The sequence below is a fragment of the Xanthomonas prunicola genome (assembly GCF_025266575.1).
In the GTDB taxonomy this organism is placed as follows: Bacteria; Pseudomonadota; Gammaproteobacteria; order Xanthomonadales; family Xanthomonadaceae; genus Xanthomonas; species Xanthomonas prunicola.
In genome coordinates, this window is the sequence record NZ_CP096142.1 from 4,370,287 (window position 1) to 4,426,822 (window position 56,536).

Sequence of the window (56,536 nt, forward strand, 5' to 3'; positions counted from 1 at the left end):
CGCCGTTGTCGTTGTTGGCCAGATGGAAGGTGGCCTCGCCTTCGAAGCCGTGGAAGGTCGCATCGGCCTGCGTCCACTGGCGAATCGGCAGGAAGTCGTTGTCTTCTTCGTTGAACCATTGATTGCCGGTGTCGACGATGTAGACAAAGTCGTTGTAGCGGTTGTAGTACGCCGCCACCTTGGCATCCACCCAGTCGTTCTGGAAGTTGAGCCCCAGCTCGGCCTGGTTGGCCTTTTCGGTCTTCAGATCCGCATCGCCGATCTCATAGGCGAGCGTGGCGATATGCGGGCCGTTGGCGAACAGCTCTTCTTCGGCCGGTGCGCGCTCGGCGTGGTCCAGGTTGGCGGTCAGGCGCCATTGCTCGTTGAAACGGAAACCGCCGCTGGCCGAGAAGCTGGTCGGGCTGAAATCGCGGTCCACGCCGATGTCGGTCTGGTACTTGACCTTGTCCACGCGCGCGCCGATTTCGGCGGTGACGCGTTCCCAGCTGTTGCGCGCCACGGCGAATGCGCCGAGCGAACGCGTATCGGTCTTGGGCACGAAGGATTCTTCGCCCACCGCCTGGAACGTGGTGTCGCTGCCCTGCAGGCCGAACGCGGTCTGCCAACCGCCGCCGAAGGTGAACGATGCTTCCACGCGGCCTTCGTTGGCGCGCTTGGTGAACACCGTGCCGACTTCTTCGCCTTCGAACTCGGTGTGTGCGTAATCGGTGTGGCCGAAGCTGTAACGCAGCGCGCTGCCTTCGCCCCACGGATCGGTCAGCCCGCCCTTGAGGTCGTAGCGGTCCTGCTGCAGCTTCAGCGAGACGCCGCGCTCGCCGATGGACGGGTCACCTGGCTCGCCGGGGTTGCCGTAGTTGTCGCGGAAGCGCGATGCCGACAGGCCGACAAAACCCCAGTCGCCAGACAGCGACGCGCCGATCGAGCCCACCTTGGAATCGACCCAGCTGTTGAGCTGACGACCCTGCGGCGTGTCGTAGTCGTTCTGGTTGCGATACACGCCATCGGCATGGATCGACAGCCCGCTGCCGTTGCCGGCATCGACGCGGAACATGTCGGTGTTGCCGTCCTTGTCGCCGCCGTCGAAGCGCACTTCGGCACGCCCGCTGACGCCATCCACCGGCGTTTCTGCAATACGCCCATCGACCACGTTGACCACGCCGCCGATGGCACCGGAGCCGTACAGCAGCGTGGACGGGCCTTTCAACACCTCGATCTGGTTGGCCAGAAACGGCTCGATCGCCGGGGAATGGTCCTGGCTGACGGTGGACACGTCTTGTGTAGAGAGGCCATCGCGCAACACTGCCACGCGCGGACCATCCAGGCCGCGGATGATCGGCCGGCCGACGCCGGGGCCGAAGTTGGAACTCTGCACGCCGGGCAGGCTTGCCACGGTTTCGCCCAGGCTCGAACTGCGCACCTCGTCCAGACGTTCACCGGCCAGCACTTCCACCGGGCGGCTCAATTCACCGGCCGCATCGCGCAGCGGGCTGGCGGTGACCACGACCTTGTCCAGATCCTTGATATGCCGGCCGCTGGAACGGCTGGCATCGTGGCGCGTGTCCGAGCTGGGCGGGGTCTGTGCGTCGGCAATGACAGGTACGTCCTCGGCCATGGCCAGGGCGGGGGTCAGCAGACTGGTCAGGGCCAGCGAAAGCGTGGAGCGGCGGAACGAGGGAGCGGAACGTGCAGGCATGGTGGGCGGGACTCTGTAGTTTTTACCGTGTATCAGTGGTAAGGCGCAGCTTGCCTGCTGCGCCGGCGGCAATGACCTGCACCGCTGCGCGATGCAGTGATGCCAGGCTGGAACAGTAAGATGTTATATTATTCCACATCGCCGCGAGCACCTGTTGGACCTTATGCCCCTACCGACCCTTCGTCATCTTCTCGACCGCTTCGGCGCAACCGGGTCGCTGCTATGCGCCGTGCACTGCGCGGTATTGCCGCTGGTACTGGCCCTGGCGCCTTCGCTGGGCCTGTCGTTCTGGTTGGGCGATGGGGTGGAACTGGCCATCGTGGTGTTCGTGACCCTGCTGGGCCTTTTCAGCCTGGTGCTCGGGTATCGCCGGCACAAAGCGCTGCACGCGCTGGCATTGCTGCTGCCGGGCCTGGTGCTGTTATGGGTGGGCCTGTTGTACGACCCGCTGCATCATTCGGTGGTGCCGCATGCGGTGGTGATGACGCTGGGCGGCGCCCTGGTCGGCATCGCGCACTTGGTCAATCTGCGCCTGAATCACGGGCACGGCCATGTCCACGACGCCAGCTGCGCGCACTAGGAATCTGGAGCAAGGCGGTTGCGTGGCCGCCAGGCCGACGCGGAAGGCGGGCGGAATGGACATCTGCCACTCGCACCTTCAGATTGCTCGGCGGCGCCCACGCCCACCCGATGGCGGCTCGCCACCGCGCGCACTGCGTCCCGGTCAGATAGCTCCGTGAGGCGGCCGGCGCTGCCCGGCTACGCTGGCCGGGACCGCCGTGGTAGGCTTGTCGGCCTTGCGCGAGGGCGCCGCCGGTGAAACCTCGCCAGACCCGTGCCAGCACGGGAATTTGTATTCACATTCAGGAGTTGACGAAATGGGTAAGGGTGACCGTAAAACCGCCAAGGGCAAGCGCTACAACGCCAGCTACGGCAATTCGCGTTCGCACGCGGTGAGCAAGGTTGTCGTGGGTGCAGCTGCCCCGGTTGCCAAGAAGGGCGTGGTCAAGGCCCCGGCCAAGAAGGCCGTCGCCAAGAAGACCGTCGCCAAAGCCGGCTGATCCCAGCCGCTTGGCGACACCAAAACGCGGCACTTGCGCCGCGTTTTTTTATGTCTAGGCCCGATGTTGCCTGGACGGCACGGTCAAGATGTTGGGCAGGAAGGAGATAGCCTGGAAGGCCGCTTTTTCCTAACCGCCTTGGCAAGGGCAGAGCTCGGCTTGCATCGCGTTGCTGTCAGCAGCCGGGCGACCAACGTTGGTGCGCGCGGCCGATCAATGAACAACTCCGCATCGGATCGGCCCTTCCGCAGCGCATGACGCTCAGCACTGCGGGCCGGCCATACCCATCATCAGTGCGGCGGCGTGGCAGTCGTCGGCTTCGCCACGGCGCCAGGTGGCGACAGCAACTGCTCGGCCAGGCCTCGGTAGATCGGCGTCTTGCAGACCAGCCCGGACACCGCCCGCGCAATCAGCACAGTGGCCAGGATCGGCAGCAGCATCTGGCCGGTGTCGGTGAGCTCCAGCGAGATGACCGCCGAGGTCAGCGGCGCCTGGGTTACGCCGGTGAGATAGGCGCACATGCCCAGCAGCACGAAGGTGCGTGGGTCCACGCTGGGCATCAGTACCGACAGGTTGTGGCCGATGCCGGCTCCCACTGCCAGCGCCGGTGAAAAAAGACCGCCCGGGATGCCGGCCAAATACGACACCAGATTGGCGATGAGCTTCATCATGCCGAACTCGTGGCCGACGACGGCGTGGCCCTGCACCAGGCTGCGCGCCTGCTCGTAGCCGGTGCCGAAGGCGCCTTGCCCGAACACCACCGCAAGCCCGACCAAGGCCAGGCCGCACAACGCAGCCAGCAGCACCGGATGCCGTTGGCGCAGCGCGCCTAACCAACGCGGTTTACCGCTGACGCTAGCCAGCACCAACCGCGCAAATACCCCGCCCAGCAATCCGGCCACGCTGCCGCATAGCGCAATCGCCAGCCACGCCTGACCCAATGGCAAGGCCACCGCCACTTTGCCGAAATAGGTGTAGCTGCCCAGCAGGCCCAGCGACACCACGCCACCGACGATCACGGCGGTGAGCAAGGTGCCGGAGAAGCGGTGCTCGAAGCGCCCGCTCAGTTCTTCGATCGCAAATACCACGCCTGCGAGCGGCGTATTGAACGCCGCTGCAATGCCGGCAGCGCCACCGGCGAGCAGAAAATGCGAAAGCTCGCGCGGGTCGCGAAAACCGAACCAGCGCCCGAACACATGCATCAGGCTGGCACCGACATGCACGGTGGGTCCTTCGCGCCCCACCGATGCGCCACCGAGCAGCGACAAGGTGGTTAGCGCGAGCTTGCCAACCGAGACACGCAACGAGAGGTTGCTGTCGCGAAACGCGGGGTCGGGGTGCTCCAGCGCGGCAATCACTTGCGGGATGCCGCTGCCGCGCGTTGGCCGCAGCGCACCGGAGGTGAGCCAGGCGAGCAGGGCAAAGATGCCCGGCGTCAGCAGCAATGCCCACCAGATCGAATGTGCGGTAATGCGCTGGAACAGGTGGAAGGCTGCGTCGCTGGCCTTGGCGAACACGATCGCCACCAGCGCCACCGCAATTGCGCCGCCCCACAGAGCAGCGCGACGACGCCAGCCTTCGCTGGACAACAGTGGCCGCAAGCGACGCGGCGGGGGATTGGAACCAGACATCTGGCTATTGTCGCACTGGCTGGCGGCCGCCGTGTCTTCAAGGCTCGCATTCCTGTGCTGTTGCCAGGATTTGGTACCTGGGGACGCCATGGGGTGGCGTCTTCTTACGTCTACATTGCCGTTGACGCTGCACGGGCCTGCAAGTTCGTCAGCGCTACCGCAGATGCCTGACGCGTCTACTGCGGTCTGGCTGCCAGCGGCACGCGCAAGGCCGGCAGCAAGGTCGCCGGATTGCCGTCGTTGGGCGCGGCCGGGATGCCCAGCAGCCGGGTCATCAGCGCGTAGACATCCACGTTGTCGAAGCCCGGCAGTGTCTTGCCCCGCGCCAGGTCCGGACCTTGCGCCAGGAACACTGCGCGCATCGACGGCAACCCCGGATCGAAGCCATGCGAGCCCCGCGTGTCTTGCTGCGCGCGTTTGGCGAGCCTGTCCGGAAACAGCGCATCCCAGCCTTCCTGCATCTGGCACACGATCGGCGGAATCCGTGGGTGGCTGCCGTAATGCCAACGTGCTGGCAGTTCCGTCTTGCGCCAGCAATCGTAGTGCGTGTGCGGGCCAAGCAAGCTGGCCTCGGCTGCGGCCTGCTGGCTGGGCATTGGCTCGAAACCGATCACCTGGCCGTCGGTGACAGCCGTGGCGATCTGCGGCGGCGCGATGTCTTCCACGCTGATCGCATGTCCCGGCGCAACCTCGGCCATGCCGTGATCGGAGACAACGACGATGTTGGTGCGCGCACGGGTACCGTCGCGCTGCATGCCTGCCAGTAGCTTGCCGATGGCCGCATCCACCGCGCGCACGGCGGATGCGTATTCGCGCGATCCCGGGCCATGGTCGTGGCCTGCTTCGTCCACGTGTTCGAAGTACAACGTGACCAGGCGGTTGCGTTGGGCAGCGTCGGTTTTCAACCAGTTCCGCACCGCGTCCACGCGCGTGTCCAGGCTCACGCCTTCTTCGTAATGGCGCCATTGCGCTGGGCGCACGCCCTTGATCGCCGCCTCGCTTCCTGGCCACGACCAGGTCGCCGCATGCTGGCCCGATTTTTCTACGCCCACCCACACCGGTTCGCCGCCCCACCAACGCGCATCGCCCACCGCATCGGGTTTGCTCAACCAGAAACTCCCCAGTGCCGGGTCGCGCATGCTGTTGTGCACGATGCCGTTATGATCCGGGCGCAGCCCGGTGACCACGGTGTAGTGATTGGGAAACGTCAGCGACGGATACGATGGCGTCATCCAGCGCGCACGCACGCCTGCGCGTGCCAGTTGCGACAGGTTAGGCGTGATGCCGCGATCGAGCATGTCGGCGCGCAGGCCGTCGATGGAGATCAACAACAAGGTATGCGGCGCGCTGGCGGATGCGGTGTTCGCCGCTGCAGCTGGCACGCGGGGAGCGCTGCGCGAGGATGGTTGGCTGCTACAAGCCGCAAGCAGAGCAAACGCCGCGACGGCAACTACAAAACGTCGGTCGATCATTGCGTTAGTTTACGTGGCAGCGATCACGCCGCGAAGTCAGCCAGTGCGTAGCGCGGATGCAGGTGCGAACAGATCGTCGGCGCGCGCGGCGCGACGCGGCGACCAGCCTTCCAGCTGCAACAACGCCTGCTTGGTCGGCAGCCCGCCGCCGAAGCCGGTCAACGCACCATTGGCGCCGATCACACGATGGCAGGGCAGCACGATCGGCAGCGGATTGCGCCCGTTAGCGGCACCCACTGCGCGGCTCGCGGCCGGCTTGCCGACCGCCTGCGCAAGTTGCGCATAGCTCCAGGTCTGCCCGAACGGAATCTGCGCCAACGTGCGCCAGACCGTCAGCCGAAACGGCGTGCCGGTCGGCGCCAGCGGCAGATCGAAACTGCGTCGCCCGCCATGCAGGTAATCGAGCAGTTGTTCGCGTGCTTCGCGCACCAGCGGCGCATCGGGGGCGTGCAGCCAGCGCGCGCGGCCGACGGCGTCGTAGCGGTTCTGCGCGAACAGGATGTGGTGTACGCCGCTGTCGTCGGCGGCCACGCTGAGCGCGCCGATCGGCGAGGGGAAGGTGTCGTAGTGCAGTGTGCTCATGCGCGGGTGTCCTTACGGTCGTTGGCCAGATGCCACAGGTGCAGCACGGCGTAGGCGCGCCATGGTCGCCACGCCTGCGAACGGGCATCGGTCGCGCGTTCGCTCAGACGCTCGGGGGCGCCGAGCACCTGCTGTAGGATCAAATCGCCCGCCGGAAACGCATCTGGATGCGACAACGCGCGCATGGCGACGTAATGCGCGGTCCACGGGCCGATCCCGGGTAGCGCGGTGCAGACGGTGATGAAGTCGGGCAGGCGCTGCCCCGCACCGAAATGCAGCTGACCTTGCGCGCAGGCAGATGCCAGCGCACGCAGCGTCGCGGCACGGGCACGCGGTAGCCCAATCTGTTCCAGCGGCGCCTCGGCCAGTTGTTCGGGCGTAGGAAAACTGCGATCCAGTCCGGGCGGCATGTCGGCATGATGGCCGCCGTGACGGTCGACCAGTCGCGCCGCCAGTGTCGCTGCGCCAGCCACGCTGATCTGTTGACCCAGCACCGCACGCACCGCCACTTCGAAGCCGTCCCAACCCCCCGGCACGCGCAGACCTGGCCGACGCGCGATTGCTTCGGCCAGCAGCGGTTCGGGCGCAAGCGTCGCGTGTACGGCGTGCAGGTCCGCATCCAGATCGAACAGCCGGCGCACGCGCCGCACGATCTGCGGAATCTGGCGCGGGTCGCTGGCGCCGATGCGCAGCAGCAGTTCCGCACGCTGCGGTGCCGCGCTGACTTCGATCACGCTGGCCTTGCCCGGCGGGCCGATCACGCGACGATAGCCGTCCGCATCGACCTGCTCGATCCCGGCAATCGCGCGGCGCTGCAAAAATGCCAGCATCGCCGGCAGATCCAGCGGCGGGCGATAACCCAGCCGCAGAGTCAGCGCGCCCCCCGGCACCTCGTTACGCTGCGTGCGCAGTGCCGACGGCGGCATGCCGCAGCCGTCCAGAAACGCAGCATTGAACCGCCGCAAGCTGTTGAAGCCGGCGGCGAGTGCGACCTCGGTGACCGGAAGGGCGGTTTCGGTCAGCAGCTGCTTGGCCAGCAGCAAACGATGCGTTCCGTGCACCTGGATCGGCGTAGCACCCAACTGCTGCACGAATTGCCGCTGCAGTTGGCGCGCACTCAAGCCCACCGCAGCGGCCAGCGTCTGCACCGGCTGCTCCTGCAGCGCGCCGTCGGCAATCATCGCCAGTGCGCGCTGCACACTTTCTTCGCCCAGATGCTGCTGCGCCTGCGGCGACAGCTCCGGTCGGCAGCGCAGACACGGCCGGTAGCCGGCCGCGCTGGCTGCCGCGGCCGTGGGGTAATAACTGACATTGGCCGGCTTCGGCGGCGGCGCCGGACACACCGGACGGCAATAGATGCCGGTGCTGCGCACGGCGGTGAAAAACAGCCCGTCGAAGCGTGCATCGCGCGCCAGGCGGGCGCGGTCGCATTGGGTTCGGTCGGGCGTTGCGGTCTGCATGGCGCCAGTCTAAGCGCTCCACACGGTACTGACTGGCCGTTTTCGGACAGGGTTGCGGCGGGCCAGCGCGTTCATGGCTGGGTCAACCCACCGGGCCATTCAGCCATAGACTGCGATTGATCTCCGTCGCGGTCCGTGCCCTGCATCATGTTGAAATCGGTTTGTCTGTCACTTGCCTGTTTGCTCCTGCTGGCTGCTTGCGATCGTTCGGCGACCTCTGCCGATGCAGCGGTTGCGCAGCCGAATGGTGCAGGGCAGGCGGGCGATGGCGACCATATGGTGTCGGTAGATACGCCCGACCCGATACCGCCGCCGCGCCCGCGTGCGCAGGCCGGAGAGGCGGGGTGGCCACAGGCGGCGCTGGAATTGGGCCAGGCCTGGATCAGTTGCGCGACCGATTACAGCCGCGAGGCCGGCGACGGCACGCTGCTGCCGGCATTGGACCGGGCCAGCGTGGAAGCGGCGCTGGCGCCATGTCGCGAGACCGGGCTGGTGCGGGTGCGTTACGTCGGCAAGATCAACGCCGGATTTGTGGCGCTAGTGTGGCGGCTTGCCTCGGTGGCCGAGCAGTGGCAGCTGCCGCATCGCATCCTGGATCTGGATTCGAGCGGTGGGCAGGTGGAGGCGGCGATCCGCGCCGGCGACACCATTGGCGAATCCAACTGGACCATCTGGGTGCGCGAAGGCTCGATCTGCCATAGCGCCTGTGTGTTCGTGCTGGCAGCGGGCGACAACCGGCTGGTCGCCGGCAAGGTCGGCATTCACCGCATGATGCGGATCAGCTCCAAGGCCACTTCGCGCGCCGAGCTCAATCGTGAGCTGCGCGAGGTCTATGGCAACGTCAAGGATTATCTGGAGCGCAACGGCGTCGCAGTGGCGGTGGCCGATCTGATGATGACCGTGCCCAACCGCAGCCTGCGCCTGCTGACGATGGAGGAGTTGCGCGAATACGGGCTGGATGGCACCAATGCTGTGCAGGACGATCTGGAACGCATCCGCCAGATGCGCAAGTGCGGCGATGCCTTCGTGCGGCGCAAGGACGCGTTTCTGGTGGCCTTCGATCAGAAGTGCAAGGGCGAGGGGGCGGACCTGGATGCGGTCAATACCTGCGGGTTGGCGTTGAAACAGCGTTTCGGCTTTCCGGATGTGGCCTGCCCGGAAGAAAGCCCGCTGGCCGAAACCGATGCGGCTGCCCTGCCACCGGGCAGCCCGACGGTCGAGACGCAGACCGGTGAGGCGGCGAACGGCCAGACGCAGAGCGGTCAAGCGCAGACCAGCGAGGCCCGGCATGGTGCCGCAGGCGCTGGTGCGCCAACGACCGAGCCAGACGCCGCGCCAGCGCAGGATGCCGCCCAGGCCGGCCCGCAGTCGGCGACGCACCCCGAAGGCTGAATGCAGTGACGGGCTTCACGCGTATCGCACTGCGCGCTGCCTATCGTCGCTGCATCACAACCGAGCCGGGGGGCGTATGCGAGGCAAGACCAAGGGTGTGTTACTGGCATATCTCCCGTCGGCGCTGTTGGTGTTGGTCGGCTTCGGTGTGGCCGAGTTGCTGCGTCTGGCCGCTGCCGCCATGCACGAACAATGGCCGGCGACAGCGGCGACTTGGCTGAGTCTGGTGGCGCTGATTGCCGCGATTGCGCGGGCCTTCTGGGTCAGTTGGCGGCTGTGGCGGCCGCGCGGCGTGGCGGCCGTGCCACCGGCTCCCGGTGGCGAGGTTTAAGGTCAATTATGAAGTGGCTATGTGGTTGACCACGGCAGCGTGGCGTTGCCCGGGAGTCGCGCGTGGCACGTCCACGACAGTGCCGAGTGCGCGTCCGCATCCAGTTGACGCTGCTGTCCGCCGCCTATGGGCGACTCCACACAAAGGACGACGCGCCGCTGCCAGACCTGATTACCTCCAGTACGTACCGCTGTCGCCACGGTTCCATGGTCGCCGCTTGCACTGTCGATGCGCACATGTTCATACGCGCCTGCTCACCGCTCGCCATGTTTTGCCTTCCGCGCCATCCCGCACTGCGCTGCACTCGGGACTTGTGTTGCGCGGGGCGCACCCTAGACTGCGCTACGCAAGGTGTGCGGTGTTTCTCCTTTCCACCCGATCCATACAAGGTCCTCGTCCCATGCTTCGTTCTCGTCTGGTTATCGCGTTGGCACTGGCTCCAGCGCTGGCGTTCGCTCAACAACCGCAGGCCGCCAGTCGCGCCGCTAGCCCGGCTGCGGCGCAGTCGGCACCTGCAGCGCCCGCGGGCCAGCCGGCACTCAGCGCTGCGCAGCAAGCGCAGCTGACCAAGCAGAACACCGAAATGACCCAGGCGGCCCTGCGCGTGACGCAGATGGTGGATGGCAATCAGGTCGCTTCCTTGTGGGATGGCGCGTCCAAAGTGGCCAAGACCGCCGTCAAGCGCGATGTCTTCGTCAGCCAGATCGGTACCGAACGCGCGCGACTGGGTGCGGTGGTCGGGCGCGGGCAGGGCTCGGTGACGCGGGTCAAGTACGGCCCCGGCGCGCAGGTGCCCGAAGGCTTGTATGTCAACGTCAGCTTCCCGACCCGCTTCGCCAAGGCGCAGCAGCCGGTCCGCGAGCTGGTGTCGTTCCGTCTGGACGAAGACAAGACCTGGCGTCTGGCCGGTTACAGCCTGCGCACGGCGGTGAAGTGATGTTTCCATCGGCCGGGAGAAACGTATGCAACTGACGATCGAGCTGCAGATGCTGGGCTGGGCGATGGTGCTCGGATTGCTGCAATTGCTGGCTGCCTCGGCCAGCATGACCGCCCAACGCGGCACCAAGTGGAATGCCAGCGCACGTGATGGGGAAGCCAAACCGCTCACCGGCGTGGCCGCACGGCTGGACCGCGCGTTCCGCAACTATCTGGAAACCTTTCCGATCTTTGCCGCAGCGGTGCTGGCGGTGAGCGTGGCCGGGCGCACCAGTGCGGAAACAGCACTCGCCGTGCAGCTCTACCTGTGGGCGCGCGTGGCCTATGTGCCGGTGTATGCCGCGGGGATCCCGTACCTGCGTAGCGCCATCTGGGTGGTGTCGTTCTGGGGCATCGTCAAACTGGTGCGCGCACTGCTAGGCATCTGAGGCAGCATCGCCGGCAGGGGCGAGGCTCAACCTGGCCCTTGCGCCCGCGCCAAGATCGTGTCGATTGCTGCCTGCGTATCGTTGGTACGCAGGGCTTCTTCCAGGAGCGGAATCACCCACGCGCAACCGGCCTTGGTCACATCCGCACGCCAGTCGCCGGGCCAGGCGTCCAGTTCATGCAAGGCCAGCATGGTGCAGCCGCCTCGCTCTGCATGGCCGCCGCGGATGGATTGCTCCAGCCAGAACGGCTTGTCCGAATCGACGGCAATCGAAAAAACAGAGACGTCGTGCGTTGGATCGTTGGCCGAAGGTGCGTTGTTGCGTTGACTGATCTCCACCACCTTCATGCGTCGGACTCGGCATCTGGGTCCAGTGCCAGCACGCGAATTTCCACATCGTCCAGCTGCACCAGCTGACCAGGACGGATCTTGGCGGTCTTGCGTAGCTCCTGCACGCCGTCGACGCTGACCGCGCCGCTGGCCACAATCGCCTTGCCCTGGCCGCCGCTGTCGGCAATGCCGGCCAGCTTGAGCAATTGGTTGAGTTCGATGTAGTCGCCGTCCAGGTCGAATTCCAGGTGTTGCATGGTGTGCTCGGTCGCGGGAAGGCCGCGATTATCCGCCTACTCGCGCTGGAAACGCGCGATCTGTTCGAGCAGGGTTTCGGTGCGGGCGACGCTGCGGCCGGCATGCGCGGCGTCGAGGCGTTCCAGCCAGGGGTGGCCGCTGCGCTGCAGCCGCCGATAGCCCAACCAGGTGCCGAGGCCGCCGAGCACGCCGACCAACCCGTTGCACAGCAGCCAGGCGGTCGACAGAGACAGGCCGGTGAGGGCGCGCCACGCCGCGTCTGCCGCCGCAACCCACAGCACCCAGAACGCGACGCCCAGCCACGGCGCCACGCGTGTGCGCCAGCCCCGCAACTGTGCAAGCGCGCGCTGCGTCTGTAGCAGTGGTCTGGCGAAATCCAGTTGTGACAACAGCCATAGTTGACGGACCGCCGAGGCTGCCAGCGCAACGCACCACACGTGCAGCAGCACCCCGCCGATCACGGCGGCCGCCTGATCGGCAAACGGGAGCCAGCTGTGGGCGATGACGCCGCTCAGTGCGATGGCGCACAGCAATTGCGCCGATTGGCTCAGCCACAACGGGCGCAGTTGCGCACGTGCTGCGTGGCTGCGCATATCACCCAGCAGCTGGCTGGTGAGCGCGCTCTGTTGGTCCAGCCGTTGTTCCAGCGACCGCCAGGCGAGGGCGATGTCATCCAGTTCCATGTCTTGCTCCGGTTGCGGATCGGTGTGGGTCAAAGTTCGGCGCGAATGCGGGTTTTCAGGCGGCTGAGTTTCGTGGCGACGTTGGTTTCGCTGATGCCGAGTACCTCGCCGATCTCGCGGTAGCTGTGCTCGTCCAGATAGAGCAGCAACAGGGCGCGTTCCAGCGGCGGTTGTTGCGCGATGAAGGCGTATAGCGCGGCGACCTGCTGCTCGCGCATCGGGTCGTGGGCCAGTGGATCGGCGATGCGCTCGACCATCGCGTCGAGCGCGATTGGTTCGCCGGGCGTGCGGCGGCGGCCGCGCAAGTCGCTGATCGCCACGTTCAAGGCGATGCGGTACATCCAGGTGGAAAACCGCCGGCGCGGGTCGTAACGGGGAAATGCCCGCCACAGGTGCGTGGCGATTTCCTGCGCCAGTTCGTCGCGGTCGTCGCGGTCGTGGCAATAGCTGGCCGCTACCTTCAGCACGATGCCGCGGTGTTGCAGCAGCAGGGCGCTGAAGCGGGCTTGCAGGTCTGTGTCCAGGGGCATGGCTGCAGTCGGAGGGTGAGCGGGTTTGCACGCCAGGATGATTCGCACGAACGCGCAATTCCTCACAACCTGAATGGACTGTCACGAACATTTCGACATCAGGGGGGCTGAACAGGCACACTATGCTGCTTTGCGCCTGCCGGCTCCGTGCGGCGCCTCCGGAGTTACCCATGACCCAAGAATCTTCCGCGCCGCTGCTGTTTGCAGACCTCGGCCTCTCGGACGCTGTGATGAAAGCCGTTGCCGCTGTCGGCTACGAGTCGCCGTCGCCGATCCAGGCTGCCACCATCCCCGCGCTGCTGTCCGGCCGCGACGTCCTCGGCCAGGCGCAGACCGGTACCGGCAAGACTGCCGCGTTCGCGCTGCCGGTGCTGTCCAACGCCGACCTGAACCAGCTCAAGCCGCAGGCGCTGGTGCTGGCACCGACCCGCGAGCTGGCCATCCAGGTCGCCGAGGCCTTCCAGAAATATGCCGAAGCCATTCCCGGCTTCCGCGTGCTGCCCGTGTACGGCGGCCAGCCCTACGCCCAGCAGCTGAGCGCGCTCAAGCGCGGCGTGCATGTGGTGGTCGGTACCCCGGGCCGGGTGATCGATCACCTGGATCGCGGCACCCTGGATCTTTCCCAGCTCAAGACGCTGGTGCTGGACGAAGCCGACGAAATGCTGCGCATGGGCTTTATCGACGATGTCGAAGCCGTGCTCAAGAAACTGCCGGAAAAGCGCCAGGTGGCCTTGTTCTCGGCGACCATGCCGCCGGCCATCCGCCGCATCGCGCAGACCTATCTGAAGGATCCGGCCGAAGTCACCATCGCGGCCAAGACCACCACCTCGGCCAATATCCGCCAGCGCTACTGGTGGGTGAGCGGCCTGCACAAGCTGGACGCACTGACCCGCATTCTCGAGGTCGAGCCGTTCGACGGCATGATCATCTTCGCGCGCACCAAGGCGGCCACCGAAGAGCTGGCGCAGAAGCTGCAGGCACGCGGCATGGCCGCGGCCGCCATCAACGGCGACATGCAGCAGGCCGCCCGCGAGAAGACCATTGCCCAGCTCAAGGACGGCAAGCTCGACATCCTGGTCGCCACCGACGTGGCCGCGCGCGGTCTGGACGTGGAGCGCGTCAGCCATGTGCTCAATTACGACATCCCGTACGACACCGAAAGCTATGTGCACCGCATCGGCCGTACCGGTCGTGCCGGCCGCAATGGCGATGCGATCCTGTTCGTCACCCCGCGCGAGAAGGGCATGCTGCGCTCGATCGAGCGCGCCACCCGCCAGCCGATCGAAGAAATGCAGCTGCCGAGCGTGGATGCGGTCAACGACACCCGCGTGGCGCGTTTCATGACCCGCATCACCGAGACCCTGGCCGCTGGCCAGATCGACATGTATCGCGATCTGCTGCAGCGCTACGAGAGCGAGAACAACGTGCCGGCGATCGATATCGCCGCCGCCATGGCCAAGTTGCTGCAAGGCGATGCGCCGTTCCTGCTGACCCCGCCGGTGCGTGGCGCGCGCGAGGAATTCGCACCGCGCGAGCGCAGCGAGCGTGCCGACCGCGGTGATCGCAATGATCGGGGTGACCGTCCGCGTTTCGAGCCCAAGTTCGAGCGTGGCCCGCGTGCCGACGGCGAGCGCGCTGCGCGTCCGCCGCGTGGCGACGATGCCGGTGGCGAGCGTCCGCGTCGCGATCCGGTTGCCCCGCGCGGCGAGCCGGAGTTCGGCATGGAGAGCTACCGCATCGAAGTGGGCCACAGCCATGGCGTCAAGCCGGCCAACATCGTCGGTGCGATCGCCAATGAAGCCGGGCTGGAAAGCCGCTATATCGGCCGTATCGATATCCAGGACGATTATTCGATCCTGGATCTGCCGGCCGACATGCCGCGCGAACTGCTTACCCACCTGAAGAAGGTCTGGGTATCCGGTCAGCAACTGAACATGCGCAAGCTGGAAGAGGGCGAGGCAGCCGCGTCGCCGTCCAAGCCGCGCTTCCCGCGTGGCGGCAAGCCGTCCGGTCGTCCGAACGGCCCAGGCCGTCCGATGGACCGCGCGGGCGCACCACACCGTAAGGGCCCGCCCAAGCCGCGCGGCGAGTAAGCATGGCCGACACCGCCTGCCGGGCCACCCGCAGGCGGTGTGATTGCCTAGTATTGCTATGCGTAAATGCGCATAGCGAGCTACTGAAGCGCTCCGGCGCTTCACTGCGCCGGCGATCAGGCTGACCTAGTCAGCGCCGCTAACCCGAGGTGCATCAGGCCGAGCGGGTATTGCCATACAGACTGAGCCGTTGCGGCCGTTACTGCCTACAGGCGCCCGCTGGGCGCCTGAGTCGCACTGGGGCGGCGAAGGACAGACGGCGATGGCGCAGGCAGCACGCGGCAAGGGCGGTGGACAGACCATGCACCTGGTGCGTGGCTGGCTGACGCTTCCTCTGACGCTCTTGATCGGAAGTGCCGTTTGCATGGCGGTGGTCTCGGCGTTGGTGATCGAAATCCAATCCGGCGCCACCGCCTGGATCGTGGGCCAAAGCCACTGGTCCAATGCCCAGCAGGAATCGGTGTACTGGATGGAGCGCTACCTGGGCAGCGGCGATACAGCCGATCTGCAGGCCGCATGCCGCGCGCTGGAAGTGCCGCTGGGCGACCGTGCGGCGCGCGTGGCGATCGAACAACCAGTCATCGATTGGGGCGCGGTCTACGCCGGTCTTGGCGCTGGCCGCAATGCCCGTGAAGACATGCCGCAAATGGTGCGGCTGTATCGTTATGGGCGCCAGTTTCCGTATCTCGGCGATGCCATTGCGCTGTGGAAGCGCACCGATGGCGGCATCCTGCAACTGAGCGCCTTGGCCGACCGTGCCGCCTCGGTGCAGGCCGCCACCCGGCCCGATCCGCGCGCGCTGCAGGCACTGCGCGATGAGCTGCATCTGCTGGACGGCCGCATGCGCCGCGACGCGGCCGAATTCCTGGGCTACCTGACCCGCTGCGCGCGGCTGCTGCACGATGTGATGGTGGCCTGCAGCCTGGCCACCTTGCTGCTGGTGCTGATCACCTGCGTGCTGGCAATGCGGCGTATCCGCGATTACCTGCTGTCGCACGAGGGCCGCTTCCGCACCGCGTTCCAGCAGGCGGCGCTGGGCATGGTCAAGTTCGATCTGCGCGGCAATGTGCTCGATGCGAACGCATCGATGGCCAACGTCCTGCTCTACCGGCCGGAAGAGCTGCAGGCCTGTACGCTGGCCGATGTGATGCATCCGGAAGACATCAAGCTGGACAGCCGCGGCATGCTGGATTGGCCCAAGCTGCTGCAGTCCGGCGAGTTGCGTTTTTTGCGTGCCGACGGCGGGGTGATGTGGGGCCGCTGGAGCGCCTCGCTGGTGGAGCCGGGTCCCGAAGAGCCGACGCTGGTGCTGGCGGTGATCGAAGATGTGTCGCACGCGCACGAGCTGGCCGACGAAGTGGCCTTCCATGCAAGCCACGATGCGCTCACGGGGCTGATCAATCGGCATGAAATCGAACGCCGGCTGGAGCGCCTGATCGAACTGCCGCGATCGCCGCAGATGTGTCACGCGCTGTGCTTTGTCGACCTGGATCATTTCAAGCTGGTCAACGACACCTTCGGGCATGCAGTCGGCGACAAGTTCCTGTGCCACTTTGCCGATGTGATCACCATGCAGTTGCGTCCCGGCGACTGGCTGGGACGTTTGGGCGGCGATGAATTCGCCATCCTGTTGGCCAATACCGACTTGCTGCAGGCGCGCGCCTTACTGGAACGCATGCACGGCGTGCTCGGGCAACCGTGGAGCCATCAGGGCGGGCGACCGCTGACGCCGAGTTGCAGTTTTGGCGTTGTGGAGATTGGTCAGGGCGTCAGCGACGTCAATACCTTGATGACCGCCGCCGATCTGGCCTGTCATGCGGCCAAGGAAGAAGGGCGCAACCGCATTCGCTGCTTCAATGAAAACGATCTGGCGCTGGCACAGCGCCGCCACGACGGTGGCTGGATCAGTGCGGTGCAACTGGCGATCGCCGAAGAACGCCTGCTGTTGTACGCGCAGAAAATCCAGGTGTTGAGCGACCCGGGGCGGTTGCAGTACGAGGTGCTGGTGCGCATGCGCGCCAGCGACGGACGGGTGCTGAGCCCGGGCGAATTCCTGCCGGCAGTGGAGCGTTACGGCTTGGGGCGCATGGTCGATACCTATGTGCTGGAATCGTTGTGCGCGCAGTTGTCGGCCAACCCGATGCATCTGGCGATGCTTGAGCTGTGCCATGTCAATTTGTCTGCGCAATCGATCGCGCAACCGGATTTTCTCGATATCGTCTGTGCCTTGTTCGAACGCTATCCGACGCTGGTGCCGAAGCTATGCATGGAGATCACCGAGACCGCGGTCATTGGTGACCTGGAGCATGCGCAGCGTTTCGTGCAGAGCGTGCGTGCGCGTGGCTGCCACGTGGCGTTGGACGATTTCGGCAGCGGCATGGCCTCGTTCGGCTATCTCAAGCAATTCACTGTAGACGTGCTGAAGATCGATTGCGGCTTCGTCCGCAACTACGCGCACGATGCGGTGGATCGTGCGGCGGTGCACTCGATCGCCCAGGTCGGGCTGGCGCTGGGCATTGAAGTGGTTGCCGAAGGTGTGGAATCGGAGGCCGACATTCCCGGGCTGCGCGAAGCCGGTGTGGGCCAGGTGCAGGGCTTCAGCCTGCATCGTCCATGCCCGCTGGAAGAGCTGCTGCAAACGCCGCAGCTGGTGGCCGTGTCTGGATAAGGGTGGCCGGTCATACAGCTGCACTCAGCATCGGACGGGCGCTGCGTGTACGCGCCTGGCGTCCGCGTGCTGTCGATCGCTGGTCTGGGCAACTGGCATGGCGCACGGCACGCGCTAAATCGCCGATAATCGGCAGATGACGACTCGACTCAACAAATACATCGCCGAAACCGGCTTCTGCTCACGCCGCGAAGCCGATCGTTTGATCGGCGAACGGCGGGTGACCGTCAATGGCGTGCCAGCCGGCACCGGTGCGGTGGTGGGCGAGGAAGACACCGTGCTGGTGGATGGCCAGCCGCTGCGCGTGCGCGAGGCCAAGAAGCTCGGCGGACGCAAGCATGTCTACATTGCGCTCAACAAGCCGGTGGGCATCACCTGTACCACCGAGAGTTCGGTCAAGGGCAATATCGTCGAATTCGTTGGCCACGAGCAGCGCATTTTCCCGATCGGCCGGCTCGACAAGGAGTCAGAAGGGCTGATCCTGATGACCAGCAACGGCAACATCGTCAACGAGATTCTGCGCGCGGAAAATCGCCACCAGAAGGAATATCTGGTGGCGGTCAACAAGCCGGTCACCGACGAATTTCTGCGTGGCATGGCGCGCGGGGTGCGCATCCACAACGAGACCACGCTGCCGTGCCGTACTGCGCGCATCGCCAAATTCGGCTTCCGCATCGTGCTGGAGCAGGGCTTGAATCGGCAGATCCGCCTGATGGCGGCCGAGTTTGGCTATCGGGTCACGCAACTGCGTCGGGTGCGCATCGACAACATCAAGCTGGCCGCGCTCAAGCCAGGGCAGTGGCGCAACCTCAGCGATGCGGAGTTGCGCGGTCTGCTACCGCAACGCACCGACTGGTAAGCCACGCCGACACGCCGATTGCGCTGCCACGGGGCCAGCGCAGCCTGTGTCCGCAATCGCCACGGACTTCCTTCGTCGTGCGGTTCTGACGCGCCCGTTTTGCAACGCTGTACTGGGCGTTTGCGCTCAGCTTTATTGATCACTCCAGGACGGCACCCGCGGCGCTGTGGAGTGGGGTGCGTCCCGATGGCTGGGGTTGCTGGGCTCCGGCATACTTCTCCCGCTAACAGCCAGGGGGGGCGGCAGTGATTAAACCGGAATTGCCGAGCAACGAGGCCGAGCGGCTGGCCGCGCTGCGCCAGTACGACGTGCTGGATTCGCCGGCAGAAAGTGCGTTCGACGATCTGACCATGATCGCCTCCACGCTGTGCGAGACGCAGATGGCGGCCGTGGTGCTGGTGGACGAAGACCGTCAGTGGTTCAAGGCTGCGCATGGCGCACCGCGCAGCGAGGCACCGCGCGATATTTCGTTCTGTGCGCACGCGATCCTGCGCCCGGACGAAGTGCTGATGGTGGACGACACCTTGTTGGACCCGCGCTTCCACGACAACCCGATGGTGGTCGGCAGCGGCGGGGTGCGTTTCTACGCCGGCGCGCCGCTGGTGAGCAGCCAGGGCATGGCGCTGGGGTCGCTGTGCGTGTTCGACCAGACCCCGGCGCATCTGCGCAAGGACCAGCGCGAGGCTCTGCAGGCGCTGTCGCGGCAGGCCTCGTACTTGCTTGACCTGCGGTTGGTCGGCAAACAGCTGCGTCAGCAATTGAACGAGCGCGATTGGTACGAGCAGCAGATGGCCGGCTATTACGCGGCGATGGATGCCTTGAATGCCGATCTGGTCGAGCAGACCCGTACCGATCCGCTGACCGGCTTGCCGAACCGGCGCGCCTTTGCGGTGGCATTGCAGTCGGCCACCGAGCAGACGCGCGCAATGGGCCAGCCGTTGGCGGTGGCGCTGCTGGACGTGGACCACTTCAAGACCGTCAACGATGTGCATGGGCACGATCAGGGCGATGTGGTGCTGCGCGAACTCTCCACGTTGTTGCGCGCGCATGTGGGCGGCGCCGGCACCATCGCCCGCTACGGCGGCGAAGAATTCGTGCTGCTGCTCCCCAATGCGGATCTGCTGCAAGCGCGCGTGCAATGCGAATACCTGCGCCAGAGCGTGGCCGCGATGACGATCGCGCTGCCGGTGACGGTGAGCATCGGCGTGGCGGCCTTGCGTCCGCAGGAGAGCGTGGAGGCAGTGATCAAGCGCGCCGACCAGGCCTTGTATGCAGCCAAGCGTGGCGGGCGCGATCAGGTGGTGGCGCTGGAGTAGGTTTATGCGTGTTGTGCATATCGTGCGCCTGCTGACGACGCCGGCCTGACAACTGCGCAAGACGCTCGCTGCCAAGCGCTGCAACGCTCACCCGGCGCGGTAGAGCATCAGTCGCAGCGCGGCTTTCGATACGACGGTCGTTGCGCGTGAAGTGCGCTGTCGCACCACTGCGTACACCTCCACCTCAGTCGACGATGTTCTTCGCTTCGGCCGTGCCCAGCAATTCCGGATGCACCACCTTGCGTCGACGCTCCAGCACCGGATGCAGGAATACCGCGCCGAGAATGATCGCCACGCCGAGGTAGAACTGCAGGGTGAGTTCGCGTTGTTCGCCCAGCAGCGCGATCGCCAGCACGATGGCGTAGACCGGTTCGAGATTGGTCACCAGCTGCACCGAATAGGCGCTGAGATGGCGCAGCGCCACCAGCGCCAGCGCAAACGGCAGCAGCGTGCAGGCCAGTGACAGTGCCAGCAGCAGCACGCCATCGTGCAGGCTGGGCACGACCAGCAAATCGCCGTGCAATGCCGGCAGCAGCAGCGGCATCGCCGGCGCAAGCAGGGTCAAGGTCAGCGTGCCGGCGCCCAGTTCCAGCGCGGTGACGGTGAGCGGGTCGGCATGCGCCACCATGCGTTTGTTGAGCGAGCCGAATAACCCGACGAACACCGCCGAGATCGCGCCTACCACCACGCCGGCCCGCATGCCATCCGGCACACCGCCAACGACGAGCGCCACGCCGGGCAGCACGGCCAGCCCGAACAGCAGTTCGCGCGGGCGGAACGGGCGTTTGGTCACCCACGGCTCGATCACCGCCGTGAACACCGGCGCCAGTGCGATACAGGTTGCCGCCACCGATGCATTGGCCAGCTTGATCGCGCCGTAAAAGGTGAGCCAGTGCAAGGCTACCAGCGCGCCGATGCCGCAATAGCCCAGCACCACGCGCCCGGTTAATCCGCGTAGCCCGCGCCATACGCGCGGCCACAAGGCCAGCGCCACGACCACGATCAGCATGCGCCACCACACCAGTGGCAACGCCTGCAGCGTGATCAGTTTGCCAAGGATCGCGGTGATGCCCCAAAGCAGCACGCAGAAATGGATTTGCAGTTGCGCCTTGCGCAGGTCGGTCGTGGGCATGCGCCATTGTCGCCGAAAACGGGTTGATCGGCGCTGCGAAGGAAGCGACGTCGGGGCGCAGAGGCGGTTTAATGCGGTGGCTAACGTGACTGCCGAGCAGTCATCGCGCGACCGGTTGCCAGCCATCGACTAACCCGCATCACTGCAAGAGATTCAACGAGCGACTTGGCACATCGCGCCGCGATCGATGACGCCACCTCAGCGATCGACACTACACCCCAAACACAGCTGCATCACTCATCGCCGATTGCACCTCATGCGCGGCCTGAGAGCGGCCAAGCCAACGTAGCGAGCAGGCCGCAGATGGGCGTGGGCGGCGCACTCAGAACCGCCGTCTGCGAGCGGTACATGCCGCATCGAGCATCGAACACCGGTCGAGCCGCCTGCGCGATCGTTTTGCCAGCTGCTCTAACGCGTCGACAGCTCCTTCAACAACGCCATCGCTGCCGCAGGGTTGCGCTCCTTGGCCGCGCTGATGAAAAACACGAAGACCTCGCGTGGCTGACTTACCGGCGCCATCGCTGCATCCACATGCGGTAGATCGGCCGGATCTTCGCCGCGCCGCCAGGCCTGGATGCGCTCAGCCCAGCGCGCCAATGCCGGCGCCGGATATCCCGCGTGCAGGCGCGCCTGGCTGCGCATCAGGCGCGCGTAGACGAAATCGGTAGACAGATCGGCGAAAGACGGATGCGCGTGCGAATCGGTGAACACCGTGGCCACGCCGTGGCCACGCACCAAGGCCGGCAGCGACGCGTCCACCGCATCGTGATCGCGAATCTCCAGCACATGGCGTAGCGCACGCCTGCCCGCACGCTTGGGCAGCAACGACAGAAACGCGTCCAGGTCGTCGGCCTGCAGCCGATGCCCTTGTTCGAACTGCCACACCAGTGGCCCCAGGGTGTCGCCGAGGTCGACAATGCCGCCGATGAAGTCTTCCACCTGCGCCTGGGTGCCGGCCAGCTTGCGCGACTGTGTGATGCGACGCGGCGCCTTGGCCGAGAATACGAAGCCCGGCGGCACTTCATCGCGCCACTTTGCGTAGGTGGCCGGCTTCTGCGTGCCGTAGTAGGTGCCGTTGATCTCGATGGCGGTGACGTGGCGGCTTGCGTATTCCAGCTCGCGGCGCTGCACCAGCCCTTCCGGGTAGAACATCCCCGCGCGCCACGGCGCATACACCCATCCACCGATGCCGATATGGATGCCGTCGAGGGCGGGTGGGGCGGAAGCGAACAGATCGGTCATTGCATGGATACTCGCTGGCAGGGGCGTGCGCCATTGCAGGTTCTGCCGCAAATGCAACGCGCGTCGGCCGATGATAGCCGCGGCGCGGATGGTGCAATGAGACGCTGGTGTTGCCAATGGGGTGCCGGTACGCGGTGCAATGGCTGAGATTGCATGCGCATCGTTGTGGCGGCGTTGCAGTGGTTGTGCGACGGCGCATGACGACAGCGCCGACATGGCGCGTGGGCATTACAGCCTGTTGGAGGCGATCTGGCCAAGACGCCAACAGCACAGTGGGCGGCAATCGCGTCGCGGCATCGATGCGCCAGACCTGCTCACTCGCAGTGCTCGCTCCGGGCCGTCGCGCTGGACGCTGCGGCACAAGCGCGTCAAGACGGCGAGCACGCAGCAAGCAACGCATGGCAAACCCGCTGCAGCGGCAACCCTGAAACGGCAGAGCGAAGTGCTGCCTATATGCGCGCACCGCCGCCGCCCGCGTGTCTACGCGGGGCCTCACCAATCACCCGCGCGCTGCCGCAGCCGGCTACCATGCCAGCTCTGCCGCGCGAGATTCCCCGATGACCTGGACCACGCCTGATCTATGTGACCGCTACCCCGAGGCGACAATTGCCGAGCCGCTGTTCCGCCATTTCGGCGGGCGCACGGCATTCGCCGGGCCGATGGTCACGGTGCGTTGTTTCGAAGACAACTCGCGGGTGCGCGAGCTGGCTGCCACGCCGGGCGATGGCCGGGTGCTGGTGGTGGACGGGCAGGGCTCGCTGAAGCATGCGCTGCTGGGCGACCAGATCGCGGCCAACGCGGTGGCTAACGGCTGGGCCGGCGTGCTGATCCATGGCTGCGTGCGCGATGTGGAGATTCTTGCCACGCTGCCGTTGGGGGTGCTGGCGCTGGCCGCCTGCCCGCGCCGCACCGAGCGACGCGATCTGGGCGATGTGGATGTGCCGGTGAATTTTGCCGGCGTGCCTTTCGTTCCAGGCCATTGGCTGTATGCCGATGCCAACGGCGTGCTGGTGGCGCCGCAACCGTTGTCGCTGGATAGCGCCGGCGCATCGATCTGACCGAAAACCTGAGGGCGACGCAGTGACCTTGAACCGATGGCTGAGTGGGGGCGTGCTGATGGTGGCAAGCTTGGTGACGACAACGCACGCGGCCGAACTTCCCGCCGGCATGCAGCAGTTCGACGCGCAGATGGAACGCGTGCGCAAACAGTTCGACGTGCCCGGTATTGCGGTGGCTATCGTCAAGGACGGCCAGGTGGTGCTGGAGCGCGGCTACGGCGTGCGCGAAACCGGCAAGCCCGCGCCGGTGCAGGCCGACACGTTGTTTGCCATTGCATCCAACACCAAGGCCTTCACTGCCGCATCGCTGTCGATCCTGGCCGACGAAGGCAAGCTTTCGCTCGACGACAGGGTCATCGACCATCTGCCGTGGTTTCGCATGTCCGACCCGTATGTGAGCGGCGAAATGCGCATCCGTGATCTGCTGGCGCACCGCAGCGGGCTGAGCCTGGGGGCGGGCGACCTTTTGTTCTGGCCCGCCACCAGCTACACCACCGAAGAAGTCGTGCAACGCCTGGCCAAGGTGCCATTGAAAGGCGGTTTTCGCGACCGCTATGCGTACGACAACATCCTGTACGCGGTTGCTCAGAAGGTGATCGAGCAGGTCTCCGGGCAGAGTTACGCGGCGTTTTTGCAGCAACGCATCTTCGCCCCGGTGGGCATGCGTGGTACGCGCTTCAACGCCGACCATCTGCAGCCCGGCGATAACGCTGCAGTGGGGCATGCCAAGTACGACTTCACCGAGCTGCGCACGGTGGCGCCGTTGACCTGGTCCAACAACTCCGGTGCCGGCGGTATCTATTCCAGTGCGCACGACATGGCGCTGTGGATGAACGTACAACTGGCCGGCGGAAGCCTGCCCGATGGCAAACCGCTGTTTAGCGCCAAGCGTCAGCACGACATGTGGTCGATGATCACGCCGATTCCGATCGGCGAGGTGCAGGTGCCCGAGCTTGCTGCGGCACGGCCGAACTTTGCCGGTTACGGCGAGGGCTGGAGCCTGAGCGATTACCGCGGCCATCGCATGGTTTGGCACACCGGCGGCTGGCCCGGCATGGTGTCGCGCCTGACGCTGCTGCCGGATCAGAAACTGGGTGTGGTGGTGTTGACCAACCAGGAAGTGGGCGCCGCGTTCAACGCAGTGACCTTCCAGGTGCTGGATGCGTTCTTGCAGGTGCCGCCGACCGATTGGACCGGCGCTTATGCCAAACTGGTGGAGAAGGCCGATAGCGAGGCGGATGCCAGCTGGAAGAAGCACCAGGACGCTCGCGCGGCGCGCTCGACGCCGTCGTTGCCGCTGCGCAGTTACGCGACCACCTATCGCGACCCTTGGTACGGCGATGTGGTGATTCGCCAGGATGGCAAGCGGCTGCGCCTGCAGTTTGCCAAGACCGCCCAATTGGTCGGTACGCTGGAGCATTGGCAGCACGATAGCTTCATCGTGCGCTGGGACGACCGCTCCTTGAATGCCGATGCCTTCGTCAATTTTTCGCTCACGCCGGATGGCGCGGTGCGCGAAATGCGCATGGAGCCGATTTCGCCGCTGACCGATTTCAGCTTCGATTTTCAGGATCTGGTGCTGACGCCGGTGCCAACCCAGGCCTCTGCGGGCAAGTGATGCAGGCAAACGCGGCAGCCGCCGGATTGCGTCTGGCGGGCCCAAGCGCGCTGATGGGCTCAGATGGCCACTTGCAGTCGCAGGCTATCGAAGCGCGGCATGTCCGGTTACGATCTGCGCACTTTTCACGGATGTTGCTGCACGCATGACCACTTCGCAGATGTCGGTGTATTTCTTTTTGCAGGCTGCCGCGATCTTGCTGGTGTGCCGGCTGGTCGGCATGCTGGCCAAGCGCCTCGGGCAACCGCAAGTGGTGGGCGAAATGATTGCCGGCGTGATGCTGGGGCCCTCGTTGTTCGGCTTGTTGGCACCAGCCGCGCAGGTGGCCTTGTTCCCCAAGCAGACCATGGACCTGCTGTACGTGTTCGCGCAGTTCGGCGTGGGCTTGTACATGTTCCTGGTCGGTACCGATTTCCGCAGCGATCATTTTCGCGCGCGCTATCGCAGCGCGATGAGCGTGTCGCTGGCGGGCATCACAGTGCCGTTCCTGTTGGCGTTTGCCATGTGCCCATGGCTGATCAACGTGGAAGGTCTGTTCTCGGAAAAGGCCAAGCTGATGGAAGCGTCGCTGTTCCTGGGCGCGGCGATTGCGATCACTGCCTTCCCGATGCTGGCGCGCATCATCCACGAGCGCGGTCTGACCAATAGCCCGTTGGGGACATTGGCGTTGACCGCTGGTGCGTTCGACGATGCGGCTGCGTGGTGCATTTTGGCCGTGGTGCTGGCCAGCTTCGGCGGCAGCTGGGGCAGTGCCTACCTGGCCATCGGCGGCGGCATCGGCTATGCGGTGTTCATGATTTTCGTTGGACGGCATCTGCTCAAGCGGCTGGCCGATCACGTGGTGCCCGGCCAGCCGCTGAGCAACAGTGTGTTGGCAGTTGTGCTGATCTTGTTCTGCGTCAGCGCCTGGGCAATGGATGCGATCGGTATCCATGCGGTATTCGGTGGTTTCCTGCTCGGTGTCTGTCTGCCCAGGGGCGCACTGACCGAGAAGCTGCGCGAGATGCTCCAGCCATTCGTTGTGGTGTTGCTGCTGCCGATGTTCTTCACCTATTCGGGCTTGAAAACCCAGCTCAGTGTGTTGCTGCAGCCGCAGATCATGCTGGCCGGTGTGGCGATCCTGGCCGCATCGTTCATCGGCAAGGGCGTGGCCTGTTGGGCAGCGGCACGTGCCACGGGCGAGAACAATCGCGACGCGATGGCGATTGGCTCGCTGATGAATGCACGCGGGTTGATGGAGCTGATCATCATCAATATCGGGTTGCAGGCCGGCGTGATCGAACAAGGCCTGTTCTCGGTGCTGGTGCTGATGGCGATCCTGTCCACGCTGATGGCCACGCCCTTGTTCAACTGGATCATGCGCCGCCACGCCAACGTGACCGACGCAGTGCCCAGCCTGCAATCGCGGTGATGGCGTGCAGTTGTCTGTTGTGGCAGGCAACTGCAGCGGTGTAAGCGCTCGATGGCGCGTCAACGCCTCAGCGGCAACTGCACGCTGGCCAGCAGGCCACCGCCGGGGCGATTGCTGACGACCAGGCGGCCATCGTGCGCCTGGCAGATGGCCGAGGCGATCGCCAGCCCCAGGCCGCTGCCGCCGGAATGCCGTGCGCGTGAGCTGTCGGCGCGCCAGAAACGGTCCAACAGATGCGGTAATTGCGCAGGCTCCACGCCGGGGCCACGGTCGCCCAAAGTGAGCTGCACGCTGGAGCCGTCGCGGCGCACCTCGATCTCCAGCAGCTTGCCGGCTGCGGCGTAGCGCAACGCGTTATCGATCAGGATCGACAACACCTGGCCCAGCCGGTGCCGGTCGGCACGCAAGCGGAGCGGGGGATGCGTGGGGGAGTGGATGGTCATCTGCGCCTCGCGCAGCGCGGGCCCCGCCCACTCGATGCGCTCGGCGACCAGCTCGTGCAGGTCGACGCTTTCCGGCTCCAGCACCAGTTGGCCGGCGCGCGCCAGCGACACCAAGTGCAGGTCGCCGATCAGGCGATTGATCTGCTCCAGCTGGCGATGCACCAGCCGCAGCTGCTCAGGCTCGAGCGGGAAGACCTCGTCCAGCATGCCCTGCACGCGACCCATCGCCGCGTTGAGCGGGGTGCGCAGTTCGTGCGCGAGCATTGCGCTGGATTCGCGCAGTTCGCGTTCGTACTGCTGCAGCTTGGCGCTCATCGCATTGAAGTCGGTCGCCAAGGCGGTCAGTTCACCGGGGGCGCCGACGACGACCTGGCTGCGTGCGCCGAAATCGCCATCGCTGACCCGCCGCGCCGCGCTGACCACATGCAAAAACTGCCGCGACAGCGGCCGCGATGCGAACAGCCCGCACAGCAGGATGACCGGGATGGAGATCGTCACCATCGCGATCAGCATCCACCAATCGCGATTGGCCAGTCCAGGCAGGAAATTCTTCACATTGTAATAGCGCTGAAACAGTTGCCAGAGTCTGGTCTCGTTGGCATCGGGCTGTTCGCGCAGTTGCTCGATCTCGGCGCGTGCGGCCGGCGGCAGCTGGCTCAGGATCAGGTTGTCGCGGATATTGAAATAGCACCACATGCCGAAGGCGATGACCATCACCGTGCTCACCGCCAGCGCGCTCATGCGCAGGCCCACCCAGAGCCACAGCGGGGCCTGCCGGCGCCAACGACGAAAGCGGTCGAGCAGGCTCACTGGAAGCGATATCCCACCGCGCGCACGGTGACCAGCACGCCGGTAATGCCATGCACTTCCAGTTTGCGGCGCAGGTTGTGGATGTGCGAATCCACCACCCGTTCCAAGGCATCGCTGTCGGGCAGGCAGGCGTCGAGCAATTCGCTGCGCGTAAATGCCTTGAATGGGGTCTTGAGCAGCAGCGCAAGCAGATTGAATTCGGTCGGTGTTAGATCCAGCGCCACGCTGTCGCCGTTCTCGGCTTGCACGCTGGCGACCACAGCGGCCGGATCCACGCTCAGCCGACCGTGCTGCAAGGGCTCGCCCGGCGCACGCACCGCCACACTCCGGCGCAGTACGGCATGCACGCGCGCGATCACTTCCTTGGGGCTGTACGGCTTGACCACATAATCGTCGGCGCCGTAGCGCAGTGCGCCGAGCTTCTCCGGTTCGTCGCCAATGGCAGTGACCATGATCACCGGCGTATCGCTGGCGCGGCGGATCGCCGACAGCACTTCGATGCCGCTGAGCTTGGGCAGCATCACGTCCAGCAACACTAGATCCGGTGCCCATTGCCGATGCAGCTGGATGGCGCGTTCGCCGTCGCCGGCCACCGCCACATCGAAGCCGTCGCGGCGTAGATAGGCCTCCAGAATGCTGGCGCTATCGGCATCGTCTTCCACCAGCAGAATCTTTTTGCCTGTCATGGCGTGCTGCCCTGTCGTCTCGATCAAATCTGGATAATTCCCGAAAACAACCTGGACGCTGCAGGTCGAGGATGTCGGTCGAGATTGGCTCTGTGCTCCGACATCATGATTCCACAAATTATTCCGTGCCGTTGGTCTTGCGTTTGCCTGGTTGCCGCCACTGCAGTGCTGTCGGCTGGCTGCTCGCTGACGCCGGCCTATCAGCGGCCTGTGGTGAGCGTACCGGCCACGTTCGCTGGCCCGCAGGCTGCATCCACGTCCGATCAGTCCGACGCCAAGGCGACGACGGCCGTGACTTTGAACGCGCAGGAGCGCGCGTTCCTGCAGGCCTTTGCCCCAGACCGCGACCTGCAGCCACTGGTTGAACGTGCGTTGGCGCACAACGGCGATTTCCGCCGCGCTGCGTTGCAAGTAGAGCAGGCGCGCGCGCAGTACGGCATCGCCCAGGCGTCGCGTCTGCCCACGATCGCTGTCGGCGCACAGCAGCTACGGCAACATTTCGACAATCCGGCACTGGATGCGCGTTACCAGCAGGATTTGGTGATTGCCAATGCGGGAATCGGCAATTTCGAAGTGGATTTTTTCGGCAAGCTGCAGGCGATGTCAGAGGCCGCACGGCAGCGTTACCTGGCCAGCACCTACGGCCGCGATGCAGCGCGTGGCGCTCTGATTGCCGAGGTGCTGCGTGCCTACACCGCCGAGCGCACGGCCGCGCAGGCGCTGCAACAGCTGCAAGCGCTGGATGCCGACAGCGCTGCGCTCCTGGCCATTGCCGAGCGGCAATATCAGGTGGGACTGATTGCGCGCGATGAGCGCGATGCGCAGCGCCGTCAGGCCAATCAGGCCCATGTGGCGGCCTTGCAGGGCAGCGATAACCACGCTGCGGCAGTGCGTGCGCTGCAGTTGCTGGCCGGCTACGACAGCACACCCGTGCCCGGCGATCTGCAGGGTTTGATCGCCGCAGATACGCCTGCGGCTGCATGGCGTGCACTCGATTCGTCACTGTTGCTGCAACGCCCAGATATCCAGCAAGCAGAGCTGGAGCTGCGCGCGGCCAATGCCGATATCGGCGCGGCCCGCGCGGCGTTTTTTCCGTCGATCACTTTGAGCACCAGCGTGGGGACCGCCAGCGACGGATTGCGCGGCCTGTTTTCCGCAGGCCAAGGGCTGTGGAGCTTCATGCCGCAACTGAATCTGCCGTTGTTCGACGGCGGCCGTAATCGCGCCAATCTTGATTTGGCGCAGGTGCGCAAACGCGCCGATGTCCTCGCCTACGAGCAGGCAATCGAGTCTGCATTTCGCCAGGTCGCCAATGCGCTCGACGCCCACGCCACCTTGTCGCAAGCCGAGCCGCGCTCGCGCGAGCAGGTCGAACGCGAGCAACTGCGTCTTGCGCGCTTGCGCGAGCGCGTGGATGCCGGTCTGGAAGACCGCAGCGCGCTGCTGGCCGAGCGGACGCGTATCGCCCGAACCGAACTCGATTACCTCGACACCGCACGTCAACGCGTGCTGGGCCGTATCGCGCTGTTCCAGGCGTTCTACGGCGTGCACCTGCCCATCTCTTCCTGATTTCTGCCGGAGATTTTCGATGAATGTATCGTCCTTCAATCGTCTGCGTGGCAACCATGCCGTCCGCGCCAGCGTCCTTGCGTGCATAAGCGCCATTCCGTGCATCGCGCATGCACAAACCGACCTGACTGGGAGCTCGCGCCTGCTGGGAGACCGGACTGAAATCACTGCCGGCGCCGCAGTGGTTGCTGCGCCAGAGTATGCCGGCGCCGAGCGCGCTCGCGTGCAATTCAATCCGGTACTGGTGGTGCAACGTGGCGTGCTGTTCTTCGATACGGCGCGCGGTGCTGGCCTGCAATTCCAGAGCAAGTCTGGCTTCTATGTCTCGCAATCGCTGTATTACGACCTGGGCCGGCTGCAACGCGATAGCGATTGGCGGCCGGGCTCGCGCCTGCTGGCCGGCATGGGGGATGTGCCTGGGTCGGTGACAGCACGCACGCTGGTGATGCAGCAAGTGACGCCCTACATGAACGTCAATGCGGAGGCGGAGTTCGCGCTCAAGGATGCGGCGCGTCGCAATCGCTATCGCGCCGGGGTGGAGTTCACCCTGCTGCATCGCGCCAGCGACACCGTCACTTTGGATCTGGACGTGCATGGCGGCGACCGCCGATTCAATCAGGCTTACTTTGGCGTCACCGACGCGCAAGCGGCGCGTACGCGTTTGCAGGCGTTCAATGCCGGATCCGGGGTTTACGCCGGCGCGGTCGGAGGCAGCTGGACGCATGCAGTGGGCGACCACTGGGCCACCACGCTCGATGTCACCGGCACGCGCTACCTGGACAACGCCGACCACAGCCCGCTGGTGGCACGCCGGGCTGTGGTCGGCGGCACCTTTGCACTGACCTACAGCCGCTGAGCGGCACAGACCGGGGGATCGAATGATGACGATGTTGTATCGCGGCCTGGTGTGCGGCACGTTGCTGCTGGGACTGGCCGCCTGCAGCGGGCCGGATGCGCCCGCCACCGAGACGCCGCGTGCGGTGAAGCTGGAGCGCTTTGGCGCCGGCAGCGATAACCCACTGCAGGTGCCGGCGTTGGTGCGCCAGGAACAACGCGCCGAACTGGCGTTCGAAGGGGCGGGCCGTCTTTCTGCGGTGTTGGTGGATGTGGGCGACCGGGTGACCGGCGGGCAAGTGCTGGCGCGCCTGGACAATGAACCGCTGCACCTGCGCGAACACCAGGCTGACGCAAACGTGCGCGCGGCACAGGCGCAGTTGGGCGAACGGCAACTGCAATTGCGCCAGCAACAGGCGATGTTCGATGACGGTGCCAGTTCCACTGCGACCTTGACGGCCGCGCGCGCGGCGGCTGATGCGGCCGCCGCGCAGCTGCAGGTGGCCAGCGCCGATCTGGCCATGGCACGCCGTGGCACGCGTCTGAGCCAGTTGCGCGCGCCCTTCGATGGCAGCGTGGTTGCACGCCTGCAACAGCCGCAGGCCGATGTGGCAGCGGGGCAGACGGTGCTGCAGGTGGAAGGGCAGGGGCATCTGCAACTGGTCGCCACGCTGCCGGCATCTGCCGGTGCCGACCTGGTGCCCGGACAAACCGTGTATGCCCGCTTGGCCGATCCAGTCGCCGCACCGATCGCGCTACGGCTGCGCAGCCTGTCCACTCGTCTGGACAATGCCGCGACCGTGCAGGCGTTGCTCGAGCCGGTCGCCGCAGCGCCGGCGCTGCGCAGCGGCGACAGCGTGCTGCTGACACTGCCAACGCATGCTGCTTCCACGCCGAGCGTGCCGTTGTCGGCGGTCGTGCCGCGGCTCAATCGGCAACGTGCCAGCGTGTTCGTGTACCAGCCGGCAAAGCGGGCCGTGATCGAACGTGCAGTCGATCTGGGGACGATTGTCGGCGAGCGCGTCCAGATTCTGCGCGGGCTGCGTGCCGGTGAGCAGGTGGTCAGCGCCGGGGTGGGCTTTCTGGTCAGCGGCCAGCCGGTGACCCCACTGCAGGCACAGACCCAGCTGAGCGGAGGTCGCACGCCATGACGCTGACACAGATGGCGATGCGTTCAAGCCGGCTGACGTTGTTTGCAGCAGCGATGATTTTGATCGGCGGCATCGTGGCGTTTCTCGGCTTCCCATCGCAGGAAGAACCATCGGTGACCGTGCGCGATACGCTGGTGTCGGTGGCCTTTCCCGGCATGCCCAGCGAGCAGGTGGAGAACCTGCTGGCGCGCCCCGTTGAAGAACGGTTGCGCGAGCTGGCCGGCATCAAGCGCATCGTGACCACGGTGCGCCCGGGCAGCGCGATCGTGCAGCTGACCGCCTACGACGATGTGCAGGATCTGCCGGCGCTCTGGCAGCGTGTGCGCGCCAAGACCGCAGAGGCCGGTGCGCAATTGCCTGCCGGTACGCTTGGGCCGTTCGTCGACGACGACTTCGGGCGCGTATCGGTGGCCTCCATTGCAGTCACCGCGCCAGGCTTTTCGATGAGCGAAATGCGTGGCCCGCTGCGACGCATGCGCGAGCAGCTGTATAGCTTGCCCGGCGTGGAGCAGGTGAAGTTGTTCGGCCTGCAGGACGAGCGCGTGTACGTGTCGTTTGATCGCGCACGCCTGTTGGCGAGCGGCCTGACCCCGTCCAGCGTGATGGCGCAGTTGCGCGCGCAGAATGTAGTGGGCTCCGGTGGGCAGGTGGCGGTGTCCGGATTGGCGCTGACCGTGGCCACGTCCGGCGAAATCCGCACGCCCGAACAGTTGCGCGGCGTTCTGCTGAGTGTGCCGGGCGCGTCTGCCGGCGGCGCACGTGAAGTCACCCTGGGCGGGCTGGCGCAGGTGCAGGTCATGCCGGCCGACCCGCCGCAAGGCGCGGCCGTTTACCAAGGCCAGCCGGCGGTGGTGGTTTCGGTGTCGATGCAGCCTGGCAGCAATATCGCCGATTTCGGCAAGGCGCTGCGCGCCAAGCTCGACGACACCGCACGCCAGCTGCCTGTCGGCTTCACCCAGCACGTGGTGAGCTTCCAGGCCGATGTGGTCGAGCGCGAGATGGGCAAGATGCATCACGTCATGGGCGAAACCATTGTCATCGTCATGGCGGTGGTGATGCTGTTCCTGGGGTGGCGCACCGGCTTGATCGTCGGCGCGATTGTGCCGCTGACCATTTTCGCCTCGCTGATCGTCATGCGCGTGCTGAACGTGGAGCTGCAGACGGTCTCGATTGCCGCCATCATTCTTGCGCTGGGCTTGTTGGTGGACAACGGCATCGTCATTGCCGAAGACATCGAGCGCCGTCTGGTGGCCGGCGAGGAGCGCCGCCAGGCCTGTATCGATGCGGGCCGGACCTTGGCAACCCCCTTGCTGACCTCCTCATTGGTCATCGTGCTGGCGTTCTCGCCATTCTTCTTCGGCCAGACCAGCACCAACGAATATCTGCGCTCGCTGGCCACCGTGCTCGGCGTGACGCTGCTCGGGTCGTGGCTGCTGAGCATCACGGTGACACCGCTGCTGTGCATGTATTTCGCCAAGGTGCATGCCACCAAGAGCAGCGACGCAGCGGAATCGCGGTTCTATCGCGGCTACCGTCGTGTCATCGAACGTGTGCTGCAGCACAAGGCGCTGTTCATCGGTGCCATGGCGACGATGCTGGCGGTGGCGATCACCGTGCTGGTATCGATTCCGTACGATTTCCTGCCCAAGTCCGATCGCCTGCAGTTCCAGATGCCGGTGACCTTGCAAGCAGGCAGCGACGCACGCGCCACCCTGCGTACGGTGAGCGACCTCAGCCGCTGGCTGGGCGACCGCCGCGCCAACCCCGAGGTGGTGGACAGCATCGGTTATGTCTCCGATGGCGGGCCGCGCATCGTGCTAGGCCTGAACCCGCCGCTTCCGGCCGCCAACCAGGCGTACTTCACGGTCAGCGTGCGGCCGGGCACCGACATCGATGCGGTGATCGCACGGGTGCGCGCGCATGTGCGCAGCCATTTCCCCGCGCTGCGTGCCGAGCCCAAACGTTTTTCACTCGGTGCGACCGAAGCCGGCATGGCGGTCTATCGCGTGATGGGTCCGGACGAAGCAGTATTGCGCAGCAGCGCCGCTGCCATTGCCAAGGCCTTGCGGGCAGTGCCGGGCACGGTGGATGTGCAAGACGATTGGCAAGCGCGCATTCCGCGCTATGTGGTGCAGGTAGACCAGCTCAAGGCGCGCCGTGCGGGTGTGAGCAGCGAAGACGTCGCGCAAGCATTGCAGGCGCGCTACAGCGGTGTGGATGCCACGGTGATCCGCGACGATGGCGCCGATGTGCCGGTGGTCGTGCGCGGCAGCGCACAGGAGCGCGCCGCCAACAGCAATCCGGCCGATACGCTGGTGTATCCGCAAGCCGGCGCCGCGCCGGTGCCGCTTGCGGCGATCGCCACGGTGCTGCGCGACAGCGAGCCGTCGGCGATCCAGCGGCGCAACCTCAGCCGTGCCATCACCGTGACTGCGCGCAATCCGCAACTGACCGCGACCGAGATCGTCGAACGGCTGGCGACACCAATCGCTGCGCTCAAGTTGCCGCCCGGTTACCGCGTGGAGATCGGCGGTGAGCTGGAGGATTCGGCCGAAGCCAATCAAGCCCTGCTGCACTACATGCCGCATGCGCTGGGCGCGATCCTGTTGCTGTTCGTGTGGCAGTTCAATTCGTTCCGCAAATTGTTCATCGTGCTGTCGGCGGTGCCGTTCGTGTTGATCGGCGCGGCGCTGGCGCTGGTGCTCACCGGCTACCCGTTTGGCTTCATGGCGACGTTCGGCTTGTTGGCACTGGCCGGCATCATCGTCAACAACGCGGTGTTGCTGCTGGAGCGCATCGAGGCCGAGCTTGCCGATGGCCTGCCACGCCGCGAGGCGGTGGTTGCTGCCGCGGTCAAACGTCTGCGTCCGATCGTCATGACCAAGCTCACCTGCATCGTCGGCCTGGTACCGCTGATGCTGTTTGCCGGCCCGCTGTGGACCGGGATGGCGATCACCATGATCGGTGGGTTGGCGTTGGGCACGCTGGTGACGCTTGGCCTGATTCCGATCCTGTACGACCTGCTATTCGGTCTGCGCATGCCCCGCGTTGCCTAACTGCGCCTGCATTCGTCGGCCCAGCACGCCATACTTGGGGTAGACAGCAGCAAACACGACACGATGACCAAGGCAAAAAAGAAAGCCACACAGCAGCCGGTGCAGGCACCTGCACCGGTGTATCAACTGCATGTGGCATTGACCGGTAGTGCGCCGCTGATCTGGCGGCGCCTGCTGGTGTCGGGCGCGGTGCGCCTGGCCACGCTGCATCGCGTGTTGCAACCGGTGATGGGCTGGAATGGTGCGCATCCGTACGAGTTCGACCTCGGCGGCGGGCGTTATGGCGAATCCGGGCTGGATGTGCCGGAGCGTCCACGGCTCAAGCATGCCGGCCGCGGCACGCTGGAAAGCGCAGTCGGTGAACTGGAAAGCTTCGATTATTTCTACGGCACCGGCCATGGTTGGCAGCATCGCCTGCAGGTGGAAGCGCTGTTGCCGCCGAATGCCGGCCTGCGTGTGGCGCGCTGCGTGGACGGTGCCAATGCCTGCCCGCCAGAGAGCAGTGGCGGCATTGACGATTATCGGACGTGGGTGCAGATCATCGCCGACCCGGACCACCCGCAGCATGTGCAGGAGCTGGCGACCTTGGGCGGGCGCTTCGAGCCCGCCCATTTCGACGTGGCAGAGGTCAACCGCTTGCTGGCGCGCGTGCGCGAGTGAGGCGTGTGCGGCACACCTGAGACGGCGCTGACAACTCCGGTTTTCGGGCGCCACGGCGGCAGTCACGCGTTGCGCAGTCTGCTCGGGCAGCGCGTGCCGACCAGCGCCACTGCGGCTTGACGCCCGATCGGCTAGCCTGAGCCCCCGGTTTTTCCGAAGTTTGCGCAATGTTCCGCTGGTTCGAGTCCCTGATCGATATTTTTCCGCCCATCGAGCGGGAGATGCCGCCACGCAGCGTGTGGCGCTTTTATCTGCATTATCTGCGGCCGTTGTGGCCAATCCTGCTGGCCACGTTGATCGCCGGGCTGCTGCTGGCGCTGGTGGAAGTGGCGATGTTCGACTTCCTCGGTCGTATCGTCGACATGCTGTCCGACAAACCGGGGCCGGACTTCTTCCGCCGCCATGCAGGCGAGTTGCTCTGGATGGCGGCGTTCACGCTGGTGGTGCGGCCGCTGTTCACCGGGCTGCACAATCTGCTGGTCAATCAGGCGATCGTGCCAGGCCTGAGCAACCGTTCGCGCTGGCTGATGCACAACTACGTGGTGCGGCAGAGCCTGGGCTTTTTCAACAACGATTTTGCCGGGCGCATCGCCAACCGGGTGATGCAGACCGGCACCTCGCTGCGCGAATCGGCCGTGCAGATGGTCGATGCGCTCTGGTACATCGTGGTCTACACCGGCAGCGCACTGTGGTTGTTCGCGCAGGCCGATCCCTGGCTGATGGCGCCGCTGCTGATCTGGCTGGTGGTCTACGTCGCACTGATGGCGTTCTTCGTGCCGCGCATGAAGGCGCGCGCATGGATTGCATCGGATGCGCGCTCCAAGGCGACCGGTCGCATTGTCGATGGTTACACCAATATCTCCACGCTCAAGTTGTTCGCCCATGCCGGCCGCGAGCAGACCTATGTGCGCGATGCCATCGACGAGCTGGCGGTGAAGCATCGCGGTCAGACCCGGGTGACCACCGCAATGGACACCGCCATCGCGGTGGCGAACGGGCTTTTGATCGTGGGTACCTGCGCGCTGGCGCTGTGGTTGTGGAGCCGCGGGAAGATCAGCGTGGGCGCGATCACCTTGGCCACCGGCCTGGTGATCCGCATCCATAACATGTCTGGCTGGATCATGTGGACGGTCAACGGCATCTTTGAAGATATCGGCACCGTGCAGGACGGCATGCAGACCATCTCGCAACCGGTGCAGGTGCAGGACGCACCGGATGCGGTGCCGCTGCAGATAACCCAGGGCCAGGTGCAGTTCGAGCACATCCACTTTCACTACGGCAAGCGTGGCGGCGTGATTGCGGGGCTGGATCTGCAGGTGCGCGCCGGCGAGAAGATCGGTCTGGTCGGGCCCTCCGGCGCCGGCAAATCCACCTTGGTCAACGTGTTGCTGCGGCTGTACGACCTGGAGCAGGGCCGCATCCTGATCGACGGGCAGGACATCGCGACAGTCACGCAGGAAAGCCTGCGCGGGCAGATCGGCCTGGTGACGCAGGACACCTCGTTATTGCATCGTTCGATCCGCGACAACGTGCTCTACGGCCGGCCGCAAGCCAGCCAGGCGCAGATTCTCGACGCTGTGCGCAAGGCGCGCGCCGACAGTTTCATCGACACGTTGATCGACGGCGAAGGCCGCAGCGGGTTCGATGCGCATGTGGGCGAGCGCGGGGTCAAACTCTCCGGCGGTCAACGCCAGCGCATCGCGATTGCGCGGGTGCTGCTGAAAGACGCGCCGATCCTGATTTTGGACGAAGCAACGTCGGCGCTGGATTCGGAAGTGGAGGCTGCCATCCAGGACAGCCTGGACGCGTTGATGGGCAACAAGACCGTGATCGCAATTGCGCACCGTCTTTCCACCATCGCGCGGATGGACCGATTGGTGGTGATGGACGGCGGGCGCATCGTCGAGACAGGCACGCATGCGGAACTGATCGCACATGGCGGCTTGTACGCACGCCTATGGATGCGGCAGACCGGTGGGTTTGTTGCGGCGGATGGATGAGGGGGGATGCTCGATATTCAATGCTCAATGCTCAATGCTCAACGCGCGATGCGAGGGACGAGAGTTCGCAGACGGGCGTAGTACCGTCGAGCTCTAGCCCCTCTCCCGCGTGCGGGAGAGGGGTTGGGGTGAGGGAAGTGAAGTCTTCTGCGGTTGACTGCATCGGGCTCGGCCTGCGCCCTCATCCGCCCCTACGGGGCCCCTTCTCCCGCATGCGGGAGAAGGGGGATGGATCGAATCCGCAGGAGCTTCGCAGGAGATTCTCTTGCGCGTGCGCGAGACGGATCAATTACTCGATCGGCTGGTCCAGCATCAGCTCGCGCGCGAAGCGCACCGGCGGCGCGCCATAGGACAGCATCTTGTCGTGGTAGGCCTTCAGGTTGAAGTCCTTGCCCAGCTTGTCCTGCACCGCCTTGCGCGTGTCCAGATGTTCCTGCACGCCGACGAAGTAGGTTGGCAGCTGCGCTGACGACAGCTGCGCGCGCACCCACTTGCCGGAGGCTTCGCTTTCCTGCTGGAAGGTGTCGTGGGTCATCAGGTGCATCGCCTTGTCGCGATCCCAGCCGTCCACGTGCACGCCCTGGTCGAGAATGGCATTGGCAATGGTGCGCAGGTAGAACTTCAACTGCACCAGATGGAACAGCGGGTCGTTATCCAGATAGCCCTGTTCCTGCATCATGCGCTCTGTGTACACCGCCCAGCCTTCGGCGAACATGCCCGAGCGCAGCACCGCGCGCAGCGTGGAGGGGAACTTGGCCGAATGCCAGCCTTCCAGGTAATGGCCCGGCGTGCCCTCATGGATGCTGAGCAGCTGGATCATGCGGGTGTTGTATTCGCGCAGGAACGAATCCACCTGCTTGTCGTTCCAGTCGTCGGGGATCGGCGACACCGCGTAGAAGGTTTTGAGATTCTTGTCGAGCGGGCCGGGCGAATCGCAATACGCCACTGCCACACCACGCTGGAATTCCGGCATCAGGATGATGTCCACCGGCGAATCCGGCAGCGTCATCAAATCCTTCTGGCGCACGAATTCGGTCGATTGCGCCAGCGCTGCCTTGGCAGCGTCGACCACCTTGTCGCGCGCTGGCTTGTCGGCATAGGCCAGTTCCAATGCCGCTTCGATTGCGGCCTGCTGCTGGTCGTCGTTGGGCGAGGCGGGCAACGTGGGAGCGCCGGGCTTGCCCTTGAGCACCGTGCGCGCGATGCCATACATTTCGCCGCGTACGCGCTTGAGTTCGGATTCGGCGCGCTGTTTGATATCGGCACGCGACAGCGACGACAGCAGCGCGAATTTCAGCTTCTGATCGTATTTTTCCGCGCCGATGCGGAAGTCGCCCTTGGCATTGGGCACCAGCACGGTGTCCAGCCAGGTTTGCTGCTCAGCCACGGCCTTGCGCAGGTTGTCGATGGCCGCCTGCGCGCGCGCCGCTTCGATCGGGCCCAGCTGGCCGATATTGGGCGCGATGAAGCTATCGACGATGCTCAGGATGCCTTTGTTCTGCTTGGCCACCGTTTCGGCGTGGATCTTCGGCACCCGCGCCGGGTCCAGGTTCTCGCGCGCCTGGGCGAAGATGCTCGGGATCTTTTCCATGCGCTGGGTGGCCGACGCCAGCCGCTCGGGCAGCGGCGCGAACTCGCGCGCCATCAGGCCGTACAACGCGCTGCCGGCCAGGCCGTTGTAGACCTGCGGGTCCCAGGCCCAGCTTTGCAGAACTTCAGCATTCCAGATCTCCGATTGCAGCTGATTGCGCAGAATCGCCGCATCCACCTGGTTCTCGCGCGACAGCTTGGCCACGTCGATCGCATCCAGTGTGGCCAGCAGCGTCTTGCCCGCATCCAGGCTGCGCTGGCGGCCGCTCGCGCTCAGGTCTTCGATCTGCGCATCGAAGCGGTGGTCGCCGGTCTGGGTGGCGGTGACTGGTGATAGCTGCATCCAGGTGTCCAGCGCCTGTTTGGACAACGCAGCAAAGCGCGCATCCGGGGTCTGGGCCTGCTGAGCGGGTGTCGCGGCTGTATCGGCACGCGGCGATTCGGGCTGTTGCTGGCAGGCACTGAGGCCAGTGAGCAGGGCGAGCACAAGCAGGCGTTGACGCATGAGGGATCCTGGTGGAGTCAATCGGCCAGCATAGGCAACTGCGCGGTTGTCCGCATCCGCCATTGGTTTAGAGTGGCGGTCGACTCGGTGCGTCGTGCGCCAAGCGGGTGCGGCCGGCATGCTGAATCGGCCGGTCTGCGGCAGGGGCCCTGGCTGGCGCCTGGCTCGCCGTCGTGTCGCCACCGTATGCCTGTTGCACGCCACAGCGAGGTGGCGCATTCCAAGGAGGAACACCATGTTGTATGCCGGTAGCTGTCATTGCGCACGCATCGCCTTCGAGCTGGAGACCGATGCCCCGATCACCGAGGTCTACGACTGCAACTGCTCGCTGTGCCGCCGTCGTGGTGGCCTGCTCTGGTTCGGCACGCGTACCCAGCTGCGCCTGCAGGCAGACCCGGACGCGGTCGGCACCTATCGCTTCAATCGCCACCATATCGATCATCATCATTGCCCGCAGTGCGGCATTGCGCCCTTCAGCGAGGGGGCCAATCCCAAGACCGGCGAAGCCAGCTTGGCGGTCAACGTACGCTGCCTGCCCGCGCTGGATCTGGCCATCTTGAACGTGCAACAGGTCGACGGAGCCAGCTTATGAGGCGCGGCATGCGCTGGCCCGGCATCGCGCTGCTGCTCGGCTGGGCCCTGTGCGGGTGTGCGCGGCCTCAGGGTGAGATGGCCGCAGATGGCGGTGCCCCGGCGCCGCCAGCGCCGCCAGCCGCACAAGGTGATGCCCTGGCGTACGAACACGATGTGCGGATCGAGTTGCCTGCCGATCAGATCGGCCAGCGCATCGCGGCCGTGCGCGCTGCGTGCCAGAGCGCGCAGTTCGGCACCTGCGCGCTGTTGGCGGTGGAACAGGATGGCGGACGCGAGCCCAGCGGCAGCGTTCGCGTGCGCACGGTGCCCGATGGCATCGAGCCATTGGTGCAACTGGCCGGCCAGCATGGAGAGGTCGCGGCACGCAGCACGCGCGCCGAGGACCTGGCCCAGCAGATTGCCGATACCGGCCTGGCGCAGGCACGTCTTCAAAAGGAGCACGCGCGTCTGCTGGAGTTGCAGCAGCGCCGCGATCTGGCGGTGAGCGATCTGCTTGCATTGTCCAAGCGCCTGGCCGAGATCGAAGCCCAGGCGCAGCAGAATCAGCAGGAGTCCGCGCAGCAGCAACGCCGTGTCCGTACCCAGTTACTGACGCTCAACTTCCGCAGTACGGGCGGGGAACAGGGCAGAAGCGAGATCGCGCAGGCCACTGCCGAGTTCGGGCAGGTGTTTTCTTCCAGCGTGGCGTTCGTGATCCGTGCGGTCGCGGCACTGCTGCCAGTGGCGCTGATGGCGGCGATCGCCGGCTGGCTGCTGTTGCAGGCGTGGCGCTGGCGCGCGCGGCGACGCAGGACGTCCTGACCTGCATGCGGCTGGGCGGCATTGCCGCACCAGCGATGTGCCGTTGCCGGCCGCGTGCGCGCTTGAAAGCCGCGCTTGCCGCGTCGTGCAGGGCGCAGCATGCATGCGATCCGGCGTGGAAGAGGGCAGGCCGACTGCGGGCATCGGCTGATGCTGCAGTCGTGCCCAACGCAGGCTCAGCCTTCGTCGAATTCGTATTCGACAAACACATCCAGCTGCAATGCCAGTTCCTGCACGGCGTCGCGCACCTTCTGCGCGGTCGCCTCGTTGCCGGCTTCCACTTCGAACTCGTGGCTGCCGGGACCTTCGTCGTCGGACAGGCCGGCCGAGCTGGAATCGTCGTCGTCCAGATGCGGCATCAGGTCGTCCACCTCTTCGACGTGCTCGATGCCGTCGATGCTCTGCAACAGGTTGGCGATGGCGCGCGCGTCGTCGTCGGTGCCGGTGATACGCATGCGAAGAGTCGGCATGGGAGAGCTTCCTTGGATTGGGGACCCAAAGCCTAGGCAGCCGTCAGGCAAGATCGGGTGATGGCTGCGTGCGCTTGCCGCTCACGAGCGCCGCGCGGTCGCCTGTGCTGCGGTGGTCTCCAGCACCGGCACCAGCAGGGCCTGGGCAGCAGTACGCAGCAGCGCCGGTGCGATGTAGCGATGGTGCACGCCGTCCACCAGGGCCATGTACATGCGGCCAAACCTATTGCGGCAGGCCACCCGCGTCTCCAGGCTGAGCTCCACGCTGCCATCCTCCAGCACGTCCACGCCCACGCTGCTACGGAAGACCAGGTGGCGGTCGTCGGCGCCCAGCAGCACCTGCACGCGTCGATCCAGTGGCGCGTTGTCCTGCGCAAGTACCGGGAATCGCCCTGCGAACAGGCAGTCGCGCTGTGCCGACAGCAACGAAGACACCGGGCAGCCCAGCGGAGAGGTCCGCAACTGCAGCGGCGCCACCAGCGCATTGCGCAGCCGCATCAACCAGGTCACGCCGCGCGGCGCGCGCTCTGTGAACCCCTCCAGCAGCAACGCCATCAAGGTATGCGCACCGCGTTGACGCAATTGATGCGGCTGCAGGCGCAGACGCACGCTGTCCTGATGATCGAAGCCTTGCAGGTGCCGGGTCAGCAGCGAGCCGGGCTTGGGCTCGGCATGCACGCTGACCTGCGCCAGCTGCGGTGCCAGCGCAACAAATCCCAACGGCCGACGCAGCCGGCTCACTGCCTGGCGCAGCCTGCCGCTGAGCGAGCGCAGCCGGCCGCACCATGCAAACCTGCTGCTGCCTGGCGATGCGGCCAGCGACAGGCGCACGGTGGGGATCTGCAGCGCGCGCGCCTGCGCCGAGGCCAGTAGCCCGATCACCGCCTCGGGCAGCGTTTCGGTGAGCGTGGCGATATCGGCGGTGCCGGACAGCACGCGTGCGCGCGCCGCATCGCTCAACGCACCGCCGGCCTCATCGCTGTGGCAGGACAGTGCGAAAAACGCCGGGTGTGCGGCTTGCGCTTTGAGCGGTGCGAACTGATGCCAGGTGCCGCCGCCAAAGCGCACGGTGAATAGGCAATCGGCCGGCAGATCGATATGCCGTAACGCCGCCAGAAAGTGCTGCGGATCCTGTTCGATCTGCTCCATCGAGGCGGTGCAGAAGCGCAGTTGCGCGCCGCTGCTACCGGTGATGGCGGTGAACATGCGATGGCCGGCGTGGCGATGGAACGGGTGGCCGTTGGCGCCCACCGCAAACGAAAACAGCGCGGTCGATTCGCCGTGCGCAAAGTCGGTGCCGGCCAGGCGTGCCGATGGCTCGTCCAGCGCATCGTGAAAGCTGGGATGCGCGCGCTGGCGGCGGCAGGCCTGGTCGATCAACGGATTGCCTGCGCCCACACCCAGCTGTGCGATCAGCGTGACCTCCACCGGCAGACCGCCGCTGTAGGACTCCAGACGAACTGACGGAAAACCTGCCTGTGCGTCGGCAGGGCGTTGCTGGGGTGTGTTGAACATCGGCATGAGTCCTTTGCGGCCGGAGGAGGGTCAGGAGGTCTTCTTGGTCAAGGCACGCGCCTTGCGCTTGAGCGGCGCCGAGGCCGGGCAGACTTCAAAGGCAAAACTGCTGAGCGTGTTGACCAGGTTGTCCGGGGTGAGCCGGTAGACCACGAACTGGCCGCGCCGCTCGCTGGATACCAGCCCGGCGGTTTCCAGCACCGACAGATGCCGCGAGATGGCCGGCGCGCTCATTTCGAACAACTGCCCGATCTGGCCGGCGGTGAGTTCCTGGTCTGCCAGGCACGCCAGCATCTTGCGGCGGGGCTGGGAGGCGAGGGCTTCGAAGATGCGGTCGATGGACATAAGGGATTAAGTAATTAACGAATTAGCTAATTAATTGATTTTATGGCTGCCGATGTCAAGCGTTTTTTCGGGGCAGCGCCGCCCGGCGGTGGTCGGGCGCGGCGGGCGCTTGTCGCCAGCGTTGCCGTGATGGGGGATGCCAGGCGTCTGGCGCGCGCGGGAGCTGCCAGCGGGGCAGGTCGCAGCCGGTGGGTGCTGAAGGTTTTTGCGGTCGGCGGCCGGCAGCTCAGGCATGCCAGATCAGTCCGGCAGCACTGGCTCATGTACCGCGCTCAAGTCATCCAGGCATGCAGCGCCCGGCAAGCAGGATCGCAGTGATTCACCAACCCGCCGCCTCAGGCCGCCGGCAGTGCTAGCAGCTCTGCCGGCAAGGCGGGCATCGGGGTACGTTCGTCCAGTGCTTCGCGCTTGAGCCAGTCGATGAAGAACGCCGCCGCTGGACTGAGCGCGCGGTGGCTGGGGTGCACGATGTAGTACGCATAACGCGCCTTGAGCGTGGGGCCAGGCAGGCGCACCAGTTCGTAGCGTTGCAGGTAGGGTTGCGCGATGTGCTTGCGCGCCAGCACCGCGCCCAGGCCGTACACGGCAGCGCGCATTGCGTCGGTGCTGTCGTTGAAGGTGTGCATCGGCGGCAGGTGGGTGCCGCGCACCTGGGCCGCGCGGAACCAGTCGCGCCAACCCTGCGGAGACATGTCGGTTAGCAGCGGCAATTGCGCGATCTGCGCCGGCGTGCGCAGTGCAGCCACTTCCGGCAACGACGGCGAGGCCACGGGGAATAATTCATCGTCCATCAGGTGATGCGAGGTCAATCCAGGCCACGCACCCTGTCCGTAGCGAATGCCCAGGTCCGGGCCGCCTTCTTCGAAACGCGAAAAGGCCGCGTCCGATTGCAGATCCATGCGGATGTGCGGATAAGCGCGGCAAAAACGCGGCAGCCGTGGCAACAGCCAGCAGTACGACAGCGAGCGCAGCGTGGTCACGCGCAGCGGGATGGCGTCTTCGCGCGGGTGCAGGTTGCCGGCGACTGCAGCAATGTCGGCGAGCGCGGCAGTGGCGGCATCGGCCAGCTGGCGGCCTTCGGCGGTGAGCTTGACCCCGCGCGGCAGCCGCTGAAACAAGGTCGCGCCCAATAGCGCTTCGAGCTTGCGCACATGGTGGCTGACCGCGCTGGCGGTGAGATGCAGTTCTTCGGCGGCATGCGCGAAATTCTGGTGGCGCGCAGCGGCGGCGAACACGCCCAGCGCAGGTAACAGGGTAGGGCGCAGGTTCATCGAGGCATGAGTGAGATTTGTGGCTCGCCCCGATACTACGCGCTTGTCGCGCCCGTGTTAGCAGCCGATGCTGCATCATCCCGTCGCGATGATCGTGCCATGTCCCTTTGCCTGCCCGCTGCTGTGGTCTGCCGTTTCACCGCACAGCACGGTGCGGGAGAACGGCCTTGAGCGCGCAATCGTCGGTGAAGCCTGCGCTTGCAACACGCGAATGGCGCACGCCGCTTGAGCTTGGTTTTCTTGGCATCGTGTGGGGCTGCTCGTTCTTGTTCATGCGTGTGGCCGCGCCGAAGTTCGGCACCGTGGTGCTGGTGGAAATTCGCCTGGCGCTGGGTGCGTTGGTGTTGCTGCCATTCCTGTGGCTGGCACGCGATCGCTTCCCATTGCATCGCTGGCCGATGTTGGCGGCGATCGGCGTACTCAACTCGGCGTTGCCGTTCCTGCTGTTCGCATGGGGCGCGCAACACGCGCCGGCGGCAGTGGGGGCGATCTGCAATGCGATGACGGTGTTGTTCACTGCCCTGATCGCATTTCTGTTTTTCGGCGAACGTATCGGCACGCGTCGTGCATTGGCCTTGCTGGTGGGCTTTATCGGCGTGCTGGTGCTGGCGACCGGCAAATCGGCCGGCCTGAGCGTGGGCCCGGCGGCCTTGGCAGGCGCCACCGCCTCGCTGCTGTACGGCATCGGCTACAACCTGGTGAAGCGCCACATGGGCGATTTGCCGCCCGCCGCATCGGCGGCATCCACACTGGGCTGCAGCGCAGTGCTGCTTGCACCGTTGGCCTGGTGGCAGTGGCCGACGACGCCGGTACCGGCGGTGGCGTGGGCCTGCGCCACCGCGCTGGGTGTGGTGTGCACCGGGCTGGCGTTTTTGATGTATTACCGGCTGATCCAGCGCATCGGCCCGGCGCGTGCGTCCACGGTGACCTATCTGGTGCCGGTGTTCGGCGCGCTGCTGGCGTGGTCGCTGCTGGGCGAGCCGCTGACCTGGACCATGCTAGTGGCTGCCGTGTTGATTCTCGGCAGTGTCGCCTTCAGCCAGCGCGCGCGCTGAGGGCGGCTAACAAAACCAGTGCGCTTGCCGCCAGGGACGCGCGGCCGGCACTCGGTATTCGGTGGGCGTGGATCACTGGACACTCCGGTTCCGCGTAGCCGACAGCACCTGTCTGTTGACTGCCCGCTCTGCGTGTTGGCCGCGCTAAACCATGCGCAGCGCGCTGTTACGAATCCCCAATCCCCGATTTCAATTCAGCCCGCCGGCGGGGTGCGCACCGGCAGCGGCACATTGCATAGATCGATATGCCCGGCCGGGCGCTTGTAGAAATCGTCCTTGCGGTTGCGGCGCGCTTCGACCACGTCGCGGAAGGTCTGGCTGTCGGTGCGCAGCAGTTGCAACGGGGTGCGCTCGGGTACCGGTACTTCGCTGGCCAGGCGGATCGCGCGGATCGGCGAGCGTTGCGCGGTGTCTTCGTAGAAGCCCATCGGGTCCGGGCCGCGCGGGATCACGCTCAGCAATTCCATGCCCTTGACCACGCGGCCGACCACGGTGATGTTGCGATCCAGCTGCCGCGGCGATTGCCCGGTGACCACATACAATTCGGCACCGATGCTGCTGTCTTCGTCATTGTTGCGGCCCGCGCCCAGGGTGCCGTAGCAATGCGCCAGCCAGGTCTTGCCGGTGGCGGTATCGCGGCCGACCGGGAAGCCGTCGACAAAGCCCACCTGCGGCGCCCAGCCGTCACTATCGGGCAGGCGCTGGAAGTCCAGGCCCTGCGATGCGCGTTCGAATTCGGCCGGCAGATGCGTTTTGGCCGAGCCCAGCGATTTGGCTTTGGCCGGCGTCTCGCCATCCGGGTCGCCGAACTGCACCACGAAGTTGTCCTGCGAGCGGTAGATGCTCAGCCCATCCCAGAAGCGCTCATGCGCCAGCGTGCGGATGTTGCCGACGTGCTCTGGTGCAAATTGCGGCGCTAGCTCGATGATCACCCGCCCGGCATCCAGTTCCAGGTAGAGCGTGCGCTCCGGGTCGAGCACGCGCCACGCATTGGCCGGCGCGCTGTCCAGGATCTGTTGCGGGCTACGGTAGGCTGCGTTGGCGGCTGCGGGTAACAGCAGAGCGAGCAGGCAGGCGGAAGCAACAGTGCGCAGGAGCATGAAGGCAACCAGCAGGGAGGTGTCTGCGATTCTTGCCGACCGCGCGCCTGGACGCAAAGCATGCGTGGTGGACAGCATGACGCCGACGACTTGCGCCGGCGTCATGTCGAGATGCGAAGACTTGCCGTAAGCGGGTGCTTACGGGGTGTTGCGCATGTGCGGGCTGGTGTGATGCTTGGCAACAACATGGTTGTTGCGGAACAGCGGCACCAGCTGCCACAGCGCCAAGATGCCCACCAGCGTGTAAGTACACGCGACATCAGCGCGTCCTGCCTGCCGAACAGCGCGGCCACCAGATCGAACTGGAACAGGCCGACCAGCCCTGAGTTCAATCCACCGCCAATACGAAGCACCAGAGCGATGACGTCGATCACTTTCATGAAAGCATTCCATGTGGGTTGGCAAACCCCAGACTCCGCATGCCCCGGCGAGCAGGCCGTGAGCGTCGCCCGCCGGCGGCCCACTTTGCACACATGTCGCTCACATCCGCCTGCCATGCGTGCGGTGTCTGCGCATCCAGGCAGCGGTCGCCAGCAGCGCGATTGCCGATGATCGATGCCTTGGCAGACCTGCGGCGATCCGACTTTAGATAGGTGCGATATCGCTTCGTCCACCGTCGAGGCGAACGGTGCAACGACGTGCATCTTCCGCCTGATGCTGCCCCTGATCCGGCACTGAGTCCGTTTCGGCATCCGCCCGCCAGCGCGGCCGCCGAGGAAGCAGCACACCCTCGTCATCGATATCGGCAACGGACATGGCCGCGTCCGGTGCGGCGGGCTTCGCACGCTTCCGACATCGTTCCGGCGAGCGAAACAGCGTGAGCGACACTCCGACCGGTCTGAATTGGCTGTCGCATCCATCGACTGCGAGGCTTGGTGAAGCCGACAGTCGAACGGCCTTCGCACACAGCGGTAAGGTGCGCACCTGCGCTGCGACGAACAGTCGGGCGACCCCACAATCTCGGCATCTTTGGAACACAGCCCGCGTCGGGACCACGCTGTCTGCATGTCTGCAGTGCGTGTGGTTTGGGCTCGCTGATCAATGGCTTCGTCCCGCTCGGGGCACGTCATGCGGCATGTTGCAGGGAGGCAACGCCCTGCAACATGCCGGATGATCACCTCACACCAAGTCCTTGGAGTGTTTGCCGGCCATGCGGGCGAACTCATGGAGTTCCATCCCCAAGTCCCGATCACTCTTGGACCGCGTTATCTCGTTGTTGGTCTGTCCCAGCCTCGATCGGTTCGGGCTACTCGGGGCCGAAACATGTTCCCGGCGCGGTCGTGCCTCCCTGGATGTCGATGGCGAACCCTGTGGCTGGCTGGAAGAGGTGCTTGCCTCCTGCACAGACAACGCTCTTGCCGCTGCTAGCAGCGCTTCAACATCATTGCCATCCAACAAGGCGTTGATTGCCTTGCTGGCCCTGGTTGCACGGCGCTGGGAGAGCGTTTCATGCATGGCGCCCATGATTCCGCGGCTTACCTGTTCCCGCAGCCCGATATCGGTGCTTCCCTCGCGACGGTTGTTCTTGATGGTGATGGCGGTGTGCTGGTTCAGGGCGCCAACGGCGGCCATGCCCCCGGATATCGCCGAGACCGCCAGGCTTTGCGCGACCGGAACGTTTCGGGTCCCGCCCTGGGAGGCCGAAACGAGTTTGCTGATCACCGAAGATGCGGCGCTGCCCAAAAAGACCAGATGGAACATCTGGCCGATGCGCTGTGCGGTTTGCGCGGTGAATTCGAGATAGTTGTACTTCTTGGCGATATCGTTGAACAGCTGTTGCGACAGCACGGACTTTTCGGCACCGATAAGCAGCTTGGATGCGGTGCCGTTCGGGTCGATTTCGTCGAGCCTGCCTTCACGCAATGCCTCGAGGTCGTTGCGCAGCAAGCGCAGTTCCTGCATTGCCTTGCTGGCGTCGCCGGCCTCGATGTCGCGGTCGTCTGCCGTCATTGCGCCTTGTTGTGCATCCTCTGCTGTCGCTGCATCCGCCAGCAGCTTCTCCAACTCGGCTACCCCGGCGGTGACGCGCTTGACCAGGGCTTGCGTGGGCGACTGGATCAGGCTGCGTAGTTTGTCGGTCTTGATGTCCTCTCCGCTGACCGCCGCTCCGCTGGCCAGCTTCTGCTTGCCTGCGTCGGTCAGTACATCGGCGTGCAAGAGGTTGAGCTTGTTGTTGGCTTCCTGCTTGGCTTGCTCGTCGAAGCCGGCGGCCACATGTTGCGCGGCCGTCATCAACATCGCGCCAACTGTCTGCGCCGTCGGCGACAGCGCACGCATCGCGCCTGTCTTGCTGAGCAGCCCCAGCGTGCTGGCAACCGGCGAACGCAAAATGCGTGGAATGGCCTGCCAGCGGTTGCCCTGCCACTGGCGATCGTGCGCGCCCTGGGTCATGACGAAATCATGCTGGGCCTGGTGCAGCTCCTTCTCTGCTGCCAGCAAGACGTCGGCTACCGCCGCGCGTGCCTCACTTGGGGAATGTGGATCACTCTGAATCTCGCGAAACATGTCGCAGGCTTTGGCGAACGTTTCGATCTTTTCCTTGAGGGCGTGTGCCAGTTCGGGGAGCCAGTGCTTGTCATTGATCTGCTTCTTGTCCGGCACGATGACGTGAGCGCCGTGTTCGCGAATCGACTCGCACAGGCTGACAACCGCCGATTGTTGGCCGGCATTCACAGGTGCGGCGACCAGCATGGTAGCCAGGCCGAACCCAGCGCCGGCCCAGGGTTGGCGTGTCGCATAGTTGATCCACGGCGAGACGATGTACTGCATGGCATTGGTGAGGAAGCTGCCGCTCGGGTTGGGCATGCCGGAGAGCAGCGCGGTGCGCCGCAGGGTGGCCACGTCGTTTTCGTTCAGCCCCTGCGCCTTGTACCAATCGATCACATCGTGTTCGCTGATGCGGCTGACCAGGTCCGCATGCGTGGCCGCGCGTGCCTGCGCACCCGTGGTGCCGGGCGATTTTATCGGCCTGAGCCTGCTGATTAGATCGGCCGCCAAGTCCGGTGCAATCGCGCGTGCGTTGTCCGAGGCCAACTGCTGACGAAGCCGCGCCAGCGTCGCCTTCGTTGCATTGGATGAGGTTACCGGTTGCGGGACGATGGCCTGGGCGTCCTGCTCGGGCCTGGCTAGTAGCGCCCCTAAGGTGGTTGCGCCACTGCGCCTGACGGGCGCACGTCCAAGTGCACTGAGTGCCGGGTCGGGCGCGGATTGGTGTGCGACCTCCGCAGAGGTGGAGGCACTGGCGAGCTCTGTTTCCTGAATCTCATGCGAGTGCGTTCTCGCACTGCGGCTGGCCGGATCGACGGATGCGGATGACTTCATCGGGCATATCTCCTGACGTGTATACGGCAGATAGCGTGCTTGCGTACCAGACGATTGGTGCGCATCGCATGGGATTGCATCGCAGATGCCGTGGAACCTCCCTCCCTTGGCGAAGTTCCTGGTGCAATCCTGAGCCTGCCGGTATTGGTGGAGGCGAAGTGGTGAATGCACTGCGCGAAAATTGAACTACCAGGCCCGTGTGCCCCCTGTCTGTACAGCAGATTTTATATCGCCGTACGCGAACCAAATCAGGTTCCGAAACGGCGCTTGGTACGCAATCAATGTGGAGCGTGACAGAGGGCGGTCTTTTTAAATGCACTGGAGTTCGGCAGTCGGCCGGTCTCTGTGTCGTCAGCAATCTCCAAAATGCGCGTCCATGGCGAGCAGGTCGTCGTGGGTGCATACCAGTGATACTGCGCGTCAGGAATGCCGCAGCGGACTGCGCGCTAAGCGATGGTCATTGGCGACGGGTGTGGCCTGAGGTGCCGAACAATCTGTGGCCACCCCAGCCTTGATAGCTGACTTGAGTAAACAGGCAAGCGTGCGGATCGAACGATTTGCGTGAGGCTTTTGCGCTTCGTGCGTTGCGCCGGTGATTCGCGCTTTTTTCCCGGTGATTGGGCGCTGACAGTGACACTGCCTAGGCAGAGCCACGCGATGAAGTTCGCACTTTTATTGTGAGATATCTCAAATGACATCCGATCAGATCAATGTTGATTCAATGCTGACTGCGTTCTTTTCCGGTCTTGGTATTCGCCTGGGCCTGACCGATGCACTGGTGCAGCGCCTGCGTGAAGGCGAGACCGTTCTCGGGCCTGCGGGCATGCTGTGTCGCGTGCATGCGCAGCCCCAGGACGATGGCGTGTCGGGATTTCCGGAAGTCATCCTGCCGTTGGCTGCACGCGAACTCGGTGGCGACGAGGTCGTCACACTGCTTGCGCTGCAAGAGCAACTGCTGACCGAGTACGGATGGCGGCTGACGATGTCCAATCTGGGCCTGCTGTGCATCTGCCCATTGTTGCTCGCGCAGACGCCCGAAGACGTGGCAGCCACTCTTGAGCGGGGACAGATCGTCGCACGTGTCGTGTTGGATGCGCTGGTGACGCAGGCGGGCAGCGCGAGGGAGGCTGTTGTATGAAGCTCGAACGCCAGAACAGCGCTCCACCGTCCATCCCAAGTGGATCGTCCGGAAATCCCGATGCAGCGCACGCAAGCGAACCGTTCGTGCCAGAGGCGCAGACGCCTCGTTCAACCGTGCTAAAGGGGCTGGCGGCAGCAAGCCCGCGCTTGCGCGCGCGTGCAGGCAAGACCACCACGCTGCCGTCGGGCGAATTATCCCCCGCCAAGACCAGGCAGTGGCGTCCGGAAGCGGGCGAATTCTCCCGCGCTGCATCTGAGCGCGCGGAGAGCCAGCATCGCGCTGGGCAGCATCCAGGCAACCCGCAGGCGGCTTCTTCTTCGGCGACGCAGGGGTCTTACGTAGAGCGCTGTGTTGCCGCTTGCGAACGCCTCAAGGCGCAACTGCGTACAGGTCTGAAGGATCGCCCGTTTGCAGAGCCGTCGGACGAGCAGCTCGCATTGCAGGCGGAATACTTGCAATGGGCCGATGCCCGTTTGCAGGAGCGTATTGAAGCGTTCGGTCCGGACGCCGCCTACGAAGTTGCCGGGGATATGAAGGCGGTCGGCAGGAAAGCGTCGCTGCCCATTGCCTATGAAAGTCTCAGATCGTTTTTCGTCGGCGCGTTGCGGACGCCGCTCGGCATTTCTGCGGCCACTGCCTACCAGAGCAGCCGCCCGCCCGCTTCCGAGCCCTTGAGTACGGCGACCTTGGCTGGGGTGATCTCGGGAATGGGATCGCATGCCTGCGACACGCTGTTGATTCCATCGATGGACAGGCGTGCGCGCGTCGCCAATCTGCCGCGTTTCCAGGCGATCGATCCCAAGATCCTGGTGCCAGACCCGCCGCCGGTCCTATTGAACGTCACCCCTGAGGGAGGCAAGCGCTTCGTGCGTCCTGGAGAAAACGGTACGCCGACCCGTGCCGAGCTCACGGCACAGGCCTATGACCGTCGGGCAGGAATCGCTCAGCATCAGTCCGTGCTGGATGATACGGCGCTGGACACCATGCTGCTCAGGCCGACCATCAGCGGCGGCTTTAACGCCGCGCGGCGCACCTCAGGGGCCCCCGCCACCCGTACGGCGGTTGCCGAAGTTGGCCTGGCCGGGTTGGCGGTTGGTGGTGCAGGCGCTCTGCATAAGGCGTTGCTGGACACCGGCAAGGCAATGGGGCGCACTGGCCAGATGACGGTTCCCGATCTGCTCGGCGGCCATCAGCGCTTGAATCTGTTCGCTCTTGCATTGCCGGACAAGACACGACCGCCTGCCAAGTGGTCCGATGCGGTGCATTTTCCCAGCTATCTGTTGCAGACGGGTCAGGAAGCGATGGCGCTAGCCAGACAGGCGTTCAGCACGGCGAACGCGGCAACGACGGCGCTGCGCGATGTGCTGGGACGCCATATGGTCGGCAATGTGTTGGCCAACATGGCATCGTTGGGTGCCACCAGACTGATCGCTTCCCCGCTGAGAGGAGGGTATGGGGGCGGCAGCTTGCCCGGAGAGGCCGACAATTCTCCAGCATGGGTGTTGCAGCAAGGAGTGCAGATGTTCTTCAACGATGTGGTTTGGAATGCGCTGAAAGCCAAGAATGGCACAAATACCACCCAGGCCACGCGATTGGATCAGGAGCGCGCCATTGCGGCTGCCGAGCAGGATAGAACGATTTCACGCACCTTGCAGACGCTCGCCAAGCCCTTGGACACAGCGCTCGGCTTGCTTTCGCCACCAGCCCAGGGCGAGGTGGCGCGCGCCATGGAGGAAGGCACAGGCGTGCCTGTGCCGCTCAGCCCGAATGTCGACCGATTGCGCAATGCGTTGCAGCAGTTAAGAGGACAGGTGGCTGCGCAAGCGGTGTCGATTGCGACCATCGACGATGCGCTTGGTCGACTGGCTGATCTCCCCGTGGGGGGGGAAAGCGAAGGCCGCGCGGTGATCGCAGAATTGTCTGCGCAATTGCACGCGCTTGGCGCGGCTTTGCGTCAGAAGGAGGCGCTGCAGCAGTGGCAACAGGGTAGATCTTGAGCGTCGCCCACACGCGGGCGCGCATGATCAGGACGACAACTGAACGCAAGCGCTATGAGTTGCAGCTAGGCTGAGGCCCGTAGCGCTTGCGTCAGCTCGGCGTTATCCGCATGCCAGCATGCAAGGCTTGTCGCTACCGGGCAACGGGTTCCCAACGACTGCCACCTGTCGTCTTATGCGAAGCCGGCGCGCCCTGCGCGACAACTCCTGCAACCGGCCATCATGCTTTCGGCTGCCGGGCGCATCTGCTGCCGCTGCGCCCGTAGCAAAGGTGCTGCGCGATTCCTGCTGCGGCAATAGACACCTGGTCCATGGGGGCTGGTAGGTGTCTCTTTGCTCTGGCACCGATCATCTGTTACGTGAGCGGCGGGTACAGCCAATGCATGCATCGCCGTATCAGATGGCGCTGCAGCGATCGCCGCCGTAACCGCCATAACCCTCAACGTGCCGGCTTGCGTTTGACGTAGAGTTGCTTGCGGACGTGCGCGACCACGTCGCCGTCGCGGTTGCATACCGTGTTTTCGAACCAATGCAGGTATTTCTCCCCGCCAGCAGTGGCGGCACGCATGGTCGCCACGACGGCATCGTCGAGCGCGAAGTCTGCACTCACCGTCCCTCGGCCCGGTTTGACGAAGTCGATGCTGCCTGCCTTGTCCCACACGTAGTAGTCGCGCCCCAGCGCGTGCATCGTCAGCAACATCCAGAAGGGGTCGGTCATGGCGAACAGGCTGCCGCCGAAGTGCGTGCCCACGTAATTGCGATTCCACGGCCGTAGCCGCAGTTCGACCCGCGCATGGCGATAGTCGTCTCCCAGCGCGACGACGTGAATACCGGTGAACAGGAATGGCGGCCACAGGTTGAGGCCGGCTTTGAACAGAGAGGCGCGCATACGGAGACCAGGGCGAAACCGCGCCGAGAATACCATTCGTATGCGTATGGATGAGCGGGCAGGAGCGCTGCGCGCAGAAACCTGTCGATGGTGGTGGCGGACGCGCGCGACACGCGTCCGCCGGGCGACTCAGAACAGCAGGGCCGACATCTTGCGACGGTAACGGCCGACCAGGTCCTCGTCCTCGATGACCCGGAAGGCATCGATCAGGCTGCGACGCGGCAGGTTGTCGTCGAACGCGCGGTCCTGCCGCAGCATTTCCAGGAACTGCTCCAGCGCGGCTTCGTCGTTGCCATCGAGCAGATGGCGCACCCCGAGCAGGTGACGCGCGCGCAGGTCGGCGCCATTGGCATCCACGGTAGCCTGCAACGCGGCGGCGTCCGGGGCGTCCTTGAGCACGTTGGCAAAGCTCAGCCGGGCCTTGGCGCGCACTGCGCGGTCATCGGTGGCCAGGTTGGCGGGCAGGGCATCGATCAGCTGTTCGGCTTCGGCGGTATCGCCGGTCTTGAGCAGCGTCAATGCCAGGTCCAGCTTGAGTTCGTCCTTGTCCGGCTCGGCGGCGATCGCCTCACGCAGCGCCGCGGCCTGCGCCTGCGGGTCGAGCGGCGCCAGCGGCACGTCTTCGGCCACCTGCGACTCGGCCGGAAGCACACCGTGCTGGGTCAGGAACTCGCGCACCTGGCCTTCCGGCATCGCGCCAGGGAAGCCGTCGACGATCTCGCCGCCCTTGACCAGGAACACCGTCGGCACCGAGCGGATCTGGAACGCTGCGGCGATCTGCTGCTCCTTGTCCACATCGACCTTGCCCAGCTCGAAGGCGCCGTTGTACTCGCCTGCCAGCTTTTCCAGGATCGGCGTCAGCGACTTGCAGGGGCCGCACCAGGTGGCCCAAAAGTCCACCAGTACCGGTGTCGTCAACGATTTCTGCAGGACCTCGGTCTCGAAGGTGTCGGTGGTGGCATCGAATACATGCGGCTTGTCGGACATGGGCTTCCAGAAGTGAGTGCGGCAACAGTGGGAGGTAATGGTGGCAAACGTGGCCGACACAAGCCTAGCCGCAGTGAGGCATCTCGGCGTGCAGCGTGGCCGTCTCCGGCACGGTCGTGGCAATGTCAGGGGTTCACGGCGCGCCCGCCCGGCACGACAATGCCGCGTTCTGGCGGCGCATCGCGCCCCGTGCTGGAGCAAGACAATGCCAACCACTGACAGCGCGCAGCGCTATATCGGCCTGATCGCCGCAACGGTCTTCGTGCTGGCGCTCGCCGGGTTCGGCGCCACGCTGCCGGGTTATCTGCAGGCCAGCCACCCGGTTGCGCTGTTGGGGGCGCAAGGCGTGCCGCATGCGCTGGGCTTCAATCTGCTGGCGTTCGTGCTGGTGGGCGCGCTGGGCATGGCCACCGGCATCAGCCTGCTGGCGCGTATGCCGCCCAAGGCCAGCTGGAGTCTGCGCGTGGGTGGGCAGTTGATCGTGCTGGCCGGCCTGGCCTTCCTCGGCATGGGCATGCTGCCGCTGGACCCCACCGATCTGGACGGCCGCGCCAGCCAGGCCCATGCCACCGCCTGGTTGTTGTGGGCCGTGGCGTTCGTGCCAGGCATGTTGTTGATTGCCGCCGCGCTGCTCAACGCTGCCACGACCCGCAGGCTGGCCTGGTTGAGCCTGGCGGCAGGGCTGCTGGTGGCGGTGCTGGCATTCGGCCCGCCGGGCCTGCTGCGCCAGGCCATTGCCCAACGGCTGGCGTTCCTGGCCTGGGTGGGCTGGCTGGCGGTGGCGGCCTGGGCGTGGCCGGCAAGGTCCATGGTCTAAGACAGCGGTTTGGTGCACCTGCTGCACTGCGGTACCCTGTACCGCTTTGCACCGCCCGAGCATCCGCTCCCAATGTCCACCGTCGAACCGAACGTCTACGACCCGCAGCAGGTCGAAACCTCCGCCCAGCAGTTTTGGGATGCCTCCCGCGCCTTCCAGGTCGACGAGAACTCGGAGAAACCCAAGTTCTATTGCCTGTCGATGCTGCCGTACCCGTCCGGTGCGCTGCACATGGGCCATGTGCGCAACTACACCATTTCCGATGTGGTCAGCCGCTACAAGCGCATGACCGGCCACAACGTGCTGCAGCCGATGGGCTGGGACGCGTTCGGATTGCCGGCGGAAAATGCGGCGATCAAGAACAAGACCGCGCCGGCCAAGTGGACCTACGCCAACATCGAGCACATGCGCGCGCAGCTGAAGTCGCTGGGCTACGCCATCGATTGGTCGCGCGAGTTCGCCACCTGCACGCCGGAGTATTACGTGCATGAGCAGCGCATGTTCACCCGGCTGATGCGCAAGGGCCTGGCCTACCGCCGCAACGCGGTGGTGAACTGGGACCCGATCGACCAGACCGTGCTGGCCAACGAGCAGGTCATCGATGGCCGCGGCTGGCGCTCCGGCGCGGTAGTGGAAAAGCGCGAGATTCCGCAGTGGTTCCTGCGCATCACCGATTACGCGCAGGAATTGCTCGACGGCCTGGACCAGCTGGACGGCTGGCCGGACTCGGTCAAGACTATGCA

The 56,536-nt window shown here is 65.3% G+C and carries 48 protein-coding genes, 1 other RNA gene and 2 pseudogenes (2 of these 51 running past the window's edge); 27 read left to right on the forward strand and 24 right to left on the reverse strand.

The features are described 5' to 3' along the window. Positions 1–1,696, reverse strand: partial view of a TonB-dependent receptor gene (locus tag M0D43_RS18690; RefSeq protein ID WP_252162559.1) — the 5' portion only. 371 nt of this gene lie to the left of the window's left edge; only the first 1,696 of its 2,067 coding nucleotides appear in the window; its start codon is at positions 1,694–1,696; its stop codon lies beyond the left edge, outside the window. 163 nt (positions 1,697–1,859) lie between these two features. Between M0D43_RS18690 and M0D43_RS18695 the strand changes: the two genes are divergently transcribed. Next, a complete protein-coding gene (locus M0D43_RS18695; protein WP_101361541.1) occupies positions 1,860–2,276 on the forward strand; it encodes a MerC domain-containing protein in 417 nt (138 codons plus the stop codon). A 298-nt stretch (positions 2,277–2,574) separates the two neighbouring features. Continuing rightward, a complete protein-coding gene (locus tag M0D43_RS18700; protein WP_008571876.1) occupies positions 2,575–2,757 on the forward strand; it encodes a 30S ribosomal protein THX in 183 nt (60 codons plus the stop codon). A 290-nt stretch (positions 2,758–3,047) separates the two neighbouring features. On the opposite strand, the gene M0D43_RS18705 is transcribed toward M0D43_RS18700, so the two are convergent. The 4 genes from M0D43_RS18705 to M0D43_RS18720 all read right to left on the reverse strand — a co-directional run bounded on the left by M0D43_RS18705 (position 3,048) and on the right by M0D43_RS18720 (position 7,902). After that, the gene (locus M0D43_RS18705) at positions 3,048–4,388 is read right to left on the reverse strand and encodes a chloride channel protein (protein ID WP_252162561.1); all 1,341 of its coding nucleotides are present in this window, start codon (positions 4,386–4,388) and stop codon (positions 3,048–3,050) included. A gap of 176 nt (positions 4,389–4,564) precedes the next feature. Beyond that, on the reverse strand, positions 4,565–5,860 hold the full coding sequence (locus tag M0D43_RS18710; protein WP_260807457.1) for an alkaline phosphatase family protein: 1,296 nt from the start codon (positions 5,858–5,860) through the stop codon (positions 4,565–4,567). 36 nt (positions 5,861–5,896) lie between these two features. After that, the gene (locus tag M0D43_RS18715) at positions 5,897–6,442 is read right to left on the reverse strand and encodes a methylated-DNA--[protein]-cysteine S-methyltransferase (RefSeq protein WP_260807458.1); all 546 of its coding nucleotides are present in this window, start codon (positions 6,440–6,442) and stop codon (positions 5,897–5,899) included. Continuing rightward, positions 6,439–7,902, reverse strand: a complete 1,464-nt coding sequence (locus M0D43_RS18720; protein WP_260807459.1) for an AlkA N-terminal domain-containing protein — start codon at positions 7,900–7,902, stop codon at positions 6,439–6,441. The genes M0D43_RS18715 and M0D43_RS18720 overlap by 4 nt, the downstream gene beginning before the upstream one ends. Before the next feature lie 147 nt (positions 7,903–8,049). Here M0D43_RS18720 and M0D43_RS18725 point away from each other — a divergent pair, with 147 nt between their 5' ends. The 4 genes from M0D43_RS18725 (at position 8,050) to M0D43_RS18740 (ending at position 10,989) form a co-directional block, all read left to right on the forward strand. Next, positions 8,050–9,294, forward strand: coding sequence for a COG3904 family protein (locus tag M0D43_RS18725; protein ID WP_252162565.1), 1,245 nt, complete (start codon positions 8,050–8,052; stop codon positions 9,292–9,294). 76 nt (positions 9,295–9,370) lie between these two features. Next, positions 9,371–9,625 carry a hypothetical protein gene (locus tag M0D43_RS18730; protein ID WP_252162566.1) on the forward strand — a complete coding sequence of 85 codons (255 nt, stop codon included), beginning with the start codon at positions 9,371–9,373 and terminating at the stop codon, positions 9,623–9,625. 400 nt (positions 9,626–10,025) lie between these two features. Beyond that, a complete protein-coding gene (locus M0D43_RS18735; protein ID WP_101361534.1) occupies positions 10,026–10,562 on the forward strand; it encodes a DUF4019 domain-containing protein in 537 nt (178 codons plus the stop codon). A gap of 25 nt (positions 10,563–10,587) precedes the next feature. Then, positions 10,588–10,989, forward strand: coding sequence for an MAPEG family protein (locus M0D43_RS18740; RefSeq protein ID WP_260807460.1), 402 nt, complete (start codon positions 10,588–10,590; stop codon positions 10,987–10,989). A 26-nt stretch (positions 10,990–11,015) separates the two neighbouring features. Here M0D43_RS18740 and M0D43_RS18745 read toward each other — a convergent pair whose 3' ends face one another. The 4 genes from M0D43_RS18745 to M0D43_RS18760 are packed head-to-tail and all read right to left on the reverse strand — an operon-like array spanning position 11,016 to position 12,789. Further along, positions 11,016–11,336 (reverse strand): hypothetical protein, encoded by a 321-nt coding sequence (locus M0D43_RS18745; RefSeq protein ID WP_101361532.1) that lies wholly within the window; start codon positions 11,334–11,336, stop codon positions 11,016–11,018. Continuing rightward, a complete protein-coding gene (locus M0D43_RS18750) occupies positions 11,333–11,575 on the reverse strand; it encodes an RNA-binding S4 domain-containing protein (RefSeq protein WP_260807461.1) in 243 nt (80 codons plus the stop codon). Before M0D43_RS18750 ends, M0D43_RS18745 begins: the two co-directional genes overlap by 4 nt. A 36-nt stretch (positions 11,576–11,611) precedes the next feature. Continuing rightward, positions 11,612–12,259 (reverse strand): hypothetical protein, encoded by a 648-nt coding sequence (locus tag M0D43_RS18755; protein ID WP_260807462.1) that lies wholly within the window; start codon positions 12,257–12,259, stop codon positions 11,612–11,614. 29 nt (positions 12,260–12,288) lie between these two features. Beyond that, positions 12,289–12,789, reverse strand: a complete 501-nt coding sequence (locus M0D43_RS18760; RefSeq protein WP_260807463.1) for an RNA polymerase sigma factor — start codon at positions 12,787–12,789, stop codon at positions 12,289–12,291. A gap of 170 nt (positions 12,790–12,959) precedes the next feature. Between M0D43_RS18760 and M0D43_RS18765 the strand changes: the two genes are divergently transcribed. The 4 genes from M0D43_RS18765 (at position 12,960) to M0D43_RS18780 (ending at position 19,725) form a co-directional block, all read left to right on the forward strand. After that, a complete protein-coding gene (locus tag M0D43_RS18765) occupies positions 12,960–14,882 on the forward strand; it encodes a DEAD/DEAH box helicase (RefSeq protein WP_260807465.1) in 1,923 nt (640 codons plus the stop codon). Between the two features lie 262 nt (positions 14,883–15,144). Next, positions 15,145–17,550 carry a putative bifunctional diguanylate cyclase/phosphodiesterase gene (locus tag M0D43_RS18770; protein WP_260807466.1) on the forward strand — a complete coding sequence of 802 codons (2,406 nt, stop codon included), beginning with the start codon at positions 15,145–15,147 and terminating at the stop codon, positions 17,548–17,550. Between the two features lie 136 nt (positions 17,551–17,686). Beyond that, positions 17,687–18,409, forward strand: a complete 723-nt coding sequence (locus tag M0D43_RS18775; protein ID WP_065468032.1) for a pseudouridine synthase — start codon at positions 17,687–17,689, stop codon at positions 18,407–18,409. A 245-nt stretch (positions 18,410–18,654) separates the two neighbouring features. Next, positions 18,655–19,725 carry a GGDEF domain-containing protein gene (locus M0D43_RS18780; protein WP_252162572.1) on the forward strand — a complete coding sequence of 357 codons (1,071 nt, stop codon included), beginning with the start codon at positions 18,655–18,657 and terminating at the stop codon, positions 19,723–19,725. Between the two features lie 184 nt (positions 19,726–19,909). On the opposite strand, the gene M0D43_RS18785 is transcribed toward M0D43_RS18780, so the two are convergent. From M0D43_RS18785 to M0D43_RS18795, 3 genes are all read right to left on the reverse strand, one after another. Further along, on the reverse strand, positions 19,910–20,857 hold the full coding sequence (locus M0D43_RS18785) for a DMT family transporter (RefSeq protein ID WP_252162573.1): 948 nt from the start codon (positions 20,855–20,857) through the stop codon (positions 19,910–19,912). Between the two features lie 273 nt (positions 20,858–21,130). Continuing rightward, positions 21,131–21,207: non-coding RNA, sX9 sRNA (locus M0D43_RS18790), on the reverse strand. 58 nt (positions 21,208–21,265) lie between these two features. Beyond that, a complete protein-coding gene (locus tag M0D43_RS18795) occupies positions 21,266–22,099 on the reverse strand; it encodes a DUF72 domain-containing protein (RefSeq protein WP_260807468.1) in 834 nt (277 codons plus the stop codon). Between the two features lie 557 nt (positions 22,100–22,656). On the opposite strand from M0D43_RS18795, the gene rraA reads away from it, so the two are divergent. The 3 genes from rraA (at position 22,657) to M0D43_RS18810 (ending at position 26,186) form a co-directional block, all read left to right on the forward strand. Next, positions 22,657–23,157: a ribonuclease E activity regulator RraA gene (rraA, locus tag M0D43_RS18800; RefSeq protein WP_252162575.1), complete on the forward strand. Its 501-nt coding sequence runs from the start codon at positions 22,657–22,659 to the stop codon at positions 23,155–23,157. A gap of 22 nt (positions 23,158–23,179) precedes the next feature. Then, positions 23,180–24,775: a serine hydrolase gene (locus M0D43_RS18805; RefSeq protein ID WP_260807469.1), complete on the forward strand. Its 1,596-nt coding sequence runs from the start codon at positions 23,180–23,182 to the stop codon at positions 24,773–24,775. Positions 24,776–24,920: 145 nt separating this feature from the next. Next, positions 24,921–26,186: a cation:proton antiporter gene (locus M0D43_RS18810; RefSeq protein WP_252162577.1), complete on the forward strand. Its 1,266-nt coding sequence runs from the start codon at positions 24,921–24,923 to the stop codon at positions 26,184–26,186. A 59-nt stretch (positions 26,187–26,245) separates the two neighbouring features. On the opposite strand, the gene M0D43_RS18815 is transcribed toward M0D43_RS18810, so the two are convergent. Both M0D43_RS18815 and M0D43_RS18820 read right to left on the reverse strand, forming a co-directional pair. Beyond that, positions 26,246–27,439: a sensor histidine kinase gene (locus tag M0D43_RS18815; RefSeq protein ID WP_252162578.1), complete on the reverse strand. Its 1,194-nt coding sequence runs from the start codon at positions 27,437–27,439 to the stop codon at positions 26,246–26,248. Further along, positions 27,436–28,125, reverse strand: a complete 690-nt coding sequence (locus M0D43_RS18820; protein WP_260807470.1) for a response regulator — start codon at positions 28,123–28,125, stop codon at positions 27,436–27,438. Before M0D43_RS18820 ends, M0D43_RS18815 begins: the two co-directional genes overlap by 4 nt. Before the next feature lie 105 nt (positions 28,126–28,230). Here M0D43_RS18820 and M0D43_RS18825 point away from each other — a divergent pair, with 105 nt between their 5' ends. The 6 genes from M0D43_RS18825 (at position 28,231) to M0D43_RS18850 (ending at position 37,395) form a co-directional block, all read left to right on the forward strand. After that, on the forward strand, positions 28,231–29,694 hold the full coding sequence (locus tag M0D43_RS18825; protein WP_260808291.1) for an efflux transporter outer membrane subunit: 1,464 nt from the start codon (positions 28,231–28,233) through the stop codon (positions 29,692–29,694). Positions 29,695–29,713: 19 nt separating this feature from the next. Beyond that, the gene (locus M0D43_RS18830) at positions 29,714–30,550 is read left to right on the forward strand and encodes a MipA/OmpV family protein (protein WP_252162580.1); all 837 of its coding nucleotides are present in this window, start codon (positions 29,714–29,716) and stop codon (positions 30,548–30,550) included. Between the two features lie 22 nt (positions 30,551–30,572). Beyond that, on the forward strand, positions 30,573–31,679 hold the full coding sequence (locus M0D43_RS18835; protein ID WP_252162581.1) for an efflux RND transporter periplasmic adaptor subunit: 1,107 nt from the start codon (positions 30,573–30,575) through the stop codon (positions 31,677–31,679). Beyond that, positions 31,676–34,735: an efflux RND transporter permease subunit gene (locus M0D43_RS18840; RefSeq protein WP_252162582.1), complete on the forward strand. Its 3,060-nt coding sequence runs from the start codon at positions 31,676–31,678 to the stop codon at positions 34,733–34,735. The genes M0D43_RS18835 and M0D43_RS18840 overlap by 4 nt, the downstream gene beginning before the upstream one ends. 63 nt (positions 34,736–34,798) lie before the next feature. Then, a complete protein-coding gene (locus M0D43_RS18845; RefSeq protein ID WP_260807471.1) occupies positions 34,799–35,395 on the forward strand; it encodes a plasmid pRiA4b ORF-3 family protein in 597 nt (198 codons plus the stop codon). Positions 35,396–35,562: 167 nt separating this feature from the next. Further along, positions 35,563–37,395: an ABC transporter ATP-binding protein gene (locus M0D43_RS18850; RefSeq protein WP_252162584.1), complete on the forward strand. Its 1,833-nt coding sequence runs from the start codon at positions 35,563–35,565 to the stop codon at positions 37,393–37,395. Positions 37,396–37,684: 289 nt separating this feature from the next. Here M0D43_RS18850 and M0D43_RS18855 read toward each other — a convergent pair whose 3' ends face one another. Next, the gene (locus tag M0D43_RS18855; protein WP_252162585.1) at positions 37,685–39,490 is read right to left on the reverse strand and encodes a DUF885 domain-containing protein; all 1,806 of its coding nucleotides are present in this window, start codon (positions 39,488–39,490) and stop codon (positions 37,685–37,687) included. A 235-nt stretch (positions 39,491–39,725) separates the two neighbouring features. On the opposite strand from M0D43_RS18855, the gene M0D43_RS18860 reads away from it, so the two are divergent. Beyond that, positions 39,726–40,082 (forward strand): GFA family protein, encoded by a 357-nt coding sequence (locus M0D43_RS18860; protein WP_252162586.1) that lies wholly within the window; start codon positions 39,726–39,728, stop codon positions 40,080–40,082. Continuing rightward, on the forward strand, positions 40,079–40,885 hold the full coding sequence (locus tag M0D43_RS18865) for a DUF4349 domain-containing protein (RefSeq protein WP_252162587.1): 807 nt from the start codon (positions 40,079–40,081) through the stop codon (positions 40,883–40,885). Before M0D43_RS18860 ends, M0D43_RS18865 begins: the two co-directional genes overlap by 4 nt. A 176-nt stretch (positions 40,886–41,061) precedes the next feature. Here the strand turns inward: M0D43_RS18865 and M0D43_RS18870 are convergent, their stop codons facing one another. The 4 genes from M0D43_RS18870 to M0D43_RS18885 all read right to left on the reverse strand — a co-directional run bounded on the left by M0D43_RS18870 (position 41,062) and on the right by M0D43_RS18885 (position 44,486). Then, positions 41,062–41,355: a hypothetical protein gene (locus M0D43_RS18870; RefSeq protein ID WP_101361512.1), complete on the reverse strand. Its 294-nt coding sequence runs from the start codon at positions 41,353–41,355 to the stop codon at positions 41,062–41,064. An 81-nt stretch (positions 41,356–41,436) separates the two neighbouring features. Beyond that, the gene (locus M0D43_RS18875) at positions 41,437–42,870 is read right to left on the reverse strand and encodes a DUF2867 domain-containing protein (protein ID WP_252162588.1); all 1,434 of its coding nucleotides are present in this window, start codon (positions 42,868–42,870) and stop codon (positions 41,437–41,439) included. Positions 42,871–42,900: 30 nt separating this feature from the next. Continuing rightward, the gene (locus tag M0D43_RS18880; RefSeq protein WP_252162589.1) at positions 42,901–43,215 is read right to left on the reverse strand and encodes a metalloregulator ArsR/SmtB family transcription factor; all 315 of its coding nucleotides are present in this window, start codon (positions 43,213–43,215) and stop codon (positions 42,901–42,903) included. A gap of 335 nt (positions 43,216–43,550) precedes the next feature. Continuing rightward, positions 43,551–44,486 carry a LysR substrate-binding domain-containing protein gene (locus M0D43_RS18885; protein WP_252162590.1) on the reverse strand — a complete coding sequence of 312 codons (936 nt, stop codon included), beginning with the start codon at positions 44,484–44,486 and terminating at the stop codon, positions 43,551–43,553. 167 nt (positions 44,487–44,653) lie between these two features. Between M0D43_RS18885 and M0D43_RS18890 the strand changes: the two genes are divergently transcribed. Beyond that, on the forward strand, positions 44,654–45,541 hold the full coding sequence (locus tag M0D43_RS18890) for a DMT family transporter (RefSeq protein ID WP_252162591.1): 888 nt from the start codon (positions 44,654–44,656) through the stop codon (positions 45,539–45,541). 194 nt (positions 45,542–45,735) lie between these two features. On the opposite strand, the gene M0D43_RS18895 is transcribed toward M0D43_RS18890, so the two are convergent. Both M0D43_RS18895 and M0D43_RS18900 read right to left on the reverse strand, forming a co-directional pair. After that, positions 45,736–46,719: a peptidylprolyl isomerase gene (locus M0D43_RS18895; RefSeq protein ID WP_260808292.1), complete on the reverse strand. Its 984-nt coding sequence runs from the start codon at positions 46,717–46,719 to the stop codon at positions 45,736–45,738. A gap of 60 nt (positions 46,720–46,779) precedes the next feature. Next, positions 46,780–47,021: pseudogene (locus tag M0D43_RS18900) on the reverse strand (DUF378 domain-containing protein). A gap of 458 nt (positions 47,022–47,479) precedes the next feature. Between M0D43_RS18900 and M0D43_RS18905 the strand changes: the two are divergent. Then, a pseudogene (locus M0D43_RS18905) lies at positions 47,480–47,679 on the forward strand (DUF1328 domain-containing protein); the annotation flags it as partial. Positions 47,680–47,760: 81 nt separating this feature from the next. Here the strand turns inward: M0D43_RS18905 and xopN are convergent. Further along, positions 47,761–49,962, reverse strand: a complete 2,202-nt coding sequence (gene xopN, locus M0D43_RS18910; protein WP_252162592.1) for a type III secretion system effector XopN — start codon at positions 49,960–49,962, stop codon at positions 47,761–47,763. Between the two features lie 691 nt (positions 49,963–50,653). On the opposite strand from xopN, the gene hap3 reads away from it, so the two are divergent. Together hap3 and xopF1 are read left to right on the forward strand one after the other, a co-directional pair. Next, positions 50,654–51,100, forward strand: a complete 447-nt coding sequence (hap3, locus tag M0D43_RS18915; RefSeq protein WP_252162593.1) for an Hpa3 family type III secretion system protein — start codon at positions 50,654–50,656, stop codon at positions 51,098–51,100. Continuing rightward, complete coding sequence (gene xopF1 / locus M0D43_RS18920; protein WP_260807472.1) at positions 51,097–53,100, forward strand: type III secretion system effector XopF1; 2,004 nt, start codon at positions 51,097–51,099, stop codon at positions 53,098–53,100. Before hap3 ends, xopF1 begins: the two co-directional genes overlap by 4 nt. Before the next feature lie 439 nt (positions 53,101–53,539). Here the strand turns inward: xopF1 and M0D43_RS18925 are convergent, their stop codons facing one another. Both M0D43_RS18925 and trxA read right to left on the reverse strand, forming a co-directional pair. After that, positions 53,540–53,989, reverse strand: coding sequence for a DUF4442 domain-containing protein (locus M0D43_RS18925; RefSeq protein ID WP_252162595.1), 450 nt, complete (start codon positions 53,987–53,989; stop codon positions 53,540–53,542). A gap of 129 nt (positions 53,990–54,118) precedes the next feature. Next, on the reverse strand, positions 54,119–54,976 hold the full coding sequence (gene trxA, locus M0D43_RS18930) for a thioredoxin (protein ID WP_252162596.1): 858 nt from the start codon (positions 54,974–54,976) through the stop codon (positions 54,119–54,121). Positions 54,977–55,181: 205 nt separating this feature from the next. Between trxA and M0D43_RS18935 the strand changes: the two genes are divergently transcribed. Further along, positions 55,182–55,793 carry a DUF998 domain-containing protein gene (locus M0D43_RS18935; protein ID WP_252162597.1) on the forward strand — a complete coding sequence of 204 codons (612 nt, stop codon included), beginning with the start codon at positions 55,182–55,184 and terminating at the stop codon, positions 55,791–55,793. A gap of 72 nt (positions 55,794–55,865) precedes the next feature. After that, positions 55,866–56,536: the 5' end (the start) of a leucine--tRNA ligase gene (gene leuS / locus M0D43_RS18940; RefSeq protein ID WP_252162598.1), read on the forward strand. 1,972 nt of this gene lie beyond the right edge of the window; 671 of the gene's 2,643 nt are visible here — the first part of the coding sequence; it begins with the start codon at positions 55,866–55,868; its stop codon lies beyond the right edge, outside the window.

Excerpts from the sequence above, each read along its gene's own strand:
- M0D43_RS18715 (WP_260807458.1), bottom strand. The coding sequence starts at position 6,442 with ATGAGCACACTGCACTACGACACCTTCCCCTCGCCGATCGGCGCGCTC.
- M0D43_RS18760 (WP_260807463.1), bottom strand. The coding sequence starts at position 12,789 with ATGCCCCTGGACACAGACCTGCAAGCCCGCTTCAGCGCCCTGCTGCTG.
- M0D43_RS18730 (WP_252162566.1), top strand. The coding sequence starts at position 9,371 with ATGCGAGGCAAGACCAAGGGTGTGTTACTGGCATATCTCCCGTCGGCG.
- M0D43_RS18820 (WP_260807470.1), bottom strand. The coding sequence starts at position 28,125 with ATGACAGGCAAAAAGATTCTGCTGGTGGAAGACGATGCCGATAGCGCC.
- M0D43_RS18885 (WP_252162590.1), bottom strand. The coding sequence starts at position 44,486 with ATGAACCTGCGCCCTACCCTGTTACCTGCGCTGGGCGTGTTCGCCGCC.
- xopN (WP_252162592.1), bottom strand. The coding sequence starts at position 49,962 with ATGAAGTCATCCGCATCCGTCGATCCGGCCAGCCGCAGTGCGAGAACG.
- M0D43_RS18875 (WP_252162588.1), bottom strand. The coding sequence starts at position 42,870 with ATGTTCAACACACCCCAGCAACGCCCTGCCGACGCACAGGCAGGTTTT.
- M0D43_RS18745 (WP_101361532.1), bottom strand. The coding sequence starts at position 11,336 with ATGAAGGTGGTGGAGATCAGTCAACGCAACAACGCACCTTCGGCCAAC.
- M0D43_RS18825 (WP_260808291.1), top strand. The coding sequence starts at position 28,231 with ATGATTCCACAAATTATTCCGTGCCGTTGGTCTTGCGTTTGCCTGGTT.
- M0D43_RS18850 (WP_252162584.1), top strand. The coding sequence starts at position 35,563 with ATGTTCCGCTGGTTCGAGTCCCTGATCGATATTTTTCCGCCCATCGAG.
- M0D43_RS18865 (WP_252162587.1), top strand. The coding sequence starts at position 40,079 with ATGAGGCGCGGCATGCGCTGGCCCGGCATCGCGCTGCTGCTCGGCTGG.
- M0D43_RS18925 (WP_252162595.1), bottom strand. The coding sequence starts at position 53,989 with ATGCGCGCCTCTCTGTTCAAAGCCGGCCTCAACCTGTGGCCGCCATTC.
- M0D43_RS18870 (WP_101361512.1), bottom strand. The coding sequence starts at position 41,355 with ATGCCGACTCTTCGCATGCGTATCACCGGCACCGACGACGACGCGCGC.
- M0D43_RS18830 (WP_252162580.1), top strand. The coding sequence starts at position 29,714 with ATGAATGTATCGTCCTTCAATCGTCTGCGTGGCAACCATGCCGTCCGC.
- M0D43_RS18720 (WP_260807459.1), bottom strand. The coding sequence starts at position 7,902 with ATGCAGACCGCAACGCCCGACCGAACCCAATGCGACCGCGCCCGCCTG.
- M0D43_RS18810 (WP_252162577.1), top strand. The coding sequence starts at position 24,921 with ATGACCACTTCGCAGATGTCGGTGTATTTCTTTTTGCAGGCTGCCGCG.
- M0D43_RS18705 (WP_252162561.1), bottom strand. The coding sequence starts at position 4,388 with ATGTCTGGTTCCAATCCCCCGCCGCGTCGCTTGCGGCCACTGTTGTCC.
- M0D43_RS18880 (WP_252162589.1), bottom strand. The coding sequence starts at position 43,215 with ATGTCCATCGACCGCATCTTCGAAGCCCTCGCCTCCCAGCCCCGCCGC.
- M0D43_RS18695 (WP_101361541.1), top strand. The coding sequence starts at position 1,860 with ATGCCCCTACCGACCCTTCGTCATCTTCTCGACCGCTTCGGCGCAACC.
- M0D43_RS18845 (WP_260807471.1), top strand. The coding sequence starts at position 34,799 with ATGACCAAGGCAAAAAAGAAAGCCACACAGCAGCCGGTGCAGGCACCT.
- M0D43_RS18795 (WP_260807468.1), bottom strand. The coding sequence starts at position 22,099 with ATGACCGATCTGTTCGCTTCCGCCCCACCCGCCCTCGACGGCATCCAT.
- M0D43_RS18835 (WP_252162581.1), top strand. The coding sequence starts at position 30,573 with ATGATGACGATGTTGTATCGCGGCCTGGTGTGCGGCACGTTGCTGCTG.
- M0D43_RS18895 (WP_260808292.1), bottom strand. The coding sequence starts at position 46,719 with ATGCTGTCCACCACGCATGCTTTGCGTCCAGGCGCGCGGTCGGCAAGA.
- trxA (WP_252162596.1), bottom strand. The coding sequence starts at position 54,976 with ATGTCCGACAAGCCGCATGTATTCGATGCCACCACCGACACCTTCGAG.
- M0D43_RS18725 (WP_252162565.1), top strand. The coding sequence starts at position 8,050 with ATGTTGAAATCGGTTTGTCTGTCACTTGCCTGTTTGCTCCTGCTGGCT.
- xopF1 (WP_260807472.1), top strand. The coding sequence starts at position 51,097 with ATGAAGCTCGAACGCCAGAACAGCGCTCCACCGTCCATCCCAAGTGGA.
- M0D43_RS18785 (WP_252162573.1), bottom strand. The coding sequence starts at position 20,857 with ATGCCCACGACCGACCTGCGCAAGGCGCAACTGCAAATCCATTTCTGC.
- M0D43_RS18855 (WP_252162585.1), bottom strand. The coding sequence starts at position 39,490 with ATGCGTCAACGCCTGCTTGTGCTCGCCCTGCTCACTGGCCTCAGTGCC.
- M0D43_RS18735 (WP_101361534.1), top strand. The coding sequence starts at position 10,026 with ATGCTTCGTTCTCGTCTGGTTATCGCGTTGGCACTGGCTCCAGCGCTG.
- M0D43_RS18860 (WP_252162586.1), top strand. The coding sequence starts at position 39,726 with ATGTTGTATGCCGGTAGCTGTCATTGCGCACGCATCGCCTTCGAGCTG.
- rraA (WP_252162575.1), top strand. The coding sequence starts at position 22,657 with ATGACCTGGACCACGCCTGATCTATGTGACCGCTACCCCGAGGCGACA.
- hap3 (WP_252162593.1), top strand. The coding sequence starts at position 50,654 with ATGACATCCGATCAGATCAATGTTGATTCAATGCTGACTGCGTTCTTT.
- M0D43_RS18750 (WP_260807461.1), bottom strand. The coding sequence starts at position 11,575 with ATGCAACACCTGGAATTCGACCTGGACGGCGACTACATCGAACTCAAC.
- M0D43_RS18765 (WP_260807465.1), top strand. The coding sequence starts at position 12,960 with ATGACCCAAGAATCTTCCGCGCCGCTGCTGTTTGCAGACCTCGGCCTC.
- M0D43_RS18700 (WP_008571876.1), top strand. The coding sequence starts at position 2,575 with ATGGGTAAGGGTGACCGTAAAACCGCCAAGGGCAAGCGCTACAACGCC.
- M0D43_RS18755 (WP_260807462.1), bottom strand. The coding sequence starts at position 12,259 with ATGGAACTGGATGACATCGCCCTCGCCTGGCGGTCGCTGGAACAACGG.
- M0D43_RS18710 (WP_260807457.1), bottom strand. The coding sequence starts at position 5,860 with ATGATCGACCGACGTTTTGTAGTTGCCGTCGCGGCGTTTGCTCTGCTT.
- M0D43_RS18770 (WP_260807466.1), top strand. The coding sequence starts at position 15,145 with ATGGCGCAGGCAGCACGCGGCAAGGGCGGTGGACAGACCATGCACCTG.
- M0D43_RS18935 (WP_252162597.1), top strand. The coding sequence starts at position 55,182 with ATGCCAACCACTGACAGCGCGCAGCGCTATATCGGCCTGATCGCCGCA.
- M0D43_RS18740 (WP_260807460.1), top strand. The coding sequence starts at position 10,588 with ATGCAACTGACGATCGAGCTGCAGATGCTGGGCTGGGCGATGGTGCTC.
- M0D43_RS18840 (WP_252162582.1), top strand. The coding sequence starts at position 31,676 with ATGACGCTGACACAGATGGCGATGCGTTCAAGCCGGCTGACGTTGTTT.
- M0D43_RS18775 (WP_065468032.1), top strand. The coding sequence starts at position 17,687 with ATGACGACTCGACTCAACAAATACATCGCCGAAACCGGCTTCTGCTCA.